The 57671-nt window shown below is 54.1% G+C and carries 57 protein-coding genes and 2 pseudogenes (2 of these 59 cut by a window edge); 15 read left to right on the top strand and 44 right to left on the bottom strand.

Annotated elements, in window-relative coordinates; translation table 11 throughout:
- The 4 genes in view from nagK to lolC are tightly spaced (at most 3 nt apart) and all read right to left on the bottom strand, a layout consistent with a single transcriptional unit that may run on beyond the window.
- Nucleotides 1-236 carry the start of an N-acetylglucosamine kinase gene (nagK, locus tag VRC33_RS08900; RefSeq protein WP_338562928.1) on the bottom strand. The gene continues 727 nt to the left of window position 1, outside the view, so the window shows 236 of its 963 coding nt (coding positions 1-236); it begins with the start codon at nucleotides 234-236; its stop codon lies off the left edge, out of view.
- A 3-nt stretch (nucleotides 237-239) separates the two neighbouring features.
- Nucleotides 240-1484 (bottom strand): lipoprotein-releasing ABC transporter permease subunit LolE, encoded by a 1245-nt coding sequence (gene lolE, locus VRC33_RS08895; RefSeq protein ID WP_338562925.1) that lies wholly within the window; start codon nucleotides 1482-1484, stop codon nucleotides 240-242.
- The gene (gene lolD, locus VRC33_RS08890; protein ID WP_338562923.1) at nucleotides 1484-2188 is read right to left on the bottom strand and encodes a lipoprotein-releasing ABC transporter ATP-binding protein LolD; all 705 of its coding nucleotides are present in this window, start codon (nucleotides 2186-2188) and stop codon (nucleotides 1484-1486) included. Before lolD ends, lolE begins: the two co-directional genes overlap by 1 nt.
- The gene (lolC, locus tag VRC33_RS08885) at nucleotides 2181-3380 is read right to left on the bottom strand and encodes a lipoprotein-releasing ABC transporter permease subunit LolC (protein WP_338562921.1); all 1200 of its coding nucleotides are present in this window, start codon (nucleotides 3378-3380) and stop codon (nucleotides 2181-2183) included. Before lolC ends, lolD begins: the two co-directional genes overlap by 8 nt.
- 271 nt (nucleotides 3381-3651) lie before the next feature.
- Between lolC and VRC33_RS08880 the strand changes: the two genes are divergently transcribed.
- Both VRC33_RS08880 and mfd read left to right on the top strand, forming a co-directional pair.
- Complete coding sequence (locus VRC33_RS08880) at nucleotides 3652-3861, top strand: hypothetical protein (protein WP_338562919.1); 210 nt, start codon at nucleotides 3652-3654, stop codon at nucleotides 3859-3861.
- Between the two features lie 76 nt (nucleotides 3862-3937).
- The gene (mfd, locus tag VRC33_RS08875) at nucleotides 3938-7381 is read left to right on the top strand and encodes a transcription-repair coupling factor (RefSeq protein ID WP_338562917.1); all 3444 of its coding nucleotides are present in this window, start codon (nucleotides 3938-3940) and stop codon (nucleotides 7379-7381) included.
- 64 nt (nucleotides 7382-7445) lie between these two features.
- Here mfd and VRC33_RS08870 read toward each other — a convergent pair whose 3' ends face one another.
- From VRC33_RS08870 to yceD, 22 genes and pseudogenes are all read right to left on the bottom strand, one after another.
- Nucleotides 7446-7985: a glycine zipper 2TM domain-containing protein gene (locus VRC33_RS08870; protein WP_338562915.1), complete on the bottom strand. Its 540-nt coding sequence runs from the start codon at nucleotides 7983-7985 to the stop codon at nucleotides 7446-7448.
- 299 nt (nucleotides 7986-8284) lie between these two features.
- A pseudogene (locus VRC33_RS08865) lies at nucleotides 8285-9588 on the bottom strand (NAD(P)/FAD-dependent oxidoreductase).
- A gap of 221 nt (nucleotides 9589-9809) precedes the next feature.
- On the bottom strand, nucleotides 9810-10352 hold the full coding sequence (gene ycfP / locus VRC33_RS08860; protein WP_338562913.1) for an alpha/beta hydrolase YcfP: 543 nt from the start codon (nucleotides 10350-10352) through the stop codon (nucleotides 9810-9812).
- Nucleotides 10353-10376: 24 nt separating this feature from the next.
- Nucleotides 10377-11387 carry a beta-N-acetylhexosaminidase gene (nagZ, locus tag VRC33_RS08855; protein ID WP_338562911.1) on the bottom strand — a complete coding sequence of 337 codons (1011 nt, stop codon included), beginning with the start codon at nucleotides 11385-11387 and terminating at the stop codon, nucleotides 10377-10379.
- 22 nt (nucleotides 11388-11409) lie between these two features.
- Nucleotides 11410-12141, bottom strand: coding sequence for a thiamine kinase (thiK, locus tag VRC33_RS08850; RefSeq protein ID WP_338562909.1), 732 nt, complete (start codon nucleotides 12139-12141; stop codon nucleotides 11410-11412).
- 96 nt (nucleotides 12142-12237) lie between these two features.
- A complete protein-coding gene (gene lpoB, locus VRC33_RS08845; protein WP_338562907.1) occupies nucleotides 12238-12843 on the bottom strand; it encodes a penicillin-binding protein activator LpoB in 606 nt (201 codons plus the stop codon).
- Between the two features lie 11 nt (nucleotides 12844-12854).
- Entirely contained in the window at nucleotides 12855-13223 is a 369-nt protein-coding gene (locus VRC33_RS08840; protein ID WP_338562905.1) for a DUF1425 domain-containing protein, read from the bottom strand.
- Between the two features lie 23 nt (nucleotides 13224-13246).
- Nucleotides 13247-13597, bottom strand: a complete 351-nt coding sequence (hinT, locus tag VRC33_RS08835; protein ID WP_338562903.1) for a purine nucleoside phosphoramidase — start codon at nucleotides 13595-13597, stop codon at nucleotides 13247-13249.
- Nucleotides 13598-13773: 176 nt separating this feature from the next.
- A complete protein-coding gene (gene ptsG / locus VRC33_RS08830) occupies nucleotides 13774-15207 on the bottom strand; it encodes a PTS glucose transporter subunit IIBC (RefSeq protein WP_338562901.1) in 1434 nt (477 codons plus the stop codon).
- 279 nt (nucleotides 15208-15486) lie between these two features.
- Nucleotides 15487-16281 carry a metal-dependent hydrolase gene (locus VRC33_RS08825; RefSeq protein ID WP_338562899.1) on the bottom strand — a complete coding sequence of 265 codons (795 nt, stop codon included), beginning with the start codon at nucleotides 16279-16281 and terminating at the stop codon, nucleotides 15487-15489.
- Between the two features lie 9 nt (nucleotides 16282-16290).
- Nucleotides 16291-17289, bottom strand: a complete 999-nt coding sequence (gene holB, locus VRC33_RS08820) for a DNA polymerase III subunit delta' (protein ID WP_338562897.1) — start codon at nucleotides 17287-17289, stop codon at nucleotides 16291-16293.
- Nucleotides 17286-17918 (bottom strand): dTMP kinase, encoded by a 633-nt coding sequence (gene tmk, locus VRC33_RS08815; protein WP_338564196.1) that lies wholly within the window; start codon nucleotides 17916-17918, stop codon nucleotides 17286-17288. The genes holB and tmk overlap by 4 nt, the downstream gene beginning before the upstream one ends.
- Nucleotides 17919-18926 (bottom strand): annotated as a pseudogene (yceG, locus tag VRC33_RS08810) (cell division protein YceG); the annotation flags it as partial. It abuts the gene before it with no gap.
- A 12-nt stretch (nucleotides 18927-18938) separates the two neighbouring features.
- Nucleotides 18939-19739 (bottom strand): aminodeoxychorismate lyase, encoded by an 801-nt coding sequence (gene pabC / locus VRC33_RS08805; RefSeq protein WP_338562894.1) that lies wholly within the window; start codon nucleotides 19737-19739, stop codon nucleotides 18939-18941.
- 161 nt (nucleotides 19740-19900) lie between these two features.
- On the bottom strand, nucleotides 19901-21142 hold the full coding sequence (gene fabF / locus VRC33_RS08800) for a beta-ketoacyl-ACP synthase II (RefSeq protein ID WP_338562892.1): 1242 nt from the start codon (nucleotides 21140-21142) through the stop codon (nucleotides 19901-19903).
- Between the two features lie 94 nt (nucleotides 21143-21236).
- Entirely contained in the window at nucleotides 21237-21473 is a 237-nt protein-coding gene (gene acpP / locus VRC33_RS08795; RefSeq protein WP_004157115.1) for an acyl carrier protein, read from the bottom strand.
- 154 nt (nucleotides 21474-21627) lie between these two features.
- Nucleotides 21628-22362 (bottom strand): 3-oxoacyl-ACP reductase FabG, encoded by a 735-nt coding sequence (gene fabG / locus VRC33_RS08790; protein WP_338562890.1) that lies wholly within the window; start codon nucleotides 22360-22362, stop codon nucleotides 21628-21630.
- A gap of 19 nt (nucleotides 22363-22381) precedes the next feature.
- Nucleotides 22382-23305, bottom strand: coding sequence for an ACP S-malonyltransferase (gene fabD, locus VRC33_RS08785; protein ID WP_338562888.1), 924 nt, complete (start codon nucleotides 23303-23305; stop codon nucleotides 22382-22384).
- Between the two features lie 16 nt (nucleotides 23306-23321).
- Nucleotides 23322-24275 carry a beta-ketoacyl-ACP synthase III gene (locus tag VRC33_RS08780; protein WP_338562886.1) on the bottom strand — a complete coding sequence of 318 codons (954 nt, stop codon included), beginning with the start codon at nucleotides 24273-24275 and terminating at the stop codon, nucleotides 23322-23324.
- 6 nt (nucleotides 24276-24281) lie between these two features.
- A complete protein-coding gene (gene plsX, locus VRC33_RS08775) occupies nucleotides 24282-25316 on the bottom strand; it encodes a phosphate acyltransferase PlsX (RefSeq protein ID WP_338562884.1) in 1035 nt (344 codons plus the stop codon).
- A 26-nt stretch (nucleotides 25317-25342) separates the two neighbouring features.
- Nucleotides 25343-25513: a 50S ribosomal protein L32 gene (gene rpmF, locus VRC33_RS08770; RefSeq protein WP_013201675.1), complete on the bottom strand. Its 171-nt coding sequence runs from the start codon at nucleotides 25511-25513 to the stop codon at nucleotides 25343-25345.
- Nucleotides 25514-25528: 15 nt separating this feature from the next.
- Nucleotides 25529-26050, bottom strand: coding sequence for a 23S rRNA accumulation protein YceD (gene yceD / locus VRC33_RS08765; RefSeq protein ID WP_338562880.1), 522 nt, complete (start codon nucleotides 26048-26050; stop codon nucleotides 25529-25531).
- Between the two features lie 141 nt (nucleotides 26051-26191).
- Here yceD and VRC33_RS08760 point away from each other — a divergent pair, with 141 nt between their 5' ends.
- Nucleotides 26192-26773 (top strand): nucleoside triphosphate pyrophosphatase, encoded by a 582-nt coding sequence (locus VRC33_RS08760; protein WP_338562878.1) that lies wholly within the window; start codon nucleotides 26192-26194, stop codon nucleotides 26771-26773.
- Nucleotides 26774-27551: 778 nt separating this feature from the next.
- On the opposite strand, the gene rluC is transcribed toward VRC33_RS08760, so the two are convergent.
- Nucleotides 27552-28514, bottom strand: coding sequence for a 23S rRNA pseudouridine(955/2504/2580) synthase RluC (gene rluC / locus VRC33_RS08755; RefSeq protein WP_338564194.1), 963 nt, complete (start codon nucleotides 28512-28514; stop codon nucleotides 27552-27554).
- 569 nt (nucleotides 28515-29083) lie between these two features.
- On the opposite strand from rluC, the gene rne reads away from it, so the two are divergent.
- Nucleotides 29084-32815 (top strand): ribonuclease E, encoded by a 3732-nt coding sequence (gene rne / locus VRC33_RS08750; protein ID WP_338562876.1) that lies wholly within the window; start codon nucleotides 29084-29086, stop codon nucleotides 32813-32815.
- A gap of 328 nt (nucleotides 32816-33143) precedes the next feature.
- Here the strand turns inward: rne and flgL are convergent, their stop codons facing one another.
- From flgL to flgB, 11 genes are all read right to left on the bottom strand, one after another.
- The gene (gene flgL / locus VRC33_RS08745; protein WP_338562875.1) at nucleotides 33144-34109 is read right to left on the bottom strand and encodes a flagellar hook-associated protein FlgL; all 966 of its coding nucleotides are present in this window, start codon (nucleotides 34107-34109) and stop codon (nucleotides 33144-33146) included.
- Between the two features lie 21 nt (nucleotides 34110-34130).
- Nucleotides 34131-35783, bottom strand: a complete 1653-nt coding sequence (flgK, locus tag VRC33_RS08740; RefSeq protein WP_338562873.1) for a flagellar hook-associated protein FlgK — start codon at nucleotides 35781-35783, stop codon at nucleotides 34131-34133.
- A 118-nt stretch (nucleotides 35784-35901) separates the two neighbouring features.
- Nucleotides 35902-36840, bottom strand: a complete 939-nt coding sequence (gene flgJ, locus VRC33_RS08735; RefSeq protein ID WP_338562871.1) for a flagellar assembly peptidoglycan hydrolase FlgJ — start codon at nucleotides 36838-36840, stop codon at nucleotides 35902-35904.
- Nucleotides 36840-37946 (bottom strand): flagellar basal body P-ring protein FlgI, encoded by a 1107-nt coding sequence (locus tag VRC33_RS08730; protein WP_338562869.1) that lies wholly within the window; start codon nucleotides 37944-37946, stop codon nucleotides 36840-36842. Before VRC33_RS08730 ends, flgJ begins: the two co-directional genes overlap by 1 nt.
- A 9-nt stretch (nucleotides 37947-37955) precedes the next feature.
- Complete coding sequence (gene flgH / locus VRC33_RS08725; RefSeq protein WP_338562867.1) at nucleotides 37956-38657, bottom strand: flagellar basal body L-ring protein FlgH; 702 nt, start codon at nucleotides 38655-38657, stop codon at nucleotides 37956-37958.
- A 72-nt stretch (nucleotides 38658-38729) separates the two neighbouring features.
- A complete protein-coding gene (flgG, locus tag VRC33_RS08720) occupies nucleotides 38730-39512 on the bottom strand; it encodes a flagellar basal-body rod protein FlgG (protein ID WP_338562865.1) in 783 nt (260 codons plus the stop codon).
- An 11-nt stretch (nucleotides 39513-39523) separates the two neighbouring features.
- Entirely contained in the window at nucleotides 39524-40279 is a 756-nt protein-coding gene (locus tag VRC33_RS08715) for a flagellar basal body rod protein FlgF (RefSeq protein ID WP_338562863.1), read from the bottom strand.
- A 21-nt stretch (nucleotides 40280-40300) separates the two neighbouring features.
- Entirely contained in the window at nucleotides 40301-41536 is a 1236-nt protein-coding gene (gene flgE, locus VRC33_RS08710; RefSeq protein WP_338562861.1) for a flagellar hook protein FlgE, read from the bottom strand.
- Between the two features lie 28 nt (nucleotides 41537-41564).
- Entirely contained in the window at nucleotides 41565-42233 is a 669-nt protein-coding gene (gene flgD, locus VRC33_RS08705; protein WP_338562859.1) for a flagellar hook assembly protein FlgD, read from the bottom strand.
- 11 nt (nucleotides 42234-42244) lie between these two features.
- A complete protein-coding gene (flgC, locus tag VRC33_RS08700) occupies nucleotides 42245-42649 on the bottom strand; it encodes a flagellar basal body rod protein FlgC (RefSeq protein WP_338562857.1) in 405 nt (134 codons plus the stop codon).
- A gap of 3 nt (nucleotides 42650-42652) precedes the next feature.
- Nucleotides 42653-43066, bottom strand: a complete 414-nt coding sequence (flgB, locus tag VRC33_RS08695) for a flagellar basal body rod protein FlgB (RefSeq protein ID WP_338562854.1) — start codon at nucleotides 43064-43066, stop codon at nucleotides 42653-42655.
- A gap of 160 nt (nucleotides 43067-43226) precedes the next feature.
- On the opposite strand from flgB, the gene flgA reads away from it, so the two are divergent.
- The 3 genes from flgA (at nucleotide 43227) to flgN (ending at nucleotide 44730) form a co-directional block, all read left to right on the top strand.
- On the top strand, nucleotides 43227-43895 hold the full coding sequence (gene flgA / locus VRC33_RS08690; protein WP_338562851.1) for a flagellar basal body P-ring formation chaperone FlgA: 669 nt from the start codon (nucleotides 43227-43229) through the stop codon (nucleotides 43893-43895).
- A 102-nt stretch (nucleotides 43896-43997) separates the two neighbouring features.
- Entirely contained in the window at nucleotides 43998-44294 is a 297-nt protein-coding gene (flgM, locus tag VRC33_RS08685) for a flagellar biosynthesis anti-sigma factor FlgM (RefSeq protein ID WP_338562848.1), read from the top strand.
- 4 nt (nucleotides 44295-44298) lie between these two features.
- Nucleotides 44299-44730 (top strand): flagellar export chaperone FlgN, encoded by a 432-nt coding sequence (gene flgN / locus VRC33_RS08680; RefSeq protein ID WP_338562845.1) that lies wholly within the window; start codon nucleotides 44299-44301, stop codon nucleotides 44728-44730.
- A 71-nt stretch (nucleotides 44731-44801) separates the two neighbouring features.
- On the opposite strand, the gene murJ is transcribed toward flgN, so the two are convergent.
- The 4 genes from murJ to rimJ form a co-directional block, all read right to left on the bottom strand.
- Nucleotides 44802-46340, bottom strand: a complete 1539-nt coding sequence (murJ, locus tag VRC33_RS08675) for a murein biosynthesis integral membrane protein MurJ (protein WP_338562843.1) — start codon at nucleotides 46338-46340, stop codon at nucleotides 44802-44804.
- Between the two features lie 129 nt (nucleotides 46341-46469).
- Nucleotides 46470-47393, bottom strand: a complete 924-nt coding sequence (locus VRC33_RS08670; protein WP_338564191.1) for a Gfo/Idh/MocA family oxidoreductase — start codon at nucleotides 47391-47393, stop codon at nucleotides 46470-46472.
- A 1-nt stretch (nucleotide 47394) separates the two neighbouring features.
- Nucleotides 47395-48036 (bottom strand): DUF480 domain-containing protein, encoded by a 642-nt coding sequence (locus VRC33_RS08665; protein WP_338562841.1) that lies wholly within the window; start codon nucleotides 48034-48036, stop codon nucleotides 47395-47397.
- Between the two features lie 4 nt (nucleotides 48037-48040).
- Nucleotides 48041-48631: a ribosomal protein S5-alanine N-acetyltransferase gene (rimJ, locus tag VRC33_RS08660; protein ID WP_338562839.1), complete on the bottom strand. Its 591-nt coding sequence runs from the start codon at nucleotides 48629-48631 to the stop codon at nucleotides 48041-48043.
- Between the two features lie 284 nt (nucleotides 48632-48915).
- Between rimJ and grxB the strand changes: the two genes are divergently transcribed.
- The 6 genes from grxB (at nucleotide 48916) to solA (ending at nucleotide 53689) form a co-directional block, all read left to right on the top strand.
- On the top strand, nucleotides 48916-49563 hold the full coding sequence (gene grxB / locus VRC33_RS08655) for a glutaredoxin 2 (protein ID WP_338562837.1): 648 nt from the start codon (nucleotides 48916-48918) through the stop codon (nucleotides 49561-49563).
- Between the two features lie 176 nt (nucleotides 49564-49739).
- On the top strand, nucleotides 49740-50285 hold the full coding sequence (locus tag VRC33_RS08650) for a lipoprotein (RefSeq protein WP_338564188.1): 546 nt from the start codon (nucleotides 49740-49742) through the stop codon (nucleotides 50283-50285).
- 159 nt (nucleotides 50286-50444) lie between these two features.
- A complete protein-coding gene (gene pyrC / locus VRC33_RS08645) occupies nucleotides 50445-51491 on the top strand; it encodes a dihydroorotase (protein ID WP_338562835.1) in 1047 nt (348 codons plus the stop codon).
- 78 nt (nucleotides 51492-51569) lie between these two features.
- Complete coding sequence (gene dinI / locus VRC33_RS08640) at nucleotides 51570-51815, top strand: DNA damage-inducible protein I (protein WP_338562834.1); 246 nt, start codon at nucleotides 51570-51572, stop codon at nucleotides 51813-51815.
- A gap of 400 nt (nucleotides 51816-52215) precedes the next feature.
- A complete protein-coding gene (gene bssS, locus VRC33_RS08635) occupies nucleotides 52216-52470 on the top strand; it encodes a biofilm formation regulator BssS (RefSeq protein ID WP_338562833.1) in 255 nt (84 codons plus the stop codon).
- Nucleotides 52471-52576: 106 nt separating this feature from the next.
- Nucleotides 52577-53689 (top strand): N-methyl-L-tryptophan oxidase, encoded by a 1113-nt coding sequence (solA, locus tag VRC33_RS08630; protein WP_338562831.1) that lies wholly within the window; start codon nucleotides 52577-52579, stop codon nucleotides 53687-53689.
- Between the two features lie 59 nt (nucleotides 53690-53748).
- Here solA and proP read toward each other — a convergent pair whose 3' ends face one another.
- On the bottom strand, nucleotides 53749-55227 hold the full coding sequence (proP, locus tag VRC33_RS08625) for a glycine betaine/L-proline transporter ProP (RefSeq protein ID WP_338562828.1): 1479 nt from the start codon (nucleotides 55225-55227) through the stop codon (nucleotides 53749-53751).
- Nucleotides 55228-55845: 618 nt separating this feature from the next.
- On the opposite strand from proP, the gene VRC33_RS08620 reads away from it, so the two are divergent.
- Both VRC33_RS08620 and VRC33_RS08615 read left to right on the top strand, forming a co-directional pair.
- Complete coding sequence (locus tag VRC33_RS08620; protein WP_338562826.1) at nucleotides 55846-56400, top strand: cytochrome b; 555 nt, start codon at nucleotides 55846-55848, stop codon at nucleotides 56398-56400.
- Between the two features lie 23 nt (nucleotides 56401-56423).
- The gene (locus VRC33_RS08615) at nucleotides 56424-56996 is read left to right on the top strand and encodes a YceI family protein (RefSeq protein ID WP_338564186.1); all 573 of its coding nucleotides are present in this window, start codon (nucleotides 56424-56426) and stop codon (nucleotides 56994-56996) included.
- Nucleotides 56997-57040: 44 nt separating this feature from the next.
- Here VRC33_RS08615 and VRC33_RS08610 read toward each other — a convergent pair whose 3' ends face one another.
- Nucleotides 57041-57671, bottom strand: the 3' portion of a protein-coding gene (locus VRC33_RS08610; RefSeq protein ID WP_338562824.1) for a rhodanese-related sulfurtransferase. It continues 419 nt past the right edge of the window; only the last 631 of its 1050 coding nucleotides appear in the window; its start codon lies beyond the right edge, outside the window — the gene reads right to left on this strand; the stop codon is at nucleotides 57041-57043.

Below are 57671 nucleotides of genomic sequence, written 5' to 3'. Positions count from 1 at the left end.
TTGGCTGTAAACAGCGTGCCATCATCGGGTACCGGAATTCCCGGAATGCCCAGGCCGACGCTGCCCTGCATACCACAAAATGCATCGGCCTCTTCGGTCAGCGACACCAGCAGATCCACCAGCGCCTGATAATCTTCTCTGGGCGTGATAACCCGCTTGCTCCACACCTGCTGGCGCTGTGCGTTATAAACACCCAGAGCAATCTTGCTGCCGCCCACGTCGAAACCGTAGTACATAGTTTATTGTCCACTCAGCACGCGGGCCGGATCGATCCGGCTCGCGCGCCGGGCCGGATACCAGCTGGCAATCAGGCTCAACACCAGCGACGTGGCCAGCACTGTCACCACATCCATCCAGTGCACTTCCGAAGGCAGAAAATCGATAAAGTAGATATCGCCCGACAGGAAATGATAACCGGTTAAGGTTTCAATTCCGCGAATAATCGGCGTGAGATTAAAGGCGGCCAGCACTCCGACCACCACACCGCTGACGCTACCTACCAGTCCGGCCATCAGACCGTACCAGACAAAGATAGCGCGTATCAGCCCATCCTTCGCGCCCAGCGTGCGTAATACCGCGATGTCGCCGCTCTTGTCCTTGACCGCCATCACCAGCGTGGAGACGATATTGAAGCAGGCCACGCCAATCACCAGCACCATAGCCAGATACATGATTGCGCGAATCATCTGAATGTCGCGATACATGTAACCGTAAGTGCCGATCCAGCTGCGAATGTAGACATAAGAGTGGGTGACTTCGCCCGCATCGCGCACCAGCTTCTGGGCGGCAAAGGGATCGGTCATTTTCATCGCGATCCCCGTGACGTTGTCACCCATTGCCAGATAATTTTGCGCGTCGCCCAGGGGAACCAGCGCCAGGCTGTGATCGAGCATACCGCTCAGGGCCAGAATGCCGCTGACTTGCAGACGCACGCGTTTAGGCTGAAGCAGCTTATGCTCAGGATCGCTGTTGGGGATCATGATGGTCAGCCAGTCGCCCTGCTTCACGTTCAACGTTTTTGCCACGCCCTGGCCCAGAATAATTTGCTGTTTACCGGCGCTGAAACTCTGCCAGGCGTTGTTCTGCACGTAGGCAGGCAGCGCGCTGAGTCTGGTCTCCTGCTGCGGATCCACCCCTTTGACCTGAATCGCCTGCAGTTTGGCACCGCTTTCGATCAGCCCGGTGAAGTTAATGTAGGGCGCCGCGGCGGCAATCCCTTTCACCTGCTCCACTTTGGGTAACAGCGACTGCCAGCCGGTAAAGGGCTGATTTACGGGTTCGATCTCGCCGTGAGGAACCACCGCCAGAATACGGTTGTTCAGCTCGCGTTCGAAGCCGTTCATCGCGCTGAGGCCAACGATCAATACCGCCACACCCAGGGCGATCCCCACGGTGGAAATCACCGATATTAGCGACACCATGCCGCCGCGACGGCGCCCACGGCTGAAGCGCAGGCCAAGAAGAAGAGAGAGATTACCTGCCATCAGATCCTTCCTGCCTGGGTCACTTCTCCACTGAGCTGGCCGTCACGCATCTCCATCTGGCGATTCAGACGATGTGCCAGATGCAGATCGTGAGTCACTACCAGGAAGGCAGTTCCCTGACGCACGTTCAGCTCTCCCAACAGGTCGAAAATCGCATCTGCGTTACGCGCGTCCAGGTTACCGGTTGGCTCATCAGCCAGCACCAGGCGCGGGTTATTCACCAGCGCCCTGGCAATCGCCACCCGCTGACGCTCGCCACCTGAGAGTTCGGAAGGACGGTGCGCGGCGCGTTTTTCCAGGCCTACGGCTGTGAGCATTTCAATCGCTTTAGCCTGCGCCTCGCCTTTGGCGGCTTTACCAATTAACAGCGGCATCGCCACGTTTTCCAGCGCGCTGAAGTCCGGCAGCAAATGGTGGAACTGATAGATAAAACCGAGTTCACGGTTACGCAGTTCAGCTTTTGCCGTGGAACTCATGCTGTTCAATGATTTTCCATTAAAGACCACATCACCAGAGGTCGGCGTATCCAGCCCGCCCAGCAGGTGCATCAGGGTACTTTTGCCGGAGCCGGAGCTGCCAACAATCGCCATCATCTCGCCGGGTGCCACGCTGAAAGAGACATTGCGCAGCACATCCGTCTGGACGCTGCCTTCCTGATAGCGTTTGCACAGGTCATTGCACTGCAACAGAATTGGGTTACTCATAACGTAAAGCCTCAGCGGGTTGAACGGCGGCGGCGCGCCAGGAAGGGTAAAGCGTGGAAAGCAGCGCCACGACCATCGCCGTCACCATAATAGTGATGACCTGCGGAATTGAAATCTCTACCGGCAGCGCGGCCCCGTCCAGGAAAGCCCCAATAAGCGGCATCAGGTTATTAAGCTGACTGGCCAGCAATACGCCCAGCAGTGCGCCGAGGATCGACCCAACGATGCCAGCCGTAGCCCCCTGCACCATAAACACCATAACAATTTGCCTGCGGGTTAAGCCCTGGGTTTGCAGGATCGCCACTTCGCCCTGCTTCTCCATGATCAGCAGCCCCAGCGAGGTGATGATATTGAAGGCGGCCACGGCGACAATCAGGCTCAGCAACAGCCCCATCATATTTTTCTCCATGCGCACGGCCTGGAACAGCTCGCCTTTACGTTCGCGCCAGTCCTTCCATACCATGCCTTCCGGCAGCTTCTGCTGGCTCAGGGTATCCACCTGCAGCGGTTTATCCAGCCACAAACGCCAGCCGGTGATATTGCCCGCCGGGTAGCGCATCAGACGGGAAGCATCCTGCTGATTGACCAGGATTTGATAGCCATCCACCTCGCTGTTAGCCGCAAAGGTGCCGATAACGGTAAACAGGCGCTGACTGGGCAGGCGCCCCATCGGGGTGAACTGGCTGGCGGAAGGTACCATCAGGCGGATCTCTTCGCCACGTTTGATACCGAGTTGGCTGGCAAGCTGTTCACCGATGATGACGTTATACTTCCCGGCCTGCAGGTCGCTCTGCTTCACATTTACCAGCCAGGGCGACAGCGGATCCGGTTCATCCGGATTGATGCCCAGCATCACGCCCACTCCCACGCTCCGGGCACTTTGCAGCACCACATCGCCGGTGGTCAGCGGCGTCACTTTATTGGTTCCCTCAAGGGAAAGCGATGAGGCCGGGATTTGCTGAGGATTGATGGAGCCTTTGTCGCTGGTAACCAGCGCCTGAGGCATCAGATTGAGGGTGCTCTTTTCCAGCTCATGCTCAAAGCCGTTCATCACCGACAGAACGGTGACCAGTGCCAGCACCCCGAGGGTAATGCCGATAGCGGAGAGCCAGGAAACAAACCGGCCAAAGCGGTCTGAAGCTCGTCCACGCATATAGCGCAGACCGATAAATAACGCGACAGGTTGATACATGAATTCCGTCTTCTGGCAAAGCGTTAGCGAAAAGTGATCGAAGATAATAAAGGTTAGGCCGGCTTTATGGAACCTCTAAGCCGCTGACTCTGCTGCTTTGTTTTGTCAGCATGCGCTGCAAAAGGTTCCCTTGACGTCATACAGGTTGCAAATCAGCCGCTAATCGCGCAATTGTTGAGCAATAATCGGCTTAAACTGCTATTAACCCCGGTGAAAAAGGGGTCATACTGTGAATGCAATATCGCCCAGAATGAAGCGCAGGAGTGGGTAAATGTCGAAATATCCTAAAGGCAGCATTGTCAGACACAAAACGGGCGACATTAAAGGAATGATAGTCAACGTATTCGAACAGGCTGATGCCCCGGCGGGCTATTACGTTAAATGGGATGACGGCAACCACAGCTATCACGGTGAAAAAGAGCTGATTTGGGCAAACATTGACCGACCCCGTATGCACTACACCCAACAATCGCCGAAATAGAGGTATACTCCGGTTAGCTGAAGGGGGAACCCAGGTTCCCTTCTCTCCATTTTGCGAAGAGACCGTCTGACTGATTATGCCTGAAAAATCCCGATACACCCTGCCTGTTAAAGCAGGTGACCAGCGCCAGTTAGGGCAACTGACCGGCGCTGCCTGTGCGGTTGAATGCGCAGAGATCATCGAACGCCATTCTGGCCCGGTGATGTTAATCGCCCCCGACATGCAAAATGCCCTCCGTTTGCAGGATGAAATCAAACAATTTACCGATGAGCCGGTGATGAACCTGGCTGACTGGGAAACGCTGCCCTTTGACAGCTTTTCACCGCATCAGGATATTATTTCATCCCGCCTTTCGACGCTCTATCAACTGCCCATGCTGGAACGCGGTGTTCTGATCCTGCCGGTCAACACGCTGATGCAGCGCGTCTGCCCGCACAGCTTCCTGCATGGCCATGCGCTGGTGATGAAAAAAGGACAGCGTCTTTCGCGCGATACGTTACGAAGCCAGCTCGAACAGGCTGGCTATCGCCATGTGGATCAGGTGATGGAACACGGCGAATATGCGACCCGTGGCGCGTTGCTGGATCTCTATCCGATGGGCAGCGATCAGCCCTACCGGCTCGACTTCTTTGATGACGAAATTGACAGCCTGCGCCTGTTCGATGTCGACAGTCAGCGCACGCTGGAAGAAGTCCCGGCGGTGAATCTCCTGCCTGCGCATGAATTCCCGACCGATAAAGCCGCCATTGAACTGTTCCGCACCCAGTGGCGCGAACACTTTGACGTTCGCCGTGAATCCGAGCATATCTATCAGCAGGTCAGTAAAGGGACGCTGCCCACGGGGATAGAGTACTGGCAGCCGCTGTTTTTCGATCGGCCGCTGCCCTCCCTGTTCAGCTATCTGCCTGCCAGTACGCTGCTGGTGAATACCGGAGATATGGAAACCAGTGCTGACCGCTTCATGCTGGATGTCACCTCAAGGTATGAAAACCGCCGTGTCGATCCGATGCGCCCTCTGCTGCCCCCTGAAAAATTGTGGCTGCGCACTGCGGAGCTGTTAACAGAATTTAAGAAATGGCCGCGCATTCAGCTGAAAAGTGAAGCGCTGCCGGATAAAGCCGCCAACACTAATCTGGATTACCAGACGCTACCCGATATTGCGGTGCAGGCGCAGGCGAAAGCCCCGCTGGATTCGCTGCGGCGTTTTCTGGAAGAGTTTACCGGGCCGGTGATATTTTCGGTCGAGAGTGAGGGCCGGCGTGAGGCGCTGCAGGAGCTGCTGGCACGCATTAAAATTCTGCCAAAAAGCATTCATGCGCTGGGTGATGCCGCTAAAGCCGGTCACTATCTGATCATTGGTGCCAGTGAGAAAGGCTTTATTGACGGGCTGCGTAACCGCGCGCTGATTTGCGAAGGCGATCTGCTGGGCGAGCGGGTCAGCCGCCGTCGTCAGGATAACCGCCGCACCATCAATCCGGATGTGCTGATCCGCAACCTGGCCGAGCTGCATTCGGGTCAGCCTGTGGTGCACCTTGAACATGGCGTAGGGCGCTATATTGGCCTGACTACGCTCGAGACCGGCGGCATCACCGCCGAGTATCTGATGCTGACCTATGCCGGTGACGCCAAGCTCTACGTGCCGGTTTCTTCGCTGCACCTGATCAGCCGCTATGCCGGTGGCGCGGATGAAAATGCCCCGCTGCATAAACTGGGCAGCGATGCCTGGTCACGCGCCCGACAGAAAGCGGCGGAGAAAGTCCGTGATGTTGCCGCTGAGTTGCTGGATATTTATGCTCAGCGTGCCGCCAAGACCGGCTTCGCCTTTAAGCACGATCGCGAACAGTATCAGCTTTTCTGCGAGAGTTTCCCGTTTGAAACCACGCCGGATCAGGCTCAGGCGATCAATGCCGTGCTCAGCGATATGTGCCAGCCGCTGGCGATGGATCGCCTGGTTTGTGGTGATGTGGGCTTCGGCAAAACCGAAGTGGCCATGCGCGCCGCCTTCCTTGCGGTGGAAAACCACAAGCAGGTCGCCGTGCTGGTGCCCACCACCCTGCTGGCTCAGCAGCATTACGATAATTTCCGTGACCGGTTTGCTAACTGGCCGGTGCGCATTGAGATGCTCTCCCGCTTCCGTACCGCGAAAGAGCAGACCAGAATCCTGGCAGAAGCCAGCGAAGGAAAAATCGATATCCTGATTGGCACGCATAAGTTGCTGGCTAATGAGATCAAATGGCGTGATTTGGGCCTGTTGATCGTCGATGAAGAGCATCGCTTCGGCGTGCGCCACAAGGAGCGCATCAAAGCGATGCGTGCCGATGTGGATATTCTGACGCTGACCGCAACGCCAATCCCCAGAACGCTGAATATGGCGATGAGCGGGATGCGCGACCTGTCGATCATCGCCACGCCGCCTGCCCGCCGTCTGGCAGTGAAAACCTTTGTGCGTGAATTTGACGATCTGGTCGTGCGTGAAGCTATCCTGCGTGAAGTGCTGCGTGGCGGCCAGGTCTACTACCTCTACAATGACGTGGAGAATATTGAAAAAGCCGCTCACCGCCTTTCAGAGCTGATTCCTGAGGCCAGGGTAGCTGTCGGTCATGGCCAGATGCGCGAACGTGAACTGGAGCGGGTGATGAATGATTTCCATCATCAGCGCTTTAATGTGCTGGTGTGTACCACCATCATCGAAACCGGTATCGATATTCCCACCGCCAACACCATCATTATCGAACGTGCCGATCACTTTGGTCTTGCCCAGTTGCACCAGTTGCGTGGCCGTGTGGGACGATCGCATCACCAGGCTTATGCCTGGCTGCTGACGCCACACCCTAAAGCCATGACCACCGATGCCCACAAACGCCTGGAAGCTATCGCCTCGCTGGAAGATTTGGGGGCGGGCTTTGCTTTGGCAACGCACGATCTGGAGATTCGTGGTGCCGGAGAGTTGCTGGGTGACGATCAAAGTGGACAGATGGAAACCATCGGCTTCTCGCTCTATATGGAGCTGCTGGAAAATGCGGTGGATGCGCTGAAAGAGGGTCGCGAGCCCTCTCTGGAAGATCTCACCAACAACCAGACGGATATTGAGCTGCGTATGCCTTCCCTGCTGCCGGATGATTTTATTCCGGATGTCAATACGCGTCTGTCGTTCTATAAGCGGATCGCCAGCGCTCAGGAAGAAGGTGAGCTGGAAGATCTGAAAGTGGAATTGATTGACCGCTTTGGCAAGTTGCCTGATGCCGCCAGAAACCTGCTGGATATTGCCGCTCTGCGCCTGATGGCGAAGAAAATCGGTATCCGCAGAGTGGAAGCCAGCGACAAAGGCGGCTTTATAGAGTTTGCTGAGAAGAACTCTGCCGATCCGGCCTGGCTGATTGGATTACTGCAGAAAGAGCCGCAGCACTGGCGGCTGGATGGCCCGACCAAAATCAAATTCATCCGCGATTTAGGCGAGCGTAAGGTGCGTGTGAAGTGGGTGCGGGAGTTTATGGATCAGGTGCTGGCTAACGCCGCCTGAGCCTGCCCCTGACCAGTAACCAAAAATAGCGGCCTGAGCCGCTATTTTTTTCAGTAGAAAAGGATTATGTCCGGTTGTTCAGGACCAGCTGGCCATTGTTGTCCAGTGGGATGCGGGTGCCTGGGTCGTTTTCCATGCGGATTTTACCCTGCTCATTACCTATTTTATAGGTAACATCATACCCCATCATCTTTTCCTGCTTGTCGTAGACCGTTTTGCAGCGCTGTTCGGTAGTGGTATAGGTATCACGATCCTGCATGGCACCCTGCACCTGATTACCGCCATAGCCCCCTGCCACAGCACCCGCTACGGTAGCCACATCGCGACCGCGACCGCCACCAAACTGATGCCCCAGCACACCGCCCGCGACAGCACCCAGAACCGAGCCGGCTATCCGGTGTTCATCCTGTACTGCCCGACGGTGGGTCAGCGTCACGTTACGGCACTCCTGACGCGGGTTCTTGGTGGTTTCTTTAATCGGGGTTGCGGACAACACCTGTGCAAATTGCGGGCTACGATCAAATACGTTCATACCTGCTACAGCTGCGACACCCAGTGCCGCTGCTACGCCAATTCCAATACCCGCCAACATTGATTTATTCACAGGACATCCTCCTGAAATTGTTACCGCGCATTTTTGTCTGTTGCCCATCCCTTGGCAGAGACATCGACCTGGCGTGCGCGACGCGCCTTTTGGTACTGAAGTAAATTTTGCGCAACAGGACCAATTGTGACAATAAGAAAACAGGACGAAATGACTCAGGGCAGTCATAAGTGAATGCTTTTAAGAGTCTTCTTAACGGGGGGTTTGAAGGGGTGTAAAAGAAGAAAGGCTTATAGTAACGGGGTCACTATAAGCCTCAGGCTGGCAAATTACGTGGTACTACAAGGGCTAAAAAGCGATCAATGCAGTTTCAGGCGCGGGCGGATAACCCGGTTAATACTGCCCACCAGCATCATCAGGCCGGTTTTGAAATAGCCGTGCAGCGCCACCTGGTGCATACGGTACAGCGAGATGTAGACGAAACGAGCAATGCGCCCTTCCACCATCATAGAGCCCCGCATCAGGTTCCCCATCAGGCTGCCCACCGTACTGAAGCGTGAAAGCGAAACCAGTGAACCGTGATCTTTATAGACGTAGGATTTCAGGCTCTGGCCTTTGATCTGCGCCAGAATGTTGCTCATGACCAGTGAAGCCATCTGGTGCGCTGACTGCGCGCGAGGCGGGACAAAACCGCCAGAAGGCAGGGCACAGGACGCACAGTCGCCAATGGCAAAGATATTGTCATCCAGGGTGGTCTGCAACGTAGGTTTTACCACCAGCTGGTTGATGCGGTTGGTTTCCAGGCCGCCAATCTCTTTCATAAAGTCAGGCGCCTTGATCCCGGCAGCCCAGACCATTAAATCGGCTTCAATGAATTCGCCCGACTTGGTGTTTAGCCCTTTTTTCTCCGCGCTGGTCACCATAGTCTGGGTCAGCACGCGCACGCCGAGTTTGGTCAACTCCTGATGCGCAGCGGTAGAGATTCGCGGCGGCAGCGCCGGCAAAATTCGTTCACCGGCTTCGACCAGCGTCACGTTCAGAGCCTGATTATCTAATCCCTTGTAGCCATAGCTGTGCAGTTGTTTAACCGCGTTATGCAGCTCGGCGGAAAGCTCAACCCCTGTCGCTCCACCGCCCACAATGGCGATGTTCACTTTTTCCTTAACCCCTTCGCTGGAAGAGAATTTCAGGAACAGGTTCAGCATTTCATTGTGGAAACGACGTGCCTGATGCGGGTTATCCAGGAAGATGCAGTTGTCCTTAACGCCCGGCGTACCGAAGTCATTGGACGTACTGCCCAGCGCCATCACCAGGGTGTCATAGGCCACTTCGCGTGCGGGGACCAGTACTTCACCTTGCGCATCACAGATCTCAGAGAGCTGAAGGCGTTGGCCTTCCCGATCGATGGTAGTCAGCGTGCCTAACTGGAACTGGAAGTGGTGATTACGGGCATGGGCCAGGTAGCTCAGGCCATCAATGCCCTCATCCAGCGAACCGGTCGCCACTTCATGCAGCAAAGGTTTCCAGAGATGGCTGTGGTTGCGATCGATCAGCGTAATTTCAGCCTTTTTCTTACGTCCCAACTTGTGACCCAGCTGAGTGGCAAGCTCCAGCCCACCAGCCCCCCGCCGACAATTACAATCTTCTTCATTGGTGTAGTCAATTGACCCCCTTAAAATGTAAACCAGTCGTTAACTAAAGGTTAAATTAATATCCTTAGTAAACATAGGGTTGGCGAGTTTAAGTCGCTATCTGTAAGCAGAATACCACGGGGAAGAAGAAGAGATCTCTTAAAATTGATGCAGGTCAATTTTTGCCAGTAAACTCAGAATAGTACGAAGAATTCAGCAGGGACGCTCTGCCAGCAGAACGTCCCATAACCGGTTAGCCGAGGGTTTTAAACGCTTTGATTCGCTGCAAATGTGGGGCGATATTTTTGAATTTATGGCTCTGAACATCGTCCCAGATAATTTCATAGAAGCTCTGGAGTGCCCCGGCAGATCGCTGACTGTTCAGCACCTCGTCCTCACGCGAGAGTATAACCAGGCAGCGATCGCGGTTTTTCTCACGAAAATTGCTGACGCATTTAGTGGCAATATCCTCGTACTCTTCCGGACGATTAATTTTGCCCGCCATATTCTCTTCAGGCCACAGATTCGGGTTGAAAATGACCTGACGGATGTCGCTGAGAAAACCAATCCGCTCTGCCCAGAATCCACCCAGCCCTACGCCACAAATCATCGGCCTTTCATCATCACAGCGACGCAGGATTTTATCGGCCTCGTTCAGCAGATACTGCATGTCGTGCTTTGGATGCAGAGTGCTGTAACTGAGCAGACGTACGTCCGGATCGATAAATTGCAGCTGGAGAACCTTTTCGTGGTTTCCCGGACTGGTGGAATCAAAGCCGTGCAGATAGATAATCATCGCCATCCTCGTTGAGAATTGCCGTCAGCTGCCTTTCTGCTCCAGCCAGCGCGTTTGCAGCGCGGTCAGGGCCTGATTCGCCTCTTTCCAGCGGGGAGAATCCAGCAGTTGCTGGCGGGTAAATGTGCCACGATGGTACAGCCTGCTGACGCGTTCTGCGTTGATCGGCGACAGATTATCCAGCACGCTGACTGCGCCCTGGCGATTGTTGCAGACCAGAATCATATCGCAGCCCGCATCCAGCGAAGCCTGCCCCCGCTCGGCATAGCTGCCCATAATCGCCGCGCCTTCCATCGACAGGTCATCGGAGAAGATCACGCCATCGTAGCCCAACTCGCCACGCAGCACGGTTTTCAGCCAGTGGGAGGAGCCGCTGGCGGGTCGGGGATCTATCTGAGTATAGATAACGTGGGCTGGCATAATAGCGTCCAGCGCCTGTTCCCCGATCAGCGTTTTGAAGATTTGCATGTCATGCTGGCGGATCTCCTGCTCGCTGCGATCGTCCCTTGGTGTCTCCTTATGGGAATCTGCGCTGACGGCACCGTGGCCAGGGAAATGCTTGCCGGTCGTTTTCATACCGGCAGCGTGCATGCCGCGAATAAACTGACGGGCCATACGCAGCGCAATCGCCGGATCCTCATGGAAGCTTCGCTCACCAATGGCCGCGCTGCCGTGACCGATATCCAGGACCGGAGCAAAACTGATATCAATGTCCATGGCGATCATTTCTGAAGCCATCAGCCAGCCGGCCTGCTCTGCCAGCTCTGCCGCTTTCGCCTCGTTGTTCAGGGCGTGGAAAGCCTGCATCGCGGGCAGAGGAGTAAAGCCTTCGCGGAAGCGCTGAACGCGGCCGCCCTCCTGATCCACAGCCACCACCAGACGATGCCGGGAAGCCTCACGAATCTGACGGACCAGCTCCGCCAGCTGCTGAGGATCGTGATAATTACGGGCAAACAGGATCAGCCCACCTACCAGTGGGTGCTTCAAGATTTCACGCTCTTCTGCATCCAGCTCATAGCCGTGCACGTCTAACATTACCGGTCCCACACTTCACCTCTTAATCTGATAACACTCGCTGCCAGGCTTCTGCTGCCAGCGTGAAAAACATCGCATCCTGACTTTGCTGCCAGCGTAACTCATACCAGCTGGCCATCAGCAGCCGCAACCACGGCTGCCAGCGGCGCATTTGTCTGCCAAGCAGTGACGGATCCAGCTTCTGCTGCTGCGCATAAACGGCGATGAGTTGAGTCTGCTGTTGGCAATCCAGGTTATTCCCCGCAACGATAGCTGCCAGCTCCAGCGCCACATCCCCATCGCTGGCATACTCCCAGTCGATAAGCCGTATTTCCTCGTTATGCCGGATAACGTTACCGGCATGAATATCCATATGTAACAGCGCCAGACGCAGGGGTCTGGGTTCGCCCCGCTGCTGCAAACGCTGAAGCGCACGCAGCCAGCTATGATGCCGCCGCTCTGGCCTGCTCAGTAGCCAGTATTGCTCCAGCAGCTTTAATACGGAGAGTCGGTAGCCACTGAGCCGCTGTTGATGCAGAGTGGCCACCTGCCGGGCAAGCGGTTCAAGCTGCTGAACAAACGTCTGATGATCTAACACCTCCCCAGCCTGCCAGCTCAGCAGTAGCCACTCGCCGGCATAACCGCAGACCTCAGGCGCGAGATGACGGCCAGAAAGCTTGCGTAAAATATGGTATTCGCGACGACGGTCCACGCCCGGAACCGGGGCAGCCTTATTCTGATGCCGCGCCAGCAGGGTGATATCCCCCACCACCACTTTACCCGTCTGACCGGTGAGCCCGGAAAGCGGAAAAAAGAACCGGCGGATTGCGCCGCCGGATACTGTTGGGAAAGTAGTCTGCTTAACGCCGGATCAATGCTGTACGACACCATTGCCTGACCAGATAATTTCACCGGTCTGTACCAGCATCAACTGCATCTGCAGCGTGGGAGATTTCACCTCACCCTGAGCGTTGCTGTAAAGCACGTACTGGGCGTTGACGTATCGGGCCAGACCCACGGCTTTGCTGCGCGATCCCAGGCTGTCTTCAGCCGACAGGCCAAGCGTCTGCTTAGCGGTTGCCAACTGCTGTGGAGTCACCAGGGTAAACTGGGTATTGTTTTCCAGCGCAGATTGCAGGGCTGCCGTGGCTTTGGACGTTTGCAGACTGCCATTGGTACTGTTTTTCACGCCGTCCACCAGCAATACGCTGCCTGCCGTCACGCCGTCTGCTTTTAACATCCGGGCGATCATTGGGCTGACGCTGGCATCCCAGTTAATCGACTGGAGTTTCGGCGGCTGCGGCACGGTTTCACCCGGCTGAGGCTGAACCGGCGGCGGTACGGGCTGAGTCGGCTGAGTGGGCTGAGCCGGTTCAACGGGCGCAGGAGGCTGTTGGCGCTGTTGTTCAGTGACACAGCCACTGAGGATCAGCGCCAGTAACATCACGCCTGAGAGTTTAAATACTTTCCTTTCCACGCAATAATCTCCTAAAGATACAGATAGAGCCTGACTTTACTGGCCGTCAGGTTACCCGTTTGCGATGAAATTTCAACTTTGCTGTTTGCCGCTACGGAAGCGGTACGCGGACGTTCAAACGGGGTAATTTCCAGACCATTTTCGTCATACCAGTAGAAGCGGTAGTTTACCGTCACCGCTTTATCCTGCTGGTTGTAAAGCACGGCTGATGCCCGCTGCTGCCCTTCATGCTCAGAAATCACCGGCTCATCAGTGGTGATCCCGGCAGAGAGTACGGAAGATTCCATCACCAGCGACTGAGACGTGTTGATGGTAGCATGCTCGCTGCTGCAGCCGCTGAGCAGCGCCAACAACGTAATGCCTGTGACAAGAGTCCGCATAATCATTTTTGTCCGCATCAAAATTACCCGGCCAGCATCGGGCCTAAAGGCTTACCGCCAAGCAGATGCAGATGGATGTGATAGACCTCCTGACCGCCGTGCTGATTGCAGTTCATGATCAGCCGGTAGCCATCTTCTGCAATGCCTTCATCTTTAGCAATTTTGGCGGCAATGGTGATCATGCGTCCCAGCGCAGCTTCGTGACCGGCTACGGCATCGTTAGCTGTGGGGATCAGAATATTAGGAATGACCAGAATATGGGTTGGGGCTTTGGGTGAGATATCCCGGAAGGCAGTAACCAGATCGTCCTGATAGACGATGTCCGCAGGGATTTCACGTCGGATAATTTTACTGAAAATCGTTTCTTCGGCCATGGGGCAAATCCTTAGCAAAGAGATGAGTTCTGGCAGTATGAGCGAGTTATTTGTTTTCTTTCAACCTTCCCGTCACTTTTCTTACTTTAATTGCGCGTGTTTGCAGCATCTGGCCCTGATTCAGCGATAAAAAAGGGGGCTTTCGCCCCCTGTTTACCATGGTCAGGCATTGCCAATCAGGTACTACGGATAAAGTCGTCCATATCCGTTTTCAGGTTATCAGATTTCGTGCCAAAGATGGCCTGAACGCCCGATCCCGCGACCACTACACCGGCCGCGCCCAGTTTTTTCAGCTCTGGCTGATTCACTTTTGCCACGTCAGCCACGCTGACCCGCAAGCGGGTGATACAGGCATCCAGATTGGTGATGTTTTCTTTACCGCCAAACGCGGCCACCAGGTTGCCCGCCATTTCAGTGGCAGAACCGGTAGATTGCTCTGCGCTGGTCTCTTCACGGCCCGGTGTTTTCAGGTTGAATTTGGCAATCACCAGGCGGAATAGCGTGTAGTAAACCAGGCCATAAACGATCCCCACCAGCGGGAACAACCAGATTTTGCTGCTGTTTCCACTCAACACCACAAAGTCGATCAGACCGTGTGAGAAGCTGGTGCCATCACGCATACCCAGCAGAATACAGATTGGGAAGGCCAGGCCAGCCAGCAGGATATGGATCCCATACAGCACCGGCGCCACGAACATAAAGGAGAACTCGATCGGTTCGGTGATGCCGGTCAGGAATGAGGTCAGTGCCGCTGAGATCATAATCCCGCCCACTTTTGCGCGGTTCTCTGGTTTGGCAGAGTGCCAGATGGCAATCGCTGCCGCTGGCAGACCGTACATTTTGAACAGGAAGCCGCCGGAGAGCATACCGGCAGTAGGATCGCCCGCCATATAACGTGGAATATCCCCGTGGAAAATCTGGCCTGCGGCGTTGGTAAACTCACCAATCTGCATCTGGAAAGGTACGTTCCAGATGTGATGCAGACCAAACGGCACCAGCGTACGCTCAATCAGACCGTAAAGACCAAAGGCCACCACCGGGTTCTGATAAGCCGCCCACTGGGAGAAGTCCTGAATCGCTGAGCCAATTGGCGGCCAGATAAATGACAGCACCACACCCAGGAAGATGGCAGTAAAGCCAGAGATAATAGGAACAAAACGTTTACCGGCAAAGAAGCCCAGATATTCCGGCAGCTTGATACGGTAGAAACGGTTAAACATCCAGGCCGCAATGGAACCTGCAATGATCCCGCCGAGAACGCCGGTATCTGCAAGGTGGCTGGCTTCAATCTGAGCCGCTGGCAGATGCAGTACCAGGGGAGCCACTACCGCCATGGTTTTCACCATGATCCCGTAAGCTACAACGGCCGCAAGGGCGGAGACACCGTCATTATTGGTAAAGCCCAGCGCGACACCAATCGCAAAGATTAACGGCATGTTGGCAAAGACGGATCCACCCGCTTCAGCCATCACCTGTGACACTACCAGTGGCAGCCAGCTGAAATTGGCGGAACCCACCCCCAATAAAATACCGGCAATCGGCAGAACCGAGACCGGTAACATCAGGGATTTGCCCACCTTTTGCAGGTTTGCAAAGGCATTTTTGAACATAATGTGAAGCTCCTGAGTATAAGTGCTGTTTCCACGCGTTCAGCGCGATAACGGGAGGGAGATTCCCGCTTTTAGGTGAGCGTCTTTGCGCTCTGGGTATTTATTACGAAGAGTAAAATAAATCGGCAAAACATTGTTTGATGGCTATCACGTTTTATTTAACATCTGGCACTATGCCAGTAGAACAGCGCAATCAACGCCCGTTTTCAGCATAAAAAAACGCATTGCCCCAACAGAGCAATGCGGAAAGACAGGGTATAAATAGTGCTCAGGAGGAATTCAGCTGTCCGTCAGCCTGGAGAGCGGAACATGGAACAGTTTTGAAAAGTTTTGCGTGGTCGCTTCAGCCATCTGCTCAATGCTCACCCCTTTCAGTACCGCCATGTATTCGGCGACATCGCGGGTATAAGCCGGCTGATTCTCTTTGCCACGATGTGGAACAGGGGCCAGGTAGGGCGAGTCAGTTTCCACCAGTATTCGATCAAGCGGTACATAACGGGCAGCTTCGCGGATCGTCTCCGCATTGCGGAAGGTGACGATGCCAGAGAAGGAGATATAAAAGCCCATATCCAGCAGTTTTTTCGCCGTATCGCGATCTTCGGTAAAGCAGTGCAGTACGCCGCCGCAGCCTTCAACTTTTTCTTCTTTCAGTATTGCCAGCGTGTCTTCTCGCGCCTCGCGGGTGTGCACAATCACCGGTTTATTCAGGTCACGTCCTGTGCGGATGTGCTCGCGGAAAGAGGCCTGCTGCTGCGCTTTGGTCTCCTGTTGATAGAAGTAATCCAGCCCGGTTTCACCCATGGCTATCACCCGCTCATCCGCTGCCAGCTGACGCAGTTCGGCAAAGTCGTAGGCTTCTTCCTGATTCAGCGGATGAACGCCGCAGGAGTATGCCACGTTGGGACGATCGCCAATCAGCGTGGTCATCGCTTTGTATCCGGGAAGCGTGGTGGCTACTGCCAGCATAAATTTGACGTCACGGGCGGCAGCTTTTGCCAGCACGTCACTGACGTCCTGGTGCTGTGATTCATAATCCAGACCATCAAGGTGGCAATGCGAATCTACTAAAAACATAATTACTCTCTATCCGGACAGGCCAGTTGGCGAGGCGTGCAGCATTTGCTCCCACCCCAGCAACTGGTCAGTTAATAATAATTCACGGTTTACGGCCACTACGTTAAGCAGGCGATCGCGGCAGACCATCCACTGACGAACGCTCTGATCCAGCGCGTTGGCGGGCAGCTGTAAAGCTATCTCCGCAATCAGCGCCTGTTGATCGACGTTGGCGATATACTGGCCGCCGCCCTGCTGCCATTTCAGGGCATCCACCAGCAGGGCGCAGAGCCAGCCGGTGCGTTGTACGGCGTTATCATGGTTCAGCACGGCCAGCAAGCTTAGCATATCCTGCCGTAAAGCCGTGGGCAGCGCGAGGCACAGCGCCTGCCGGGATGCCCAGCTCTTTTCCTCTGACAGCTCCGCAGCCGCAGCCGGGGCACCGCCGCTGAGCCGCAGTGCAGTCATCCCATCCTGTTCCGTTACCGGCTTCTGCTTCAGCAACCAGTTCAGGCTCTGGGCTTCATCCGGAGGAGCAAGGTGGAAGTTAAGACAGCGGCTGCGCAGGGTTGCCAGAAGTAGCGCGGGCTGCTGACTGCTGAGCAGGAACCAGGTATTTTTCGGCGGCTCCTCCAGCGTTTTCAGTAAGGCATTGGCTGCTGCTTCAGTTAACTGTGCCGCATCCGGGATCCAGACGACTTTGGCCCCGCCCTGTTGAGCATGATGATAAAGCTTTTCCGTTACGCCGCGGACTGCATCAATCCCCAGCGAACTTTTGCCCTTTTCTGCTTCCAGGCTATACCAGTCAGGATGGGTGTGAGCCTGCATTAACTCGCAGGCATGACACTTGCCGCAGCTTTTTAAATCGTCCCGGCGCTGACACATCAGCCAGCGACTGATGCCCCACGCCAGCGAGGCATCCCCCATCCCTGGCAATGCCTGGACCAGCAGGGCATGGTGGCCCCGGCCGGCCTGATGCTGGCTGATGATTTGACGGTAAGGCTGATTCAGCCAGGGATACCAGTTCATTGCTGGCCCTTCAGCCAGGTCAGCAGCGTGTTACGGATAGCTTGTGAAACCTCTTCCAGCGAGCGCGTGGCATCAATTGTTTTGATACGTTTATCTTCAGCCGCCAGCGCCAGATAGCGCTCACGGGTGCGGATAAAGAAGTTCAGCGACTCCTGCTCGATTCGATCCAGCTCGCCCCGTGCTCTGGCACGTTGCAGACCAATTTCTGGCGTCACATCGAGGTAGAGCGTCATATCCGGGGAAAATGTCCCCAGCACGCTCTGTTTAAGCTGAGCCATCAGCACCCGGTCCATGCCACGTCCGCCGCCCTGATAGGCCTGAGAAGAGAGATCGTGGCGATCGCCAACCACCCAGGCTCCCCGTGCCAGCGCGGGTTTGATCACATTTTCCACCAGCTGCACGCGTGCGGCATAGAGCATCAGTAGCTCAGCCTGATCGGTAACCTGCTCGCCTTCGATTCCCTGCTTGATCAGCTCACGCAGTTTTTCCGCCAGGGGTGTTCCGCCGGGTTCACGGGTAAAAACGATCTCGGCTATCCCCTGCTCACGCAGAGTAGCAACGATAACCTCGCGCGCAGTGGTTTTGCCCGCGCCTTCAAGTCCTTCAATGACGATGAATTTACTGTCCATTTTTTCCTTTACCGCCAGACGCCAGGCCTGCACGGCACGATTATGGCTGGCAAGATTGGTGGTAAAGGTGTGCCCCCCTTTACCATCGGCCACAAAGTAGAGAAAGTTAGTTTTCAGCGGGTGTGCTGCTGCTTCCAGCGAAGCTTTTCCTGGCATAGCAATAGGGCCTGGCGGCATACCCGAAATAACGTAGGTATTATAAGACGTTGGCGTCTCCAGATCTTTACGTGTCAGCGCGCCTTTATAGTTTTCACCCATACCATAAATGACCGTGGGATCGGTTTGCAGCCGCATGCCAAGGCGCAGACGGTTAATAAAGACCGAGGCAACTTTACTGCGCTCTTCACTTACCGCCGTCTCTTTTTCGATGATTGAAGCCATGGTCACTAAATCGTTTTTGTCTTTGTAGGGCAAGTTTTCAATCTTTCCCTGCCACTGATCGTCCACCAGTTTCACCATGCGCTCATGGGCACGCGTCAGCAAGGCAACATCCGTGGTGTTAGCCGTGTAGGCATAGGTGTCCGGGTAAAACCAGCCTTCCACATCCTGCTCTGATAATTTCAGCGCTGCAGCCACGGTTGCCAGCTTATCATCACTCAGCGTGTGTTTAACGTAGGGAGCACTGCGTAACGTTGCGAGCCACTCCTGCATCCGCGTTCCTTCTACAAAACGCACCGGGAACTGGGCTTCTTTCCCCAGGGCCAGCAGCTCCAGCATTTGGCGTACCGTCATGCCCTGGGTGAAGCGATAGGTGCCGGCTTTAAAGTTTGCCAGTTCAGGCTCCAGTTTCAGCAGCCAGCCAAACCACAGGCTCTGCGGCACTATGTGCTGCTTGTTCAGCTCTGCTTCCAGCACCACCCGGCCCGAACCGGCTGGCAGGGTGAAAATAGTTTCTTTATTGATGGTCAGTGTTGAGTCAGCAAACTGACGGATTTGCCAGTAGCTGAACGCAATGGCCGCCACAATAATCAGCACAATCCCGGTGAAGAGTTTTCTTTTTACTGTCATGAAATTTCCCTGTTAATCGTCTTGAGGGCGTAGCAGGTTGAAAAGGTGACGCGAGGAGTAGTGCCAGTTTTCGATCTGATACACCGGCAGCACCGGCATCAGGGCATTAGTGATCAGAACTTCATCTGCATCGGCCAGCACTTCAGGAGGTCGGCTGACGATCTGCACTTCGGTGCCCTTTTCGTGCAGCTGCTGAATTAACTGCTGACGCTGAATTCCGTCGACGCCCGACTGGCTGAGATCGGGGGTAAACACCTGTTTTCCCTTGCGCCAGAACAAATTTGCCGCACAGCATTCCACCAGGCTACCGTCAGTGTCAAGCACCACCGCCTCGTCTGCGCCGGTCTGGTCAAGCTCTGTACGGATCAGCACCTGTTCAAGCCTGTTGAGGTGTTTGATCCCCGCCAGCAGCGGGTTTTTTCCCAGCCGGATGGTGCTCAGGACGAGCCTGACGCCCGTTTGCCTTAGCTGCAGGTAGTGAGCCGGATAATCCGAGAGATAGATCAGACGGGTTGGCTGGCCACAACCAGCGGCGCTGTACCCTCTTCCACCCTGACCACGGGAAAGAATGACCTTCAAAACGCCAGTCTTGCAGGTCGAAGCAGCAAAAAGCATCTCTTCGTGCAGCGCTGTCCAGTCTACGTTCCGGATCATCAGCCGCTCACATCCCAGGGTCAGTCGCGCAAGGTGGGCTTCTGTGGCTACCACTTTACCCTGCCAGATGCGCGCGGTAGTGAAGCAGCCGTCACCAAACTGAATGGCACGATCGCGGGCAGAGAGGCTTTCCTGAGGTTCACCGTTTATCCAAATCATTACTTTCCCCTCGTGAAGATCGCACAGCGGTAAAGATTACCCGCATAGCCCGGCAGAATCATCCGATTGTCCGTGCAGAATTGTACAGAAATGAAAAAAACGTCCGGGTTGCAAACAAAAAAGGCCCGCTGTCTGAGCGGGCCTTCAGGAGTGGCAAAAAATCAGACTTTGCGGAAAATCAACGAACCGTTGGTTCCACCAAAGCCGAAGGAGTTACACAACGTGTACTCCAGACCTTTTACCTGACGTGCTGTATGTGGCACAAAATCCAGATCGCAGCCCACATCCGGATTATCCAGATTGATGGTCGGCGGAATAACCTGGTCGCGCAGCGCAAGAATCGAGAAGATAGACTCTACCGCGCCAGCTGCACCTAAAAGGTGACCGGTCATGGATTTGGTCGAACTCACCATCACAGTAGCCGCACTTGCGCCGAAAATGTTCTTCACCGCCTGTGTTTCAGCTTTGTCCCCGGCTGGCGTGGACGTACCGTGTGCGTTGATATAACCAATCTGCTCTGGCGACAATTGCGCATCTTTCAGTGCGTTTTTCATTGCCAGGGCTGCGCCAGCACCGTCTTCAGGCGGTGAGGTCATATGGTAAGCATCGCTGCTCATGCCAAAGCCAACCAGCTCAGCATAAATTTTCGCACCACGTTTTTTAGCGTGTTCGTACTCTTCCAGCACCATCAGACCCGCACCATCGCCCAGCACGAAGCCATCACGATCTTTATCCCAGGGACGGCTCGCCGCCTGGAAATCTTCATTGCGGGTGGAGAGCGCACGTGCAGCGCCAAAGCCGCCTATACCCAGCGGCGTACTGCCTTTTTCTGCTCCGCCAGCCAGCATCACATCGGCATCGTTATACGCAATGATACGCGCAGCCTGACCAATGTTATGCACACCGGTAGTACAGGCCGTGGAGATGGCGATACTTGGGCCTTTCATGCCATACATAATAGTCAGGTGACCCGCTATCATGTTCACAATCGTGGAGGGAACGAAGAAAGGACTGATTTTACGCGGGCCGCCGTTGACCAGCGAAGCGTGGTTCTCTTCAATCAGACCGAGACCACCGATACCGGAGCCGATAGCGGCACCAATACGATCGGCATTCTCATCAGTAATGACCAGACCGGAATCCTGCATGGCCTGAATGCCAGCGACAACGCCGTACTGAATGAAGGCATCCATCTTGCGCTGATCTTTGCGCGAGATAAATTCTTCACAGTTAAAATCCTTTACTAAGCCAGCAAAACGCGTTGCGTAGGCACTAGTATCAAAATGGTCGATCAGGCTGATGCCACTCTGACCGGCAACAAGAGCATTCCAGGTAGACTCTACGGTATTGCCGACAGGAGACAACATGCCAAGACCGGTCACAACTACACGACGCTTAGACACGTTCGTCCTCCAGGGAGGGAAAAAATGACAGGGACACTGTGTGGGACTTTCAGATAAAACTCAGGCGGTCGAATGACCGCCTGGAGATGCTCACTTACGCCTGGTGACCATTGATGTAATCAATAGCAGCCTGAACGGTAGTGATTTTCTCAGCTTCTTCGTCCGGAATCTCGGTATCAAACTCTTCTTCCAGAGCCATTACCAGCTCAACGGTATCAAGAGAATCAGCGCCCAGATCTTCTACAAAAGAGGCAGTATTAACAACTTCTTCCTGCTTAACGCCAAGCTGCTCGCCAATGATTTTCTTAACGCGTTCTTCGATAGTGCTCATACTATTAAATTTCCTATCAAAACTCGCTTTCGCGATGGTTTTCGTAGTGTATAAAATGGTGAAAAAGATGCAACTAAATCCCGGCTGGTCAAACCACGAATTTACCTTATTTTGCGGGTTTTACCGCAAATAACGCAAATAGTTTTCGTGATTATCAGACCATATACATCCCGCCGTTGACGTGCAGCGTCTCACCAGTGATGTACGCAGCCTCGTCGGAGGCTAAAAATGCGACGGCATTGGCGATTTCCTGCGCGCCGCCGAGGCGACCCGCTGGCACTTCCGCCAGAATGCCCGCACGCTGATCTTCAGTCAGCGCACGCGTCATGTCGGTTTCAATGAAACCAGGAGCCACGACGTTAACGGTAATACCACGTGACGCGATTTCACGCGCCAGTGACTTGCTGAAGCCGATCAAACCCGCTTTTGCTGCCGCGTAGTTTGCCTGGCCCGCATTACCCATCGTTCCGACTACGGAACCAATGGTAATAATTCGGCCTACGCGTTTCTTCATCATAGCGCGCATTACCGCTTTTGACAGGCGGAATACGGAAGTCAGATTGGTGTCCAGAATATCCTGCCACTCATCATCCTTCATACGCATCAGAAGATTATCACGCGTAATGCCAGCATTATTGACTAAAATGTCCACTTCGCCAAATTCAGCACGAATATTTTCCAACACGCTCTCAATTGAGGCGCTGTCGGTCACATTCAGCAGCAAGCCTTTGCCATTCGTGCCCAGATAAGCACTGATGGCATCCGCGCCGCTCTGGCTGGTCGCTGTACCGACTACTTTCGCGCCGCGTGCTACCAGTGTTTCTGCGATAGCACGGCCAATGCCGCGACTTGCACCGGTAACCAGTGCGATTTTTCCTTCAAAGCTCATGTTCATCCTCGTCTGACTGTTAAAGCGCCGCTGACAGGCTGGCCGGATCGTTTACCGGTGCCGCGGTCAGGGTGTCAACAATACGTTTCGTCAGGCCGGTCAGCACCTTTCCAGGGCCAACTTCCAGCAACGACGTCACGCCTTCCTGTGCCATAAATTCCACACATCCGGTCCAGCGGACCGGGTTGTACAGCTGACGAACCAGCGCACTACGGATCGCCTCAGGCGAGGTTTCACACTGCACATCAACGTTGTTAACCACCGGAACTGTCGGGGCGTTGAAGGTCAGTGCTTCCAGTGCAGCGGCCAGTTTATCGGCAGCGGGTTTCATCAGAGCACAGTGAGAAGGTACGCTCACAGGTAACGGAAGAGCACGTTTGGCGCCAGCTGCTTTGCAGGCTGCACCAGCGCGTTCTACCGCTTCTTTATTTCCGGCAATAACAACCTGACCAGGGGAATTAAAGTTAACAGGGGAAACCACCTGACCCTGTGCAGACTCTTCACAGGCTTTTGCAATGGCTGCGTCATCCAGGCCGATAATGGCCTGCATCGCACCCGTTCCTTCCGGAACCGCTTCCTGCATCAGTTTGCCACGCAATTCAACCAGTTTGATCGCTTCCGCGAAATCGATCACCCCGGCACAAACCAGCGCACTATACTCGCCCAGGCTGTGTCCCGCCAGCATTGCAGGCGTGGATCCGCCTTTTTCCTGCCAAACGCGGAAAATAGCAACAGATGCGGCCAGTAAAGCCGGCTGAGTCTGCCAGGTTTTGTTCAATTCTTCAACCGGCCCCTGCTGCACCAGTGCCCAAAGGTCGTAGCCCAGAGCATCTGAGGCTTCACGGAAGGTTTTTTCTACCGTCGGGTTCTCTGCAGCCAGTTCAGCCAGCATACCCACCGTCTGGGATCCCTGTCCCGGGAAAACCATAGCAAATTGCGTCATTGTTATGTCCTGTTAATCAAAAACGAACCAGCGCCGAGCCCCAGGTGAATCCACCGCCGAAGGCTTCCAGCAGAATAAGCTGACCACGCTGAATACGACCATCACGCACGGCTTCATCCAGTGCGCAAGGCACAGAAGCGGCGGAAGTGTTGCCGTGACGATCAAGGGTTACCACGACTTTTTCCATCCCCATGCCCAGCTTGCGGGCAGTGGCGCTGATGATGCGCAGGTTAGCCTGATGTGGCACCAGCCAGTCAATCGCTTCACGTTCCAGGTTGTTCGCCTGCAGCGTCTCTTCCACGATATGGGCCAGTTCCGTCACCGCTACCTTGAACACTTCGTTCCCGGCCATGGTGACGTAAGAAGGTTGATCCTGATTCTCACGATCCTGATTGGAGAGCGTCAGCAGCTGGCCATAACGGCCATCGGCGTGCAGATGAGTAGAGATAATCCCCTGCTCTTCGCTTGCGCCCAGCACTACCGCACCTGCGCCATCACCAAACAGGATAATGGTGCCACGATCTTCAGGATCGAGCATGCGCGCGAGCACATCAGCACCAATCACCAGCGCATGTTTTACCGCGCCGTTTTTGATGTACTGATCGGCCACGCTTAAGGCATAAGTGAAGCCTGCGCACGCGGCCGCCAGGTCAAATGCCGCGGCATCATCAATCTCCAGCATTTGCTGGATCATGCAGGCTGAACTTGGGAAAGCGTGGCTTGATGAGGTGGTGGCCACCACAATCAGCCCAATGTCGTTCTTATCAACGCCAGCCATTTCCAGTGCGCGTTCGGCGGCATGGAAACCCATCGTTGCTACAGTTTCGTCTGCGCCAGCAATGCGACGCTCGCGGATCCCCGTGCGGGTGACAATCCACTCGTCCGAGGTATCTACCATTTTTTCCAGATCGGCGTTAGTCCGCACCTGCTCAGGCAAATAGCTGCCCGTACCAAGAATCTTCGTATACATGTCCGTTCAGTCACTCTTAGGTAATACAGCCTGAAGGCGGGCAGCAATCCGCTCGGGAACTTGCCGCCGCACCGCCTGCTCTGCCTGTTCAATCGCTGCAGTAAATGCGCGTTGATTCGCTGCACCATGACTCTTAATCACGGAGCCGCGCAATCCTAACAGACAGGCGCCATTGTACTGGTCGGGGTTGAGGTGGCCGAAGCGCTTTGCCAGACGTTTTTTAAGCAAACGCCCTGTCAGCTTCATCCACCAGGCCCTTTTTTTACCTTCGCCTTGTGAAGTCATCAGCGAAAGAAACATTCTTACCATGCCTTCCATGGTTTTCAGGGTGACATTGCCCACAAAACCATCGCAGACAAGCACGTCCGTCTTCCCGGTAAGAAGATCGTTCCCTTCGAGGTATCCAATATAGTTAAAATCTGGCAATTCACGCAGTATTGCTGCGGCGTCCCGGATACTCGTCAATCCCTTGGTCTCTTCCTGACCATTGCTCAGTAACGCAACGCGTGGCGAGGCCACCGACAGAATCTCTTCTGCCATGACCGCGCCCATGATCGCGAACTGCACCAGCATAGCGCTGTCGGATTCCACGTTTGCGCCCAGGTCCAGCAAGACTGTTTTTCCCTTTTGCTGATTCGGCAATACCGTCATCAGCGCGGGCCGCTCAATCCCATCCAGCGGTTTGAGCATTAATTTAGCGAGGCCCATCAGCGCACCGGTGTTTCCGGCGCTGACGCAGGCCCCGGCCTTACCTTCTTTCACCAGTTCAAGCGCCACACGCATTGAGGTGCCCCGGCTCTGTCTGATAGCCTGGGAAGGTTTGGCATCACTGGCAATAACCGACTCGGCAGGGATAATCTGCAGACGTGCCAGTAAGGCGGAATCAGCTTTTGCGAGTAATGACGAGATGTTGTCGGGATCGCCGACCAGAAGAAGATGCAGTTGCGAGTTAGAGGCCAGTGCCTGCATTGCAGCAGGCACTGTCACGCAGGGACCGAAGTCCCCGCCCATGGCATCTATCGCCAGGGTCAGACGTGGCAAAGTATCGCCTTGCGTATCCGCAAGAATTACTTAACGATGACCTTGCGACCGCGGTAGTAACCATCCGCAGTGATGTGGTGACGCAGATGCGTTTCGCCAGAAACTTTATCTACGGAAAGAGATGCTGTGGTCAGAGCATCGTGTGAACGACGCATGCCACGCTTGGAACGGGTTGGTTTATTCTGTTGTACGGCCATGGACCTTACTCCTAATTACTTACGCTTTAAACTGGCTAATACGGCAAATGGGTTTGGTTTTTCCGCCTCTTCAGGCAGTTTACCAAAGACCATGTCCGCCTCGGACACTTCACAGTGTTCAGAATCATGCACCGGAACGACAGGCAGGGCGAGGATAATTTCATCTTCAACCACCGCCAGCAGATCGATTTCGCCAAACTCGTTGACCTCGATCGGCTCGTACGCTTCCGGCAGTGCTTCAGCCTGTTCGTCAGTGACGACCGGACTGAAACAATACGTTACGTGGGCCTGATGCGGGAATGACCCGCCGCAGCGTTGACAGCACAGCGTTACGGAGACCGCAGCCGTACCGTTAAGTACCGCTAAACGCTGGTTGTCGATCGCGAACGACATGGTGCACTCTACATCTGTGTCCACGCTCACTACTGATTCGGCAATACGCTTCACCTGTTCAGGGGTGTAGACGCCCTGATAATCAAGGCGTTTTTGAGCGGTACGAACCGGATCAAGAGTCAGGGGTAATTTTACCTTTTGCATAGGGCGCGCATATTATCTTTGTAACGAGATAGAGTCAAAGAAAAAGGCCGGTTTACAGCATCTTTCACCCAATATTCGCATCCAGTGCGGCGCACAGTTTAAAATGCATTGAAGTGATTCGCTATCTATTCTGGAAAAAAGATGACACAACTTGTACTGGCTTCAACCTCCCCTTTCAGAAAGAGCCTGCTGGAAAAGCTGGGCCTTGCCTTTATCACCGCGGCACCTGAGGTAGATGAATCTCCTCAAGTTAATGAATCTGCTATTGATTTAGTACAACGTCTTGCCGCTGCCAAAGCTCAGGCGCTGGCAGATAAGTATCCACAACATTTTATTATTGGCTCGGATCAGGTGTGTGTGATTGACGGCAAAATAACCGGAAAGCCGCACACTGAGGAGAACGCGCGCAAGCAATTAAGTCAGGCAAGCGGGCACAGCGTCATTTTTTATACTGGCCTGGCACTTTTTGACAGTGCAAATAATCATCTGCAGGTGATTTGTGAGCCATTTAATGTTGATTTCAGGCATCTTACCGATAAAGAAATTGCCCATTATATTGCGAAAGAGCAGCCGCTGAATTGCGCCGGGAGTTTTAAAAGCGAAGGATTAGGGATAACGCTGTTTGACCGGCTTTCCGGCCGGGATCCTAATACGCTGGTAGGGCTACCGCTGATTGCTTTATGCGAGATGCTGCGTAAGGTGGGTGTGGATCCGTTAGCGTAATAGAAGGTGCTGGTTGAGCAAAGGTAAATTGCTTTCAGGGTCAGGGCATGGTCAGGAAGAGTGGTTATCTGAAAAGGGGTAAGTTGCCTTCAGGGTCAGGGGCATGGTCAGGAAGAGTGGTTATCTGAAAAGGGGTAAGTTGCCTTCAGGGTCAGGGGCATGGTCAGGAAGAGTGGTTATCTGAAAAGGGTAAGTTGCCTTCAGGGTCAGGGGCATGGTCAGGGAGAGTGGTTATCTGAAAAGGGGCAAGTTGCCTTCAGGGTCAGGGGCATGGTCAGGAAGAGTGGTTATCTGAAAAGGGGTAAGTTGCCTTCAGGGTCAGGGGCATGGTCAGGAAGAGTGGGTTGAACACAAAGACGCAAAAAGCGTCATCCATGACAGCTCGGCCCGGCACGTCCATGTGCCGGGACGCTTTGCTTATCAACCCACTCCCCCTTCCCTTTAGTTTCAGTTTCGCCTGCAGTAATGGGGATACACAGGTCAAAACCACAGGTAACAGGAATAATGACCGGTTACTCAGGTTTTGGTTTTGACCTGTGCAGCCTCCAGGCTAGCCAACGACACTGAAGATGAGGGGGCGCCAGGGGGCCTGTTAACCGGGTCTCAGCCACATGGACGTGGCTGCGAAGTCTCCAGGGACGGATTCACGACGTCCCGGATAACAGGCCCCCTGGCGACGCCTTGTCACCGCGCCGTTCCTGACCTTGCCCTTAAACAATTAAGCAAGTGAGCAATTGAGCAAATGAGCAAATGAGCAATTGAGCAATTGAGCCTGAAATCATTTAGCCGGGGCAGTTTTACGCAACACTTCCAGGCAATGCTTCAACTCTTTATCCAGTGGCGCTTCAACCCGCATGACTTCGCCCGTGTTGGGATGGGTGAACTTCAGCGCGGCAGCATGCAGGAATAACCTTTTCAGGCCGGTTCCTTTAAGCTGGGCATCAAAGTCGCGCTCGCCATAACGATCGTCAAAGGCGATGGGATGGCCCGCATGCAGGGTATGTACACGAATCTGATGAGTACGGCCCGTAATCGGGCTGGCTTTTACCAGCGTGGCATGAGCATAGCGCTCTTCCACTTTGAAACGGGTTTCAGATGGCTTACCTTCGCTGTTAACCCGCACAATTCGCTCGCCGCTTTGCAGAATATTTTTCAGCAAGGGTGCCTGCACTGCTTTGATATGAGAAGGCCACTGTCCGCGTACCAACGCCAGATAATCCTTCTGCATCCCCTTCTCCCTCAACTGCTCGTGCAGCGAACGCAGCGCTGAACGCTTTTTAGCAACCAGCAGGATGCCAGAGGTATCACGATCAAGACGGTGAACCAGCTCCAGGAAACGGGCTTCGGGACGCAGCGCACGCAGCCCTTCAATGACGCCAAAGCTCAGTCCGCTGCCACCATGAACGGCGGTCCCTGACGGTTTGTTCAGCACCAGCAGGTAATCGTCTTCAAAAATGATCGCGTCGGATAACGCTGCCACCTTATCCAGCTTAGGCGACACAGCCTCGTCATCGCGCTCCGCCACCCTTACTGGCGGAATACGGATCTCATCACCCGCTTCAAGTTTGTATTCAGGCTTGATTCGCCCTTTGTTCACCCGCACTTCGCCCTTACGCAAAATGCGATAAATCATGCTCTTCGGCACCCCTTTTAGCTGGGTACGTAAAAAGTTGTCGATGCGTTGTCCTGCCTCATCGGCAGAAATCGTCACCATTCGGACTGCTGGAGTATTGGTTTTCATGGTCGGCGATTCTAAATAGAGCGCCAGGATAGCGCCACTTCTTTTTCTGTGCTTAACTGACAGTGACCCTTGTGGGTGATGATTTATGACCAGTTTTTGGGCAATTTGTGGAAATGCGATGCAAATCTCTTTAAAAGCGGCAATAAACGCCACCTTCATCAAAAGTCACCTTGCTATCACAAGGTTAGCAATGGAATAATGCTAATGTTTTACCCGCTAAACCTTGTGAAACAAGAAAATAGCGTAATAAGAAGTTTTGCCGGATAGCCCATACACGCAGCAATGGCGTAAGACGTATTGTGTAATCAGGCATTTAGCGGGCTGCGGGTTGCAGCCTGGACGACAAGACGGGATTGGTTCACTCTGGTTACTCACTGGCGGTTCCCCCTTTTTTAAAAGCGCTGTTTTTCCAAATGAAAAACAGGCTGCCGAGATTTTGCGCCCCTTAGCAGGCGACAACCGTGAGGTTGACGGCTTTGCGATGAGACTCGGGGCCATCGGTTACTCGCGTCCAGCGTTACTATTGCCCGTAGCTTTGTCACTAATGTAAGAATAATGAGTAAGTTACGATGAAAAGAATGTTGATAAACGCAACTCAGCAGGAAGAGTTGCGTGTCGCTCTCGTGGATGGACAGCGCCTGTACGACCTGGATATTGAAAGCCCAGGACACGAACAGAAAAAAGCCAACATCTATAAAGGCAAGATCACTCGCATTGAACCCAGTCTTGAAGCAGCATTTGTCGATTACGGTGCTGAAAGACACGGTTTCCTCCCTCTGAAAGAAATCTCCCGCGAATACTTTCCCAGCAACTATTCCTCTCACGGACGCCCGAATATCAAGGACGTATTGCGTGAAGGTCAGGAAGTTATCGTTCAGATTGATAAAGAAGAACGGGGTAATAAAGGCGCAGCCTTAACCACCTTTATCAGCCTGGCCGGCAGCTACCTGGTGTTGATGCCTAATAACCCACGTGCTGGCGGTATTTCCCGTCGTATTGAAGGCGACGATCGTACTGAACTTAAGGAAGCGCTTTCTGCACTTGAGCTGCCTGAAGGCATGGGTCTGATCGTTCGTACTGCTGGTGTGGGCAAATCTGCTGAAGCATTGCAGTGGGATTTGAGCTTCCGTATGAAGCATTGGGAAGCCATTAAGAAAGCCGCTGATAGCCGCCCTGCTCCATTCCTGATCCATCAGGAGAGCAACGTCATTGTCCGCGCGTTCCGCGACTATCTGCGTCAGGATATCGGTGAAATCCTTATCGATAACCCGAAGGTTCTGGAGTTGGCCCGTCAGCACATTGCGGCGTTGGGTCGTCCGGACTTCAGCAGCAAAATCAAACTTTACACCGGTGAAATCCCGCTGTTCAGCCATTACCAGATCGAATCGCAGATTGAGTCTGCCTTCCAGCGTGAAGTGCGTCTGCCATCCGGTGGCTCAATTGTTATCGACTCCACTGAAGCGCTTACCGCTATCGATATCAACTCCGCCCGCGCAACCCGCGGTGGCGATATTGAGGAAACCGCCTTCAACACCAACCTGGAAGCGGCAGATGAAATTGCCCGCCAGCTGCGTCTGCGTGACCTGGGCGGCCTGATCGTTATCGACTTTATCGATATGACACCAGTGCGCCACCAGCGTGCGGTAGAAAATCGCCTGCGTGAAGCGGTTCGTCAGGATCGTGCGCGTATCCAGATCAGCCATATCTCCCGGTTCGGCCTGCTGGAGATGTCGCGTCAGCGCCTCAGCCCTTCCCTGGGCGAGTCCAGCCATCACGTTTGCCCACGCTGCAGCGGTACCGGCACCATCCGTGATAACGAATCGCTGGCTCTCTCTATCCTGCGTCTGATTGAAGAAGAAGCGCTGAAAGAGAACACCAAAGAAGTTCACGCTATCGTTCCGGTCCAGGTGGCTTCTTACCTGCTGAACGAAAAACGTGAAGCTGTCAGCGCTATCGAAAAACGTCAGGGCGGCGTGAAAGCGATCATCGTTCCTAACGATCAGATGCAAACCCCGCATTACTCTGTTTTGCGTGTCCGCAGTGGCGAAGAGACGCAAACCCTGAGCTACCATCTGCCGAAGCTGCATGAAGCTGAAATGGCATTGCCTTCTGAAGAAGAGCATGCCGAGCGTAAACGCCCTGAGCAACCGGCTCTGGCTGCTTTCGTGATGCCTGATGCCCCTCCTGCCCCGCAGGAAGCCGTAGCGGCTGCTCCTCAGGCTGCTGCTGAACCTCAGGCAACCCCTGCAGCGCCAGCACCAGCTGCCGCAGAGCCAGGCCTGATGAGTCGTCTCTTCCGTGGTCTGAAGAAAATGTTTGCCGGTGAAGAGAAGCCAGCAGAGCAGCCTCAGCCAGTAGTTGTGGAAGAAGAGAAAGCGCCGGAAGCGGCACCACCACGCGGTGAACGTCGTAACAACCGCCGTCAGAACAACCGTCGTGACCGTAATAACGGTGACCGCTCAGAACGTTACAGTGACCGTAACGATCGCAGTGGTGACCGTAACGACCGCGGTGGAGATCGCAACGACCGCAATTCAGATCGCAATGACCGTAACGCGGATCGCAATGTTGACCGCAACGACCGTAATGCTGATCGTAATACTGACCGCAATGCCGATCGTAATACTGAACGTTCAGACCGTAACGAGCGCAACGATCGTAACCCTCGTAATGACCGTAACTCTAACCGTAATGAGCGCATGGTACGCGACCGCGATCCTGCTGCTGAAAACCGTGAAGAAAACCGTCGTAACAAGCGTAACGCACCTGCCGCTGCAGAAGTTCGTGACGATCTCCAGCCAGTAGCTGAAGAGTCACAGCAGCAGCAGCCTCGTCGTGAGCGTCAGCCGCGTCGTCGTCAGGATGAAAAGCGTCAGGCTCCACAGGATGAGAAAGTTGCAGAACTGGCTCAGGTTGCTGAAGCTGCGCCGATTGAAGAAGCGGCAGAAGGCGAAGAGCACGTTCAGGTTATGCCGCGTCGCAAACCGCGTCAGCTGGATCAGAAAGTGCGTATCGAAACCGCTGAACAAACGGCAGCCCGCTCTTTCGCTCCGGCAGAAGAAGAGGCTCCCGTTCAGGCTCCTGTTGCAGTGGAAAACCACAGCGAAGCGGAAGAAAGCGAAGATCGTGACAGCAACAGCATGCCACGCCGCTCGCGCCGCTCTCCACGTCATCTGCGTGTGAGTGGTCAGCGTCGTCGTCGTTACCGTGATGAGCGTTACCCTAACCAGTCGCCAATGCCACTGACCTTTGCTGCTGCTTCTCCGGAAATGGCATCAGGCAAAGTGTGGATCACTTATCCGGTAGCCCATGCTGCGGATGAGCACGAGCACGAGCAGTCTGTGGTGCCGGATTACGGTCATCAGGATACGGCGGACGCCGTTGCTGTAGCCTCAACTGAAGCGGCCCACTCTGCTGACGTTGCCGAAGCCCAGCCAGTGCATATCGCTGAGCCACAGCCGGAAAATAAACCGGAAGTGACGCTGGTAAACACAGATGAAACTGCCGCTATTGAAACGCCGGTTAACGAACAACCTGCGGTGATTTCTGCTGCTGATGAACCTGTCGCTGATGCTGTTGCTCAGGAAGCGCTGCCAGCGGAAGAGACCCGCCCGGCGGTGGAAGCTTTTGTTGATGCGGTTGAAGAAATCGTTGAAGACGCTAAGCAGGCTGAAGAACAGCGCATTGCAGAAAAAGTCAGCCAGCAGGCTGCTGATACTGCCGCTGATGTCAGCCCAACTACTGAACAGCAGGTTAAAGAAGTGCTCTCTGCACCGGAAGCCGTGGCTGAGCGCATTGAAGCGACTGAGCCTCATGCACCGGTTCCAGCCCGTGACGAGCCTGTAGCTCCTCCTGCTGCTGCACCGCAGGTCTCTGCTCCGGCTGAGGCTCCTGCTGCTGCACCGCAGGCCTCTGCTCCGGCTGCGGCTCCTGCTGCTGCACCGCAGGCCTCTGCTCCGGCTGCGGCTCCTGCTGCTGCACCGCAGGCCTCTGCTCCGGCTGCGGCCCCTGCTGCTGCACCGCAGGTCTCTGCTCCGGCTGTGGCTCCTGCTGCTGCACCGCAGGCCTCTGCTCCGGCTGAGGCTCCTGCTGCTGCACCGCAGACCTCTGCTCCGGCTCAGCCTGCTTTCAAGCATCACGCTACGGCACCGATGACCAAAGCGCCTGCGCCTGAGTATCAGCCTGCACCGGCTCGTCAGAGTGACTGGGTTCGCCCTGCCTTTGACTTTGACGGTAAGGGTTCTGCTGGCGGTCATTCTGCCACTCACCAGGCAACTGCCCCGGCTACCCGCCCAGAGTAGTTAATGCCTGACTGAAAAAGCCCCGGTCTTCCGACCGGGGCTTTTTTTTACCTGCTATCTCTTCCTGCCCGATATGCCCGATTTCTCTTCCTGCCTGTTATCTCTTACTTCCTGCCAGCCATCTTTTCCAGCCCGCTACCTGTAACGGTCTGCCCTCATGCCTGCCTGACGGCTACGGCTACGGCTACGGCTACGGTAATTAATATGGCCAGAGAAACAGAGTGAGCGCGGCATTGGGCCAGATAAAAGACAAAAAAAACCCGCTATCGAAAAACGACAGCGGGAGAAAAGGAACGTACCCGGTTAAAGCACGTTCAAAGTTGGATGATCAGGCGTTCAGTTTAAACAGAGACAGTGAGGACATATCGGTAAAGACTTTATAAGAAGCCTGTAAGGCCGTCTGCTGCATGGTATAGCTTGAAATAGCGGCGGTGTAATCCACATCCACCAGCCCGCTCATCTGCGTGGACTGATTCAGTGCAGTGTCTTCGCCCTTGGCATCCAGGCTCTCCAGCTCACTGAGCTGTGTCCCGAGTTCAGAACGAATTTTCGAGACGTTGTTCAGCGAGTTAGAGAGACCACGGCTCAGCTTGCTCACTGCATCTGCCGCCGCTTTGGTATCGGCATCGCTGGCATCAGCAACGGGCGTGTTTAATGCTTTGATAGCGTTATTCAGGGTGTCAAAAATGTTGGCATCCACAGTATTGCCATCTGCATCTTTCTCAGCATTACTGGTGACGGACAGGAATACCTGACTGCCGGTGTGGCTGGTGGTCATAGTCCTGTTAGCATCCACTTTCTGCGTGATCGCCGTATCGCCACCGGTATAAGTTACAGAGCCGTCTGCTGCCTTTGTAAAGGGCGCCGCATCAGTTTTGTAACCGGCGAACATATAGCGGCCATTGCCGTCTGTCGAGTTCGCCAGGTTCAGCAACTGGTCACGCATCCCTTCAAGCTGGGTCGCATAAGACTGACGGTCGTCGTCAGACAGCGTGCCGCTGGCGGCGGCCACTACCACGCTCTGAGCGCCCTGGATGACCGTAGTCACCTGTTGCAGGTTCGTCTCTTCCTGACTGACGCTGTTGGTCGCAAAGACCCGTGCCGTTTTAAACTGGCTGGTCTGCGCCTGGGCCTGGCTAAGCACTACGGCCTGCGCCGCGGCAACCGGGTCGTCAGAAGGGTTGATAACGCGTTTACCGGTAGAGAGCTGTTCGCCCGCTTTCAGCCAGCTTGCCTGTGAGTTGGTGACCCCACGCATTTGCTGGTCATACATCATTGAAGTGCTGAGACGCATGGTTTATTCCTTGTTCAGTAATCAGCGAACAGCGCCAAGCAGCGCGTCAAAGATGGTGGTGGCGGTCTGCAAAACCTGCGCATTAGCCATGTAATATTGCTGATAGCGCGTCAGGTTGCCGTATTCTTCATCCAGGTTTACACCCGACACGGACTGCTGCTGATTGCTCAACTGCGTCACAACGTTGCCCTGGGTGGCGCTGGTGGTTTTCAGGTTATTGGTTTTGTTACCCACGTCAGCCACCATACTTGCGTAAGCCTGAGTCAGCGTGTTGTTACCGCCTATAACCTTTTTAGTTTGCAGATCAAGCAATGACTGCGCATTGGTATTGTCACTGATCCCTTCATCGGCACCGGCTGCAGCAACTTTAGACTCATCAGTGATATTCACGTCCATATTGACGATCACATCGTTGACCGGCTTCACCAGGAAGCTGTCCTGTTTGGCAGGTGACCCGCTGACCGCGATTTCCAGGCCATCGAAGCTCAGCGTGGCGTTGCCGCTGCCGTCAGTTGTCGCGTTGGCAGCTAGCGTCGCATTATCAGACAGACGGGTCACATCCCATCCGGAACCGTTGTAAGTCACTTTATAGTTGGATGCCTGAACTGCACTGGTATCCTTCCAGGTCGCCGTCAGGGTAGTATTCGTGGTGTTCTTGCTGTTCGACGTCACAGAGGGACTGCCCAGGCTAAAGAATGCCCCGCCTTTATCACCATTGCTGTCGTAGCCAGCCTCGTGCTGCTTGTTAAAGCTGTCACCTAAGCCCATCGCCAACTGACCCAGTTGATTACGTGCGCTATCAAGGTCGGTCCGGAAGGCTAACAAGCCACCCAGTGAGCCGGTGGTCAGCATTTTCTCAGGGATTTCAGTCGTCGCGCCGGTGCTTGAATCCACGCTGGCAATGGTTTTACGCGTCGGATCAGCACTGGAAGGAACGGTGGCCAGCTTGCTGTAGCTGTCGCCCTGCACCAGTGAAATACCGTTGCCGATGCTGATGTTATAGCTGCCGCCATCCTGCTGGCTGACCGTTACGCCAACCAGCTTGTTGAGTTCAGTGACCAGCTGATCGCGCTGATCCAGCAGATCGTTAGGGGGATTGCCGCCACTGGCACCGGTGAGTTTAGTGATCTGCTGGTTAACGTTAGCGATCTGTTTGGCATAGCTGTTGACCTGATCCACCGTGGCGGTGAGTGAGGTATTCAGGCTGCTGTCCAGATTGCGCAGATAGGTGTCGGTCACCTGGAACTGGTTTACCAGGCCATCGGCCTTGCCCAGCACGGTCTGACGGGCTGAAGGATCGTCCGCGTTGCTGACCAGGGTCTGCAGTGAGGAGAAGAAGTCCTGAATGTTGGCCGACAGGGTGTTGGTGGTGCCGGAAAACATATCGTCAATGTTCGACATCTGCGTGTACTGCGTGGTCAACGCACTGTTTTGCGTGGTTGCGCTGCGCAGCTGGTTAGTGATGAACGCATCATATTCGCGGTTCACGCTTCCCACGGAAACGCCGTTGCCATAATACTGGCCGCCACTCATCGTGCTGTTGGCCTGGTTAAGCACCGTAGTCTGGCGTGAATAGCCGGTAACGCTGTAGTTACTGATGTTATTACTGGTGGTATTCAACGCAGCCTGAGCAGCGTTTAATCCGCTCATTGCGGTATTAATTAAGTTAGCCATCGCGTTTCCTATTTTACCCTGACACAGCACGGGCGGCTTGAAAAATCTGCCGGTGTGCTTAACACAAATCCGGCCTCTAAGAGTTATCGGTTAAACCGGAATAAACTTGAGCAATTAATCAGAACAAATCGCCAATATCCTGGGTGTAAGCCTTCACCACTTTTTCACCCATGTTTTTGAATTGTTGAATCATCCCTACTAATTTTTGCGCATATTTAGGGTCGGTCGCATAGCCTGCGGCCTGCAACGCTCTGGCGCCCTGCTCCGGCGTTTCTGCGGTGGTCACCGCGCTGTAACGAGGGTTATTACTTAGCAGCTTGACGTAATCGTTCAGCGCTTCGAAATAAGAGTCATACACGCGGAATTTAGCTTTCACCTTCTTCGCTTCGCCGCCTTCATACTCGGTGGTCATGATATCGGTGGTTTTGCCCTGCCAGTTGGCAGAGGCTTTGATACCGAACACGTTGTAGCTTGGCTTGCCTTCGGCGGTCAGAATCTGGCGCTGGCCCCAGCCTGATTCCAGCGCGGCCTGCGCCAGGATCAGGTGATGCGGAATACCGCTCTCCGCACTCGCCATTTTGGCGGGCTGCGACAACTGCGCGATGAAATCGCTGCTGTCACCGTGCAGCGGCACCTCTGACGAGGGCAAACGAGGCACGGCCTTGCGGATAATCTGTTCCATCGCCAGCGGTGGTAAAGTATTGATGAAGTTCTTATCCAGCATCATTGGTACGGTTCCGGCATTTTCATCCGGTGCCTGTACCTGATCCATCTGCTTAACCATCAGGTCAGCCAGACCCAACCCTTTGGAGGCGATCTGCTGCCCAATCTGCTGATCGTACATTGAGGTGTAAAGCCGCGTCTGTTCAGTGCTCAGCAGACCATCCTGCGGCAGCGCCTGACGCATGCTTTTCAGCATCATCTGTACAAACATCCCTTCCACCTGCTTCGCAACTTCTCTGGCATGTGCCTTAGGGTCGCTGCCAGCCTGGCGTTTGAGGTCATTCAGAGAGCGGCTGTCGTACGCCGCCCCCATCAGAGACTGGGAGTTACTCATCAGATAATTTCCAGTTTGGCGTGCAGGCAACCCGCACTCTGCATTGACTGCAGGATGGACATCAAATCGATCGGCGTGGCACCTAACGCATTCAGGGCACGTACCACGCTGTTGAGGTTGGCGCTGGCATTAACGCTTTGCAGTGCGCCGCCGCTCTGGCGTAGATCAATCTGCGTCTGCGGCGTCACCACCGTCTGACCACCCGCCAGAGGGGTATCAGGCTGGCTGACGTTCTGCGACTGATTCACCGTTACCGACAGGTTGCCCTGAGCGATAGCACAGGTGCTCAACTGGACTTCGCGGTTCATTACCACCGATCCGGTACGCGAGTTGATAATGACTTTGGCATCCTGAATCGGCATGCTCACATCGATGTTCTGAATATCCGCCAGCAGCCGAACCTGAGAAGTGCCGTTTGCCGAAACCTGAACAGCAACGGTACGGCCATCCAGCGCCTGGGCTGAGCCGTAGCCGCTGCGGGCGTTGATGGCATCAGTGATGCGCTGTGCCATGCTGAAATCTTCCTGATTCAGATAGAGGTTGATGACGCTGGTCGTACCGAACTGGTTGGGCAGTTCACGTTCGATAGTGGCCCCGCCGGTAATGCGTCCGCCGTTTACCTGGTTTACGGTTACGCTACTGCCACCTGCTGATGCCCCGGCTCCGCCGACCAGAATGTTACCCTGAGCGAGCGCATAGACCTGGTTATCCACGCCTTTCATTGGCGTCATCAGCAATGTGCCGCCGCGCAGGCTTTTGGCGTTACCCATAGAGGAGACAACAACGTCAATCACCTGACCCTGGCGGCCAAACGCAGGCAGTTTGGCCGTCACCATTACCGCTGCAACGTTTTTCAGCTGCATGTTGGTACCCGCCGGAACGGTGATCCCCAACTGTGACAGCATGTTGTTTAAACTTTGCGTGGTAAACGGCGTCTGGGTTGTCTGGTCACCGGAACCATCCAGCCCCACTACCAACCCGTAACCGATTAAGGAGTTATCGCGCACGCCACCCACAGTGGTCAGATCGCGAATACGATCGGCATTCGCCAGCGAAGAGACGCCAACCAGCAGCAGCAAAGTGAGTTTGAAAATAATTTTACGCATTGAATCCTCTTACATCGGTGACAGGTTCAGGAAGAACCGTTGCAGCCAGCCCATAGTCTGCGCCTCATTGATATAGCCGTTACCGACGTATTCAATGCGGGCATCCGCAACCTGAGTTGAAACCACAGTGTTACTCCCGCTGATGGTGCGCGGGTTGACCACGCCAGAGAAGCGGATAAATTCCGTGCCCTGGTTGATTTCGATCTGTTTCTCACCAATCACTTTCAGGTTGCCGTTCGGCAGTACCTGATTCACGGTGACGGTGATCGTTCCGGTAAAGGTGTTATTGGCCGTAGCGCCACCTTTACCCGCAAAGTCAGTTTTGCCACTGGCATCAATATTGGTTTTATCGCCACCCAACAAGCCGGTAAGCGAGCTTGGTAAGGCAGTCAGACCCAGCGTACTGGTTCCGTCACGCCCGGCGTTGGCGCTGGAGCTTTTGCTCGCGCTGACGTTTTCCTGCAGCGTTATGGTCAGCGTATCGCCGATATTACGTGGGCGACGATCCTCGAACAGCGGCTGATAGCCGTAGTTCATCGGCATCATGCCCTGAAAAATGGAGCCGTTAACAACCGGCGGCGAAGCAGGCAGCGGCTGGGCCGTTGTCGAACCTTCGACCAGTGGCTTACGGGGAACTAAAGCACAACCGTTAAGCGTCAGGAGCAGCGCGGCTACCAACAAACGTCCAGGCATTGAGATTTGCTTCGCCATGGAAACACTACCTTTAATATTGAGAGTTCTTTTAATAAAGCCGGGCGAACCCGGCCATTGATGCTTTTAAACTTACAACTGCGTCAGTTTGGCCAGCATCTGATCGGAAGTGCTGATGGCCTTGCTGTTAATTTCATACGCGCGCTGCGTCTGGATCATGCTGACCAGCTCTTCCGCAACGTTAACGTTTGAGGTTTCGACATAGCCCTGATAAAGCAGGCCTGCGCCGTTGTTACCCGGCGTGCTGTCAGTTGGCGCACCAGAAGCCTGCGTTTCCTGGTAAAGGTTCTCACCTTTACTTTCCAGACCGGCATCGTTAATAAAGGTGCTGAGCGTCAGCTGACCGACCTGAACCGGCTGGGTCTGGCCCTGCTGGGTCACGCTAACCACACCGTCACGTCCCACAGTCATGCTCAGGGCATTGGCCGGAATAGTGATTGCAGGCTGAACCGGGAAGCCACCGTTTGTGACCAACTGGCCGTTCTGGTCAGTCTGGAACGAACCGTCACGGGTATAGGCTACGGTGCCATCTGGCATCTGCACCTGGAAGAAACCCTGACCGCTGATGGCCACATCTTTCGAGGAGTCAGTTTTGTTCAGGTTACCCTGGGTGTGTAAACGCTCGGTGGCAACCGGACGGGTACCCGTACCAATCTGCATCCCGGAAGGCAGCGTGGTTTGTTCTGAAGACTGTGCTCCCGGCTGGCGCAGCGTCTGATACATCAGATCTTCAAACACAGCGCGCTGACGTTTAAAGCCGTTGGTACTGACGTTTGCCAGGTTGTTCGAAATGACGTCCATGTTGGTTTGCTGGGCGTCGAGTCCGGTTTTGGCAATCCATAAAGAACGGATCATAGTGGTATCCTTTAGCTCATTGACAGCAGCTGGTTAGCGCGTTGTTCATTCTGATCGACGCTGGAGATGACTTTCATTTGCATCTCAAAGCGGCGTGCGTTGGCGATCATGTCGACCATGGTTTGCGTTGAGTTGACGTTGCTGCCTTCCAGCACGCCAGGCATCACCTGGATAGTCGGATCGTTTTGCAGGACAGCACCACGCTGTGTCTGCGCAGCCGCAGTCGGACGAAACAGGCCATCATCCCCACGGGTCACTTCTGAACCGGTGGCTTTCACCAGCTTCAGACGGCCCAGCTGAACAGTGGCGTTCGGTGGATCGCCCGGATTCAGCGCGGTAATAGTGCCGTCAGCCGCGATGGTGACTTCTGAGCCCTGCGGCACAGCAATCGGGCCACCGTCGCCCATCACCAGGTTGCCCTGAATGGTCAGCTGTCCCGCCGGGTCCATTTGCATGTTCCCGTTACGGGTATAGGCTTCTGAGCCATCCGGTGCCCGCACGGCCAGCCAGCCGTCCTGACGAACCGCTACGTCCAGAGAACGTTCGGTATAGTCCATAGCGCCGGGTGACATATCGGAACCGGGCGTTGAGGCTGTCACCAGCGTACGCGTCGGCAACGACAGCCCCTGAACTGGCACAGCGCGCAACGCATTAAGCTGCGCACGGAAGCCTGGTGTTGAGGCGTTTGCCAGGTTGCTGGCCGTCACAGCCTGCTGATCGAGGGTCTGACTTGCAGCCCCCATTGCGGTATATATCGCGTGATCCATAAGACGATCCTGTTAGCCGAATTAACGCAGGTTGACCAGGGTATTGAGGATCTGGTCCTGTGTTTTGATGGTCTGGGCGTTAGACTGGTAGTTACGCTGGGCAACGATCATGTTCACCAGCTCTTTACTCAGGTCAACGTTTGAAGACTCCAGCGCACCGGCTGTCAACGTTCCCAGGTTACCCGTGCCTGCAAGACCAACCAGCGCCTGGCCAGAAGAGCTGGTGGCGGACCAGACGTTGTTACCTTCAGACTTCAGGCCTTCCGGGTTAGCAAAGTTAGCCAGCGCGATCTGACCCAGAACCTGGGTTTTTTCGTTGGAGTAGTTACCTACTACGGTGCCGTCGTTGTTGATCTGGTAGCTGGTCAGTTCACCAGGCTTGTAGCCATCCTGCGTTGGGTTACCGAAGGTGGTGGTACCGGTGTTCTGCTGCTGGCTGCCCAACAGGCTGAACGTGAACGTCTGTGCATCAGAACCGCTCAGCGCGCCGGAAGTCAGTGAAACCGTGGAAGGAGAAGCCGGAGTAATCAACTGACCGCTGCTGTCGAACTCCAGTGAAACCGGGTTAGCCCCTACAGCGGCAGCAGGATCGTTGGCATTGGTGTTGGTGCTTGAGTCAACTGCGTACATATCCCATTTGTTATCAGCCGTTTTGACATAATAAGTGTTGATGGTGTGCTGATTACCCAGTGAGTCAAAGGTGGTCATCGACCCTTTACCATTATAGGTATCTGGATCTGCTGGATTGAACGGGGTTTTAGTCGGCGCGGTATCCGTTGAGTTCAGGTTAGCCACCATTGCAGAAGAGGTTGTTGCTTTTGCTGACATCGCGGTGGTTGGCACGCTCAGTGCAACCGGGTTAGCACCGGTCTGCACGGTTGGCGGTGTACCCGTCGCCGGATAGCCAGTCAGCCCCAGGCCGTTGGAGTTAACGATGTTACGGTTTTCGTCCAGAGTGAACTGGCCGTTACGGCTGTAATAAACTGCGCCGTTAGCATCTGCCATACGGAAGAATCCTGACTGGCTGATCGCCACGTCCAGTCCACGGCTGGTTGAAGTAGTCGTACCGTCGCCAAAGTCCTGCGTTACCGCAGCCACTTTCACACCCAGACCGACCTTTGAACCGGCAAACATGTCGGCGAAAGAAACGGTCGCGGATTTAAAGCCCACGGTAGCGGAGTTGGAAATGTTGTTACCGATCACGTCCAGATTGCTTGATGCTGCGTTTAAGCCGCTTACTGCCTGAGAAAAGCCCATGTGTTCACTCCAGAAAAAGGGTTATTAATTAAATAATCTGACGAATGTTTGCGAGGGTGGTGGTACCCATAGTGCCGAGGTCTAAAACGGCACCAGACGCGTCGTTAGTCACCCCGTTAACCAGCGCATAGTTAAGCGGCTGCGTGACCAGTTGCCCGGTTGCATTGCTTGCGCTGAGTGAAATCGTGTATTTGCCATCTGCGGCTACCGTGCCGTCGGTGGTTGAACCATCCCAGGTAAAGGTATGCACGCCTGCGCTCAGGCCGCCCAGGTTAATGGTCTGCATCACTTTGCCGGTTGCATCAGTAATGGTGGCCGTGGTGGCGGTGGAGGCCTGTCCAAGACTGACACCAAAAGGCGTAGTCTGACCGCTGCCAACCAGCACCTGGGATCCATCAACCATCACGCCGTGGCCAATCAGAGCTGAAGCCTGCAAGGACTGCCCGCTGTTGATCTGGCCGGAAATTGATCCCAGCGTGGTGTTAAGTTTCTCAATACCACTCAGGGTATTGATCTGTGCCAGCTGGGTAGTCAGCTGACTGTTATCCATAGGATTGGTGGGATCCTGGTTTTGTAACTGCGTCACCAACAGCGTCAGGAAGTTGCTTTGCAGATCGGCAGCCGAAGTATCGGTTGTCGACGTGGTAGCAATCGTACTGTTGTCCAGTTTTTCGTTAAGGCCTACTGCAATGCCCATCAACCTGCTCCTTATTGACCCATCGTCAGGGTTTTCATCATCATCTGTTTAACGGTATTCAATACTTCAACGTTGGCCTGATAGCTGCGCGACGCTGACATGGTATTGACCGTCTCTCCAACAACATCGACGTTAGGCATTTTTACGTAGCCCTTGGCATCTGCCATTGGATTTCCAGGTTCGTAAACCAGTTTGGCTGGCGTGGGATCGTCAACAACCTGCGCTACACGGACACCGCCAGTGGCGGAGCCAGGCATGGCATTGGTCTGGAAGACCACCTGCTTTGCCACATAGGGCTGGCCATCGGGGCCGGTTACGCTGTCGGCGTTGGCCAGGTTACTGGCGCTGACGTTCAGTCGCTGCGACTGCGCGTTCATCGCCGAACCGGCGATATCAAAAATATTCAGTAATGCCATAACTTATTGCCCCTGTAGCACAGACATCATGCCCTTGATTTGGCTGCTGATGAGTGTCAGATCGGTTTGATATTTCAGGCTGTTATCCGCGAACTGGGTACGTTCGCGATCCATATCGACCGTGTTGCCATCCATCGAAGGCTGATCCGGGATCCGGTACATCAGGTCCATTGATGCTGGCTGGAGCGTTTCCGCTGGAATATGGCGTGCTGACGTCACCGCCAACGACATTCCCGCGCCCTGTGACCGCCCCTGCTCCATCACCTTGTTCAGCTGGCTGGCGAAATCAATATCGCGCGCCTGGTAGCCTGGCGTATCAGCATTGGCGATGTTGGATGCCAGGATTTCCTGCCGCTGGGCACGCAGGTTTAACGCTTCGGTATTAAACCGCAGTGCTGCGTCCAGTTTGTCGAGCATGCTTCCTCCGCAAAAAAATGAAAATTCAGAGCTGACAGAATAAACGGGGTGCGCAATAGTCATCGTCTGAATAGCGATAAAATTGCTCGCTAATTTGCGCCTTAATATTGACAACTCAGCGGTAGAATCAGGGCCAGTTTGACTTTGGGGAGAATTGACGATGCGGATCAAAACCGCTGTGCTGGTGACTTTACTGGCTTTGATGAGTGCTTCGGCCAGTGCAAAAGAGCTGACCGGACAACTCAATGACTATTTTAAAGCCCGCTATGGTGAATCCGGCCACACTGCCGATACTGTTACGGTGGTAGTGAAAACCCCAGAGTCACAGTGGCCTGACTGTGCGGCTCCGCAATTCTCCCTTCCGGGCAACAGCCGGATGTGGGGCAACATGAGCGTGGCGGCTAACTGCGACCAGAACCGTCGCTATATTCAGGTTCAGGTACAGGTGACCGGAGATTATATTGTGGCTGCCCGTCAGGTAGCCCGCGGTGGAACGCTGACCGCAGCCGATATCAGAGTGCAGCATGGCCGGCTGGATACCCTGCCCGCCAGGATTGTGATGTCGGCAGAAGAGATTACTGACGCCGTGGCGCTTCGTGATATTATCCCCGGCCAACCGCTCACCCTGATGATGGTCAGGCAACCCTGGCGGGTCAAAGCTGGACAAAACGTTACCGTGACCGCTAATGGCGGAGGATTCAGCGTGACCAGCGAAGGCCGTGCGATGAACAATGCCACCGCGGCCCAGCCGGTGCGTGTGCGGATGAGTTCAGGACAGATTGTCAGTGGCAAAGTCGGCGCGGATGGGATTATTCTGATTACGCTATAAAGGCCTAAAGATGGGTTCAGATCTGCCGATAGTGTTAATAACAAACGTAATACACTTAGCTTCTCAGGCCGGCATAACGCCTGAGTACACAGGAGTCAGACAATGAGCATCGACAGAACTCAACCTACGAACCCGGCCAGCACCGTGCAAACCCGTGATGCCAGCGAAACTGCGGCACCGAAGGTACGTCAGGCTGAGACCAAAACCACTGAAGCCGGCACTCAGGTTGTCCTGAGCGGCGCACAGTCGCAGCTGACCAAATCCAGCGCACAGGATATCAACGCCGCTCGCGTTGAAGAGTTAAAAACCGCTATTCGCAATGGCGAACTGAAAATGGATACCGGCAAAATCGCCGATGCCCTGATTCAGCAGGCAAAAGATTCTTTAGAAGGTAATTAAATAAATGCAAAAGCTGCTGACCGCGCTGGATAAAATGCTGGAAGTTCTGAATAACCTGGCTGAAGTAATGACAGCCGAACAACAACAACTCTCAGGCGGCCAGATCAACAGCAGCTTACTGCAACGTATTACCGAAGATAAAAGTTCTCTGCTGGCCACGCTCAACTTTATTGAGCAGATGCGCCGTGATGCGGAAAAAGAAGCCGGGCTGCACGCCCCCTACAGTCGTAACCCTGATATGGCGCGCCGCTGGGCAGCCATTCAGGAGCACACTGTGAAGCTGCGCGACACCAATTTACACAATGGGTTGCTGCTGAATCACCAGATCGGCCATACCGAGCAGGCGCTGGAAGTGCTGAAGCCTCATCAGACTCAGAAGTTTTACGGCCCGGACGGGCAGACAACTTCCAGTAGCTTCATCAGCCGTAAAGTTTAGGCCTGATTTTTACCTCAGGGTAGACTGGCCCCGGCCCCGACGCAGGAAACTGCCTCGGGGCTTTGCTTTTATCAGGCCAGCGTTTTTCGGGCAAAATCTTTGATACGAAAGCCCAGCACGGCCAGCACTAAAAAGAAGACCCCACCGCCTACCGCACAGACCCCTGCCAGCCGTAACAGGCGCCACGCCATATTGCCTGTTGCCCACTCCGGCATCACCCAGAGCATACCGACCAGGGCAGCGGCCATCATCACCACGGCAATAATCAGCCGGACAAGGAAGCTGCTCCAGCCAGGCTGTGGCTGAAAAATCTTCTGTTTACGCAACTGCCAGTAAAGCAGTGAGGCATTGAGGCAGGCGCCCAGACCAATCGACAGCGACAGCCCTGCATGCTTCAGCGGGCCAATAAAGGCCAGGTTCATTATCTGCGTCATAATCAAGGTCACAATGGCTATGCGCACCGGCGTTTTGATGTCCTGTCGGGAGTAGAAGCCCGGAGCCAGCACTTTCACCACGATGATCCCCATCAGTCCCACCGAATAGGCCACCAGCGCGCGCTGGGTCATAGCGGCATCAAAAGCGCTGAATTTTCCGTACTGGAACAGCGCCACGGTCAGCGGTTTTGCCAGGATCCCCAACGCCACAGCACAGGGCAAGGCCAGCAGGAAGCAGAGGCGTAAACCCCAGTCCATCAGCCGGGAATACTCATCGTGATTGCCGCTGGAGAAACTTTTAGCCAGCGAAGGAAGCAGGATCGTACCCAGCGCCACACCCAGCACCCCGGAAGGAAACTCCATCAGGCGGTCAGCGTAGTACATCCAGGAGACGGAACCTGAGACGAGGAAAGAGGCGAAAATGGTATTAATGATCAGCGAGATCTGGCTGACGGATACGCCAAGAATTGCCGGCCCCATCTGACGCATCACCCGCCAGACGCCAGCATCCCGGAGGTTCAGCCGGGGCAACACCAGCATGCCAATCTTCTTAAGATGCGGTAGTTGATAACCTAGCTGCAGAACCCCGCCAGCCACTACCGCCCACGCCAGCGCCATCACTGGCGGATGGAAATGCGGTGCGGCAAACAGGGCGAAACCGATCATGCTGACGTTAAGCAGCGTTGGCGCAAAGGCCGGGACGGAGAAGCGGTTCCAGGTATTCAGGATTGCGCCAGCCAGCGAGGCGAGAGAAATCAGAAAAATATAGGGGAATGTCACCCGTAACAGGGCTGACGTCAGGGCAAACTTGTCTGCCGTGTCCGCAAAGCCAGGCGCCGTGATTAGAATGACCCAGGGGGCAGCCAGCATCCCCAGCAGGGTAATCACCGCCAGCGCCAGCGTCAGCAGGCCGGAAACGTAAGCCACAAAAATCCGCGTAGCCTCTTCACCCTGCTTGCTTTTATATTCCGCCAGAATCGGCACGAAAGCCTGAGAAAAGGCCCCTTCCGCGAAGATGCGTCGCAGAAGATTGGGCAGTTTGAACGCCACGAAGAAGGCATCCGTAGCCATCCCGGCACCAAAAACTCTGGCCACAATGGCGTCGCGGGCAAAGCCCAGCACGCGCGAAAACAGGGTCATTGAGCTGACCGCTGCCAACGATTTTAACAGGTTCATGTTCTTCCTGAATCTCTTACCGGTAGGTGGCAAAGCCACGACGAGCACAGGCGGGCCGGGGAGACCCGCCAGAATGGGCATAGTCTACTGATGCTGAAGGAAATAACCAGATTCCTTTGTTACAACGGGTTATTCACGATCGGTCTCACGCCAGAGTTTTTCCACCACGCGCTGCGCCATCAGCGCCTGTTCACCGGAAGTCTGCGGCATTGTCTGATTTTCCACACAGGCGATGAAGTGCCGGGCGGCCCCGGCAAAGCCGCGCTGCTCAAGCGTGGACTGCCAGCCAGGGATCGGGTCGATAATCAGCTTTCCTGCTACCTCCTGCCGGAAATCCCGCATCTCATCAACCCGCAGCAGGCTGCCATCGGTGACGGCGCAAACCGATTCACCCTGGCTGCCAGCCCTGCGGTGCATGCTGGTGGTGATTTGGCTGTCACCGTTGGAGAAGTGATGCTCTGCGTAAAGCATTTCACCTGCGTCCGTGGTCATTAGCGTGCCGCTAAGCAGCCTGGCCTTTCCGCCGCTGAGCCACAGTGCGGTATCCACCACATGCAGGTAATCGTCCAGCAGCGTAAAGAAGAGATCCTGTGGCCCGACACTGTCGCTACGGTGTTTATCCATCCGCAGTGAAGCTAACGAATCCAGCTGCGCTTTCAGTTGCAGATAACGGGGAGCAAAGCGTCGGTTAAAGCCCACCATCAGTTTGCGCCCCAGTTTATGGGCCAGTTCCACCAGCTGTTCCGCTTCGTTCAGCCTGGCGGCCAGCGGCTTATCCACGCAGACATCCACGCCTGCCAGCAGCAGAGCTTTCACCACAGTGAAATGGCTTTCGGTCGACGTGTGTACAAAGACGGCGTCACTGGCCGCGGCTAAATCAGCCAGGCTGCCAAATAAGGGAATGCGGTAACTGTCACAAACTGGCCGGGCTTTCTGCTGATCCCGGGAAAAAGCCCCGGCTATCTGCCAGCCAGCCGTGTGGGTCACGACCGGCAGCCAGGCTTTCTGCGCTATGCCACCTAAACCAACGATACCAATACGGATCCCGGCCATCTCAATTTTCCCCACTTAAACGGGCCAGCTGCTGCTTAAGCTCAGCCATTTCGCGCTCCAGCCTGGCTACGCGATCACGCAGATCGTCGCTTTCGTCAGAATTTTCAGCCGGGGCCAGACTCGCTTCATCCACTTCGCCGCTGAACAGATGCATAAAGCGGCTCTCCCGCTTACCCGGTTCACGCGTAAGGCGCACCACAAAGGGACCATCCTCGCGTGAAGCCAGCGTTTCCAGAGTCTGTTCCACTTCGGCCATGTCGGCAAACTCATGCAGACGTGCAGTACGGGTGCGTAACTCTCCGGGCGTTTGCACACCGCGCAGTAGCAGAGTGGCAATCAGTGCCAGCTCTGCTGAAGAAAATTTCAGCTGACCAAATTCAGTATTACAGAACCGGTGCTCATACTTCATTACCCGGTTGCCCGAACCACTTTGGGGGGTGACCAGATGTTTTTTTACCAGCCTGTCCAGCGTATCCTGCACGTTTGCTTCGCTCAGAGAGAGAATGGGCTCACGATTGGATTTTTGATTACAGGCAGTGACCACGCCATTCAGTGACATGGGGTACTGGTCGGGGGTGGTGACCTGCTTTTCCAGCAGGCAGCCAAGGATACGGGCCTCAATGGCCGAAAGAAGAATTTTCATCAGGTTATCCGCGACGTTCAGGTTGCCACTCTTTGGCGGTAAGCGCCGTCAGCACATGATCCTGCCAGCGCCCGTCAATCAGTAAGTACTCTTTGGCATAGCCCTCTTTTTCAAAGCCCAGCCGGGCGAGAAGGTTGCCACTTCGTTGGTTGTGCGGCATGTAGTTAGCCATGATGCGGTGGATCCGCTGCTGGCGCTGCATGTAGCGTATAGCCGACTGCAGGGCTTCAAACATGATCCCCTGCCCCTGCCACTTTTCTCCCAGCGAATAGCCCAGATAGCAGGCATGAAAAGAGCCGCGGACCACGTTGCTGAAATTTGCCACGCCACGCACTTCATTCTCTTCAGGATCCATCACGGCAAAATAGTAGGCGCTGCCCTGCTTATGCATTTCACCGATCAGGCCCAGGCGAGCCTGCCAGCCTGAAGGGTAACAATGACTCTCATCACGGACAGGCTCCCAGGGTTTGAGAAAAGCCCTGTTCTCGGCGTAATAATCAGCCAGTCGCCAGGCATCGCGCTCATGAACAAGACGAATGACCAGCCTGTCGGTTGTCAGACGGACTTTAGGGGCTGCGGAACGATAGCCAAACATCTTATCTCCTGAATCCGGCCGGGGGCAGTAAAAGGGGTAAGCAGTTGCGCCAGCAGAACACAATTATTTCCGGTCCCTGCCCGACATTTCCTGCCTGCTCAAAACACTATAACCGCCTGAGCCATGACGGGTAAATTACTGAGCTTAAAATTTCTGAAAAGCGGAAAGGCTGAACGGCCGGGCCGCAGCGGTTTGCCCTCGCGGCGGATCTCTTCCATACTTCCTCAATGCATTCAGAAGATTGAGGGTGACCACTTCACCCTTATCGCTTTAAGGAGGCGTTCTTGAAACTCTATATTTATGACCACTGCCCGTTCTGTGTAAAAGCCCGGATGATTTTCGGCCTTAAAAATGTGCCAGTGGAACTGGTGGTGATGCTGAACGATGATGAAGCAACGCCGAAAAAATTGATCGGGCAGAAAATGGCGCCGATCCTGATGAAAGAGGACGGCAGTTGTATGCCGGAGAGTCTGGACATCGTGCACTACGTGGATCATAAAGATCGCGAACCGCTGCTGACGGGTAAAACCAATCCGGCGATCTCCGACTGGCTGCGTCATATCAATGGCTATCTGAACAAGTTGCTGCTGCCGAAAATTGCTGAAGCTGCGTTTGCGGAATTTGCCACGCCAGAAGCCCGGCGCTACTTTAAAGAGAAGAAAGAGGCCAATCTGGGCAGTTTTGACGAACTTAAACTGCATGCCGAAGGCTATATCAAAAACGTCAACGATGACCTGCGCAAGCTGGACAAGCTGATCGTGAAAGCCAATGCGGTCAATGGCGAGCTCTCGCTCGACGACATCCATCTGTTCCCGGTGTTACGCTCGCTGTCACTGGTTGCCGGCGTGGAGTACCCAAGCCGCGTTGCGGATTACCGTGACAATATGGCCAAACAGACCCAAATCAACCTGCTGTCTTCCATAGCCGTCTGATCCCGCCAGGGCCGTTTCCACGGCCCTGCTTTATTTCGTCACATTTTTTTCCTGACGCTTTCTCCTCTCACCTGGTGACTCTTCGGGCATTGTCGGGCACTCTATCGCCTCACGTCAGAAGGGTTACTGACGGCAGGTAATAAACAGAGGAAAACGATGAACAGAGCTTTTTTGGGCTGTGCGCCCTGCTGCTGGTTGGCTTACTGACCGGCTGTAATCAACTGACGCAGTACACCATCAGCGAGCAGGAAGTGAACCAGGCGCTGGCTAAACACAATAACTATGAGAAGCAGATTGGCGTAGCGGGTCTGGTGGACGCGCATATAGTGTTGACCGATCTCAGCAGCAAGATTGGCCGTGAAGAGCCGAACAAAGTCACGCTCTCCGGCAATGCCAAAGTCAATATCAGTTCGCTGTTTGGCCCACAACAGGCCGAAATGAAGCTGACCATGAAAGCACAGCCGGTGTTTGATAAAGAGAAAGGCGCCATCTTCCTGAAAGATATGGAGCTGGTGGATGTTCAGGTGCTGCCTGAAAAAATGCAGGGCATGCTGAAAACGCTGACGCCCTACCTGAATCAGTCGCTGAAAGAGTATTTCAATCAGAAACCGGCCTATGTGCTCAGCACCGATCGCAGCAAAGCGGAGTCTCTGGCAAAACGATTTGCTAAAGGGCTGGAAGTGAAGCCTGGCGAACTGGTGATCCCGTTCACCGGTCAGTAACTTTCTCAGGCGTTCCCGGCGGAGCGATTCGCCGGGAATTCCCGGATAAAGGTATTTTCCCTGGGGTTTAACAAACCAGGTGCATTCCCGCCTCTTTATCCCTATGCTTAGAACCCGGCTAAATCCCACTACTGATTTCCCTTCTGCCGGAGCATTAAGATGACAGCACAACCCCAGGTATTAACCCTTCGCCGCCCTGACGACTGGCATATTCATCTGCGAGACGATGAGATGCTGAAAACCGTGCTGCCATTCACCAGTGAGGTTTGTGGCCGGGCTATTGTGATGCCGAATCTTAATCCTCCTGTAAGCAGCGTTGCCGCGGCAATTGCCTACCGGGATCGTATTCTGGCTGCTATCCCATCCGGGCACGCTTTCACCCCGCTGATGACCTGTTACCTGACCGACTCGCTGGATCCTGACGAGATTGAAAAAGGCTTCAGCGAAGGCGTTTTTACCGCAGCCAAGCTCTATCCTGCTCACGCCACCACGAACTCCAGCCACGGTGTCACTAATATCGCCAGCATCGCCAGCGTGCTTGAGCGGATGCAGAAAATCGGTATGCCCCTGCTGATCCACGGCGAGGTGACCTCTGCTGACATTGATATCTTCGATCGCGAAGCACGCTTTATTGAAACGGTGATGGATCCTCTGCGTAAGCAGTATCCGGAGTTGAAAGTGGTGTTTGAACATATCACCACGAAAGAAGCCGCCGCCTATGTTGAAGAGGGCAACCGCTTCCTGGCTGCTACCGTCACGCCTCAGCATCTGATGTTTAACCGTAATCACATGCTGGTCGGCGGTATTCGCCCGCACCTTTACTGCCTGCCAATCCTGAAACGGAATGTCCATCAGGAAGCGTTGCGTAAAGTGGTTGCCGGCGGAAACGATCGTTTCTTCCTGGGAACGGATACCGCACCGCATCTGCGTCACCTTAAAGAAGCCACCTGCGGTTGCGCCGGGGTGTTCAATGCGCCCTCTTCACTGCCAGCCTACGCCACGGTATTCGAAGAGATGAATGCGTTGCAGCATCTGGAAGCTTTCTGCTCTGAAAACGGCCCGCGTTTTTATGGCCTGCCGTTGAATGAAGGCACGATAAAACTGGTGCGTAAGCCGTGGAAAGTGGCCGACAGCATCGCGCTGGGCGAACATTCACTGGTGCCATTCCTGGCTGGTGAAACGCTGAACTGGACCGTAGAGCTTTAACCCTTCACCAAAACAATAAAGTATTTGCCTCCGGTGAATTTACTGTATATATTTACAGTATCTTATCCGGAGGCTTTTATGCGTATTGAAGTCACTGTAGCAAAAACCACTTCCCTGCCCGCTGGCGCAATTGATGCGCTGTCGACAGAACTTGTAAAACGTATTGATAAGGATTTTCCTGATTCTGCGAACAGCGTTTCCGTGCGTTATGCTGGCGCTAATAATCTCACGGTGATGGGCGGCGGCAAAGAGGCCAAAGACCGCATCACAGAAATCCTGCAGGAAACCTGGGAAAGCGCTGAAGACTGGTTCATCACCGACTAGCCTGTTCCCCCCTTTTTTATTGCCGTTGTTTGCCGGGTGTCGCCACCCGGATTTTTTGCTTTCCAGCCTTTGGCGCGCCTGAGCAGCGCCGCAGCACCACGAAAAAAAGGGCCAGATTCGTTACCCGACAGCGCATTCTTATCGCTTCTTTTTTTGTTTATTATTTCGCCAGTGTAAAGTTTTAAAACTCATTTCTCCCGTTACCATCACATTTATTTTTTTCTGCCGCTTACGCTTATTTAAAAACCTTTAATCAAACTCTTTGGTCTTTACGGCGTTAAAATTTCGTTCAGCGGGATTTTGAAATGCTGTTATAATTATCCTGCTCTATGAAAAAAGGCCGCATTGAACCTCGATAAAACACTTCGTTGTCATCATTCACGAGTAATAGGGGGTTATAATGGACAGGAACAAAGATGTGATCCAGACACATCCCCTCATCGGGTGGGATATCAGTACCGTAGACTCTTATGATGCCATGATGATCCGTCTGCATTCACTGACTTCAAATAAGCAAGAGACCGACGAAGCAGAAGTGGGTCAGACTTACTGGTTAACGACCGATGTAGCCAGACAATTCATCAATATTCTCGAAGCTGGCATTGCAAAGATTGAAGCAACAGAGTATCAGGACCGTGACTACAAAAAGCATTAATTCCTGTTGATTTTATCTTGAAGGCACCCAAAGGGTGCCTTTTTCATTGGTGCTGCTTTTTGCTATCCTGCAGGGAATGCCTGATAAATAAAGGAGCCGGGTGCAAATGGTTTATGACTTAATAGTGGTGGGCAGTGGTTCAGTCGGTGCAGCAGCAGGCTGGTACGCCACCCAGGCGGGCCTGAACGTCCTGATGATCGATCGCGCTCACCCTCCTCACAGTGAAGGCAGCCACCACGGTGAATCCCGGCTGATACGTCACGCCTATGGTGAAGGTTCCCGTTACGTTCCTCTGGTGCTTCGCGCGCAAAAGCTGTGGGACGAACTGGAAGCCCGGTGCGGCGAACGCATCATGCACCGCTGCGGAGTGATTAACCTCGCCCCGGAGACCTCAGAGTTTATCCGTAACGTGCGCCAGAGCGCTGAAGAGTTCTCCCTCCCTGTTGAAACGCTTACCGGTGAGCAGGTTACCGCCCGCTGGCCGCAACTGGCTGTTCCACAAGGCTATACCGGCATTTTCGAGCCCCACTCTGGCTATCTCAAAGCGGAACTGGCTATCCGCCATCTGATCCGGCTTGCCGAACAGGCAGGTTGTGCTCAGTTATTTAACTGTGAAGTAACAGCGACAGAAGAGCGGGATGGCCTGCAGCTGGTGACCACCTCTGAAGGGATTTTCCGGGGCCGTAAATTATTGCTGAGCGCCGGAACATGGATCAAAACTTTATTACCGGATTTACCGGTTACACCGGTTAGAAAAGTGTTTGCCTGGCATCAGGCTGATGGGCGCTACAGTGAAAACAACAAATTCCCGGCTTTTACCGCAGAAATGCCGGATGGCTCCCATTTTTATGGTTTTCCCGCTGACAATAACGCCATCAAAATTGGCCGCCATGACGGTGGCCAGCCCATTACTTCCCGCGAACAGCGTAAGCCTTTTGGCATGGTAGCGGAAGATGGTAGCGAACTGTTCTCTTTCCTGCGGCACTTTCTGCCAGGCGTTGGGGTTTGTCTGCGGGGAGAAGCCTGTACTTATGATAATACAATGGATGAAGACTTTATTATCGATTCGCCTCCCGGTTCGCCAGACCGGCTTATTATTAGCGGACTAAGCGGACACGGTTTTAAATTTGCCAGCGTATTAGGAGAAATTGCTGCTAATTTTGCCCAAAATAAATCCACGGAATTTGACTTAACGCCGTTCTCGCTTTCCCGCTTTTAATCATTCTCTTCACAAAAAAATAAAGCCGGGCTTAACCCGGCTTTATTCGTCATGATGTTTTATTTTGCTGCTTCAATTTCGGCGGCGTCTTTCTTTTGCTGACGCAGGCGAAGTTTCTTAATCAGTTTATGCGCCTCGGCCTCACTGGCTACCGCAGGTGCAGATCCTGACAGCGGCTTACGGGCTGTTTCACGCAGGGTAAAGACGGTGACAACACCAATTACACCGGCGCCCATCAGATAATAAGCAGGCATCATCAGGTTATGCGTGGTTGATACCAGCCAGGTGGTGATCAGCGGCGTGGTGCCCCCGAACAGTGATACCGACAGGTTAAAGCCAATCGCCAGCGCACTGTAACGGATATCAGTGGGGAACAGAGCAGGCAATGTGGCAGGCATTGAACCACTGAAACAGGTATGAATGATGCCAAGAATAATCAGCCCCAGGAACACCAGCAGCATATTGCCTGAGCCGATCATCATCATGCACGGGATCGCCATAATAATCAGGCCAATCGCACCGGCCCAGATCACCGGACGACGCCCCAGACGGTCGTTCCAGTGTCCCCAGAACAATGTCAGCGGCATCATGACAAACATTACCACCAGCACCAGCAGCAGGCTGCTGAGTTCGCTGAGGCCCAGTATTCCGGTCAGGTAGCTGGGCATGTAGGAGGTCAGCATGTAGTTCGACACGTTAAAGAGCAGAACCAGGCCAATACACTTGAGCATCTGTGCACGATATTTGCTCAACATCTGGAACAGGTTAAGACGGGGCTTGCTGTGTTCGAGCGCTTCCTGTTTTTCCATATGTTTCTGGAAGGCAGGCGTCTCTTCCAGCTTTAAGCGCACATAGAGGCCAAATAAGCCAAGCGGAGCAGCAATAAAGAAAGGCACACGCCAGCCCCAACTTAACAGCGCTTCTTCTGAAATGCCGGCGGTCATGGCCGTCACCAGCCCGGCTCCCAGCAGGTAACCGCCAAGGGTACCAAACTCCAGGAAGCTGCCCATAAAGCCACGACGCTTATCGGTGGAATATTCAGCGATAAAAGTTGCTGCGCCGCCGTACTCGCCGCCGGTAGAGAAGCCCTGTACCAGTCTGGCCACCAGCAACAGCACAGGCGCAAAAATGCCAATACTTTCGTAACTGGGAATAATACCGATGCAGAAGGTGCCGATCGACATCATGATCATGGTGATCGCCAGCACTTTCTGTCGTCCAATCTTGTCGCCCAGAGGGCCAAAGACCATGCCGCCTACAGGACGAACGAGGAAGGCAGCAGCAAAAGCACCGAACGTGGCCAGCAGCTGCGCCGCGGCATTGCCGCCGGGGAAAAACACTTTACCCAGCGTCACCGCCAGATAGCTGTAGACACCAAAATCGAACCACTCCATGGCATTGCCAAGGGCAGCCGCGCCTACGGCCCGCTTCAACATATCGCCATCGACGATGGTGATATCATCCACTGTCAGCTCTTTTTGTTTCTTTTGCCAGAAGTGCTTCTTCGGCGGATGGGTGGAACCTGAATCGTTGCTCATACTGTCTCCGTAGTGACTGTGTGAAGTGAGCAGCGTTATAGCTTTCGTTGCCAGAAGTTATGGAGAGAAGGGGAATGAAAGCTATAAAGCAGCGGGCATAAAGGTGTGATTTACACGTTAACAACATCTCTTTACGGTAACTGACTCTATACGACAGACTGGTAATGATCAAGTTTGTGACAGAAATCGCTTTAATAGCCACCGCATTATGTCCTTCGCCACTAAAGAGCCGTTATTCCCCAGGCAAACCCACTGTTTACTGTCCCATTTATCTGCCCTCAGTTTCTTAACGGGCGAACAATCACGAAAAAATGTTAAGTTAAATTTGCCGTTTAAGTGCTCCAGGGCTGACAATACATGACATTCCACTGACAATACTATAAACAACCATCAAATTAATAGACTAATCATCCCGCTAGAAATAAAACTCAACTCACTGGATATAATGATATAAATTTCCCATTAAACCTATATCAGGCAAAATATGTGAGTAAAATAGACATTTATAATCACATAAGTTGAATAAGATTATCTTTTTTGTTTCATGTGGCAATTAAATATTGATTTTATGTTTCGGGTTGTCCAGTCTGAACAAAAATTACTCCCGGGGTTATTAAGATGTTGCTGAAAAACACACCCACGCATTTTGGGCAGATCAGCATCCTGCTTCACTGGCTGGTGGCTCTGTGCGTCTATGGCATGTTTGGACTGGGTCTGTGGATGGTCACGCTTGGCTATTACGATAGCTGGTACCACCCTGCTCCCGAATTACATAAAAGCATTGGGATTACCCTGTTTGCGGTGATGATCCTGCGCGTTATCTGGCGCTTTGTTTCACCGCCTCCCCGCCCTCTCAGCAGCTATTCCCCCCTGATACGTTACAGCGCCGTTATGGTTCACCTGCTGCTTTACGGGATTTTATTTGCCATTTTTATCAGTGGCTATCTGATCTCCACCGCCGACGGCAAACCTATAGAGGTCTTCGGGCTGGTCTCAGTGCCCGCCACGCTGGAAGGGTTCGGTGAACAGGCAGACCTCGCCGGAGATATTCACCTCTGGCTGGCATGGACTGTGGTCGTCCTGTCTGTGCTGCACGGACTGGCGGCGCTGAAACACCATTTTATAGATCGTGATATTACGCTAAAACGGATGCTGGGTAGCCGCATCGATTAACCTCTGGAAGGAACACAGATATGTTGAAGAAAAGCCTGTTGGGTCTCACAACTGCTGCTCTGCTGTTGAGCACCGCTGCTGCCTCTGCAGCCGATTATAAAATTGATAAACAGGGGCAGCACGCCTTTGTGCAGTTCCGTATACAGCATCTTGGCTACAGCTGGCTGTACGGCACTTTCAAAGATTTTGACGGCAGTTTCACCTTTGATGAAGCTGACCCGTCTAAAGATAAAATCAATGTCACCATCAATACCAACAGCGTTGACACTAACCATGCCGAACGTGATAAGCATCTGCGCAGCGGCGAGTTTCTTAACGTGGCGAAATTTCCCCAGGCTACGTTTGTCTCAACCGGCGTGAAAAAGGATGGCGACGAGCTGGATATTACCGGCAACCTGACGCTGAATGGCGTAACTAAGCCGGTCAAGCTGGAAGCGAAGAAACTGGGAGAAGGCAAAGATCCCTGGGGAGGCTACCGTGCCGGATTTGAAGCCGAAACCAAAATCGCCCTGAAAGATTTCAATATTACCACCGATCTGGGGCCCGCTTCCCAGAACGTGGAGCTGATGATCTCAGTTGAAGGGATTCGTCAGTAATCAGATGTGCTCAGGCCGGTGGTCTTCCACCGGCCTGAAGGAGATTATTCCGCAGAGGGAATTTTCAGGGTCATGCTTAATTTACCGCGTGATTTATTGAAGACCTTATTGCCGTTTTCACGGCCAGCACGACGGGCACGCTGTTCTTCCGGCGTTAAAGCCAGCTCTTCCATACAGATTGGGCTGCAGCATTCATGATATTTCACCGCACAGGCTGCACACTGAATAAACAGCAGGTGGCATCCGTCATTTTTGCAATTAACGTGCGTATCACAGGCAGCGCCACACTGGTGGCAATTCGCAATTACATCTTCCGAAATCCGCTCGCCCATCCGCTCATCAAACACAAAGTTTTTGCCTTTGAACCGGACAGGTAATCCCTGCTCACGAGCACGCCGGGCATATTCAATAATGCCGCCTTCAATGTGGTAAACATTATCAAAGCCGTTATGACGCATCCAGGCACTGGCTTTTTCACAGCGAATGCCGCCGGTGCAGTACATGACAATTTTTTTATCTTTGTCTTCTTTCAGCATATCCACCGCCATCGGCAACTGATCGCGGAAAGTATCTGCCGGAATTTCCATTGCGTTGTCAAAATGGCCCACTTCATATTCGTAGTGGTTACGCATATCAACAAACACCGCATCGGGATCGTCCAGCATGGCATTCACT

Origin of the sequence: Erwinia sp. E_sp_B01_1 (assembly GCF_036865545.1) — a bacterium.
Lineage (GTDB): Bacteria > Pseudomonadota > Gammaproteobacteria > Enterobacterales > Enterobacteriaceae > Erwinia.
This window is presented reverse-complemented; position numbering and strand designations above follow the sequence as displayed.

Coding starts and splice junctions, on each gene's coding strand:
- ptsG (WP_338562901.1), bottom strand. CDS start 15,207: ATGTTCAAAAATGCCTTTGCAAACCTGCAAAAGGTGGGCAAATCCCTG.
- lolC (WP_338562921.1), bottom strand. CDS start 3,380: ATGTATCAACCTGTCGCGTTATTTATCGGTCTGCGCTATATGCGTGGA.
- rluC (WP_338564194.1), bottom strand. CDS start 28,514: ATGAAAACCAATACTCCAGCAGTCCGAATGGTGACGATTTCTGCCGAT.
- rpmF (WP_013201675.1), bottom strand. CDS start 25,513: ATGGCCGTACAACAGAATAAACCAACCCGTTCCAAGCGTGGCATGCGT.
- lolD (WP_338562923.1), bottom strand. CDS start 2,188: ATGAGTAACCCAATTCTGTTGCAGTGCAATGACCTGTGCAAACGCTAT.
- flgC (WP_338562857.1), bottom strand. CDS start 42,649: ATGGCATTACTGAATATTTTTGATATCGCCGGTTCGGCGATGAACGCG.
- pabC (WP_338562894.1), bottom strand. CDS start 19,739: ATGATTTGGATAAACGGTGAACCTCAGGAAAGCCTCTCTGCCCGCGAT.
- flgB (WP_338562854.1), bottom strand. CDS start 43,066: ATGCTCGACAAACTGGACGCAGCACTGCGGTTTAATACCGAAGCGTTA.
- VRC33_RS08670 (WP_338564191.1), bottom strand. CDS start 47,393: ATGGCCGGGATCCGTATTGGTATCGTTGGTTTAGGTGGCATAGCGCAG.
- flgJ (WP_338562871.1), bottom strand. CDS start 36,840: ATGAGTAACTCCCAGTCTCTGATGGGGGCGGCGTACGACAGCCGCTCT.
- bssS (WP_338562833.1), top strand. CDS start 52,216: ATGGACAGGAACAAAGATGTGATCCAGACACATCCCCTCATCGGGTGG.
- VRC33_RS08620 (WP_338562826.1), top strand. CDS start 55,846: ATGTTGCTGAAAAACACACCCACGCATTTTGGGCAGATCAGCATCCTG.
- tmk (WP_338564196.1), bottom strand. CDS start 17,918: ATGGACAGTAAATTCATCGTCATTGAAGGACTTGAAGGCGCGGGCAAA.
- acpP (WP_004157115.1), bottom strand. CDS start 21,473: ATGAGCACTATCGAAGAACGCGTTAAGAAAATCATTGGCGAGCAGCTT.
- VRC33_RS08780 (WP_338562886.1), bottom strand. CDS start 24,275: ATGTATACGAAGATTCTTGGTACGGGCAGCTATTTGCCTGAGCAGGTG.
- flgH (WP_338562867.1), bottom strand. CDS start 38,657: ATGGCGAAGCAAATCTCAATGCCTGGACGTTTGTTGGTAGCCGCGCTG.
- flgD (WP_338562859.1), bottom strand. CDS start 42,233: ATGGGCATTGCAGTAGGCCTTAACGAAAAACTGGACAACAGTACGATT.
- rne (WP_338562876.1), top strand. CDS start 29,084: ATGAAAAGAATGTTGATAAACGCAACTCAGCAGGAAGAGTTGCGTGTC.
- solA (WP_338562831.1), top strand. CDS start 52,577: ATGGTTTATGACTTAATAGTGGTGGGCAGTGGTTCAGTCGGTGCAGCA.
- VRC33_RS08840 (WP_338562905.1), bottom strand. CDS start 13,223: ATGCGGACTCTTGTCACAGGCATTACGTTGTTGGCGCTGCTCAGCGGC.
- murJ (WP_338562843.1), bottom strand. CDS start 46,340: ATGAACCTGTTAAAATCGTTGGCAGCGGTCAGCTCAATGACCCTGTTT.
- mfd (WP_338562917.1), top strand. CDS start 3,938: ATGCCTGAAAAATCCCGATACACCCTGCCTGTTAAAGCAGGTGACCAG.
- pyrC (WP_338562835.1), top strand. CDS start 50,445: ATGACAGCACAACCCCAGGTATTAACCCTTCGCCGCCCTGACGACTGG.
- flgN (WP_338562845.1), top strand. CDS start 44,299: ATGCAAAAGCTGCTGACCGCGCTGGATAAAATGCTGGAAGTTCTGAAT.
- flgG (WP_338562865.1), bottom strand. CDS start 39,512: ATGATCCGTTCTTTATGGATTGCCAAAACCGGACTCGACGCCCAGCAA.
- yceD (WP_338562880.1), bottom strand. CDS start 26,050: ATGCAAAAGGTAAAATTACCCCTGACTCTTGATCCGGTTCGTACCGCT.
- VRC33_RS08665 (WP_338562841.1), bottom strand. CDS start 48,036: ATGAAAATTCTTCTTTCGGCCATTGAGGCCCGTATCCTTGGCTGCCTG.
- VRC33_RS08730 (WP_338562869.1), bottom strand. CDS start 37,946: ATGCGTAAAATTATTTTCAAACTCACTTTGCTGCTGCTGGTTGGCGTC.
- fabG (WP_338562890.1), bottom strand. CDS start 22,362: ATGAGCTTTGAAGGAAAAATCGCACTGGTTACCGGTGCAAGTCGCGGC.
- VRC33_RS08760 (WP_338562878.1), top strand. CDS start 26,192: ATGACACAACTTGTACTGGCTTCAACCTCCCCTTTCAGAAAGAGCCTG.
- rimJ (WP_338562839.1), bottom strand. CDS start 48,631: ATGTTTGGCTATCGTTCCGCAGCCCCTAAAGTCCGTCTGACAACCGAC.
- flgA (WP_338562851.1), top strand. CDS start 43,227: ATGCGGATCAAAACCGCTGTGCTGGTGACTTTACTGGCTTTGATGAGT.
- flgM (WP_338562848.1), top strand. CDS start 43,998: ATGAGCATCGACAGAACTCAACCTACGAACCCGGCCAGCACCGTGCAA.
- lolE (WP_338562925.1), bottom strand. CDS start 1,484: ATGGCAGGTAATCTCTCTCTTCTTCTTGGCCTGCGCTTCAGCCGTGGG.
- VRC33_RS08880 (WP_338562919.1), top strand. CDS start 3,652: ATGTCGAAATATCCTAAAGGCAGCATTGTCAGACACAAAACGGGCGAC.
- VRC33_RS08715 (WP_338562863.1), bottom strand. CDS start 40,279: ATGGATCACGCGATATATACCGCAATGGGGGCTGCAAGTCAGACCCTC.
- proP (WP_338562828.1), bottom strand. CDS start 55,227: ATGAGCAACGATTCAGGTTCCACCCATCCGCCGAAGAAGCACTTCTGG.
- VRC33_RS08825 (WP_338562899.1), bottom strand. CDS start 16,281: ATGTTTTTAGTAGATTCGCATTGCCACCTTGATGGTCTGGATTATGAA.
- dinI (WP_338562834.1), top strand. CDS start 51,570: ATGCGTATTGAAGTCACTGTAGCAAAAACCACTTCCCTGCCCGCTGGC.
- flgK (WP_338562873.1), bottom strand. CDS start 35,783: ATGGCTAACTTAATTAATACCGCAATGAGCGGATTAAACGCTGCTCAG.
- hinT (WP_338562903.1), bottom strand. CDS start 13,597: ATGGCCGAAGAAACGATTTTCAGTAAAATTATCCGACGTGAAATCCCT.
- holB (WP_338562897.1), bottom strand. CDS start 17,289: ATGAACTGGTATCCCTGGCTGAATCAGCCTTACCGTCAAATCATCAGC.
- fabD (WP_338562888.1), bottom strand. CDS start 23,305: ATGACGCAATTTGCTATGGTTTTCCCGGGACAGGGATCCCAGACGGTG.
- ycfP (WP_338562913.1), bottom strand. CDS start 10,352: ATGATTATCTATCTGCACGGCTTTGATTCCACCAGTCCGGGAAACCAC.
- flgE (WP_338562861.1), bottom strand. CDS start 41,536: ATGGGCTTTTCTCAGGCAGTAAGCGGCTTAAACGCAGCATCAAGCAAT.
- nagZ (WP_338562911.1), bottom strand. CDS start 11,387: ATGTTAGACGTGCACGGCTATGAGCTGGATGCAGAAGAGCGTGAAATC.
- flgL (WP_338562875.1), bottom strand. CDS start 34,109: ATGCGTCTCAGCACTTCAATGATGTATGACCAGCAAATGCGTGGGGTC.